This window comes from Kocuria sp. WRN011, from assembly GCF_002295155.1.
GTDB classification, from domain to species: domain Bacteria; phylum Actinomycetota; class Actinomycetes; order Actinomycetales; family Micrococcaceae; genus Kocuria; species Kocuria carniphila.
Genome location: NZ_NSGI01000008.1, coordinates 57,672 through 115,342, shown reverse-complemented (window position 1 = coordinate 115,342; position 57,671 = coordinate 57,672). Strand labels below are relative to the sequence as shown.

Genomic DNA, 57,671 nt, shown 5'->3' with positions numbered 1-57,671 from the left:
GTCCACGCGCTTGTAGGTGTGCGCGCCGAAGTAATCGCGCAGGCCCTGGGTGAGGGCGGCGTTGAGGCGCGGGCGGCGCAGCGCGTCGTAATAGGCCAGCGCCGAGGAGAAGACCGGGGCCGGGATGCCGCGCTCGACCGCGCGAGCGACCACGCGGCGCCATGCGGGCAGGCAGTCTTCCATGGCTGCGACGAACTCGGGAGCGAACAGCAGGTTCAGCGGATCCTTGTCCCCCGCGTAGGCCTCCATGATCACGTTGAGCAACTCGGCGCGAATGATGCAGCCTTCGCGCCACAGACTCGCGATGGTCGCGAGGTTCAGGTCCCAGCCGTACTCGCGGCCGGCCATGGTCAGCATGTCCAGGCCCTGGGCGTAGGAGACCAGCTTGGATGCGTAGAGCGCCTTGCGGACGTCTTCCACGAACTCGGGATCCTTGACCACGTCCTCGGTGGTGTCACCGATTCCGGCGGGCAGGGTTTCCTGAGCTTCGCGGCGCATCTCCGGCTCGGAGGATGAGAGCGCGCGGGCGAACACTGACTCGGCAATGGCCGTGACCGGGGAGCCCAACTCGAGAGCCTCTTGCACGGTCCAGCGACCGGTGCCTTTCTGGCCGGCGGCGTCCGCAATGATGTCGATGAACGGTTTGCCCGTCTTGGAATCCACCTGGCGCAGCACGTGAGCGGTGATCTCGATGAGGTAGGAGGAAAGCTCGGTCTTGTTCCATTCATCGAACACGACCGCCTGCTCAGCGGGTTCTAGGCCGGCCACCGAACGCAACAACTCGTGGGCCTCGCCGATGACCTGCATATCCGCGTACTCGATGCCGTTGTGGACCATCTTGACGAAGTGTCCGGCACCGTCCGTGTCGATCCACGCGCAGCACGGCTTGCCATCGTTGGCCTTGGCGGAAATGTCCTCGAGCATGGGGCCCAGGGTCTTGTAGGACTCCTCGGAACCACCGGGCATGATGGACGGGCCGTTCAGGGCACCCTCTTCACCGCCGGAGACGCCAATCCCCACGAAGTGCAGGCCGTTCTCCGCGCATTCACGCTCACGACGGCGCGTGTCCTGGAAGTAGGAGTTGCCGCCATCAATGATGATGTCGCCTTCGTCGAGCAGCGGGGTGAGCTGTTCGATCACGGAATCCACGGGCTCGCCGGCCTTGACCATCACCAGGATGCGACGGGGTCGCTCCAGGGAATCCACGAGTTCCTGCATGGTTTCCGTACGGATGAAATCGCCCTCGGAACCATGTTCCTTGATGAGAGCGTCCGTCTTACCCACGGAACGGTTGTGGAGGGCCACGGTGTAGCCGTGGCGAGCAAAATTGCGGGCAAGGTTCGCGCCCATCACCGCGAGGCCGGTGACACCAATCTGAGCTTTCTTATCTTCAGCCATGGCACAAGCCTACGCACCGTGCGGGGGTCTGAGCAGGGATTGCCCCTTGTTCCCACGCTCACAATTGGGCATGAGAAAACCCCGGAACGTTTGGGTCCGGGGTTTCAGTGGTGGAGACCGACGGAATCGAACCGCCGTATCTGTCACGCCCGAAGGCGATCTAGCGCACCAGCGTCCCCTGGTTCGAAAGCACCTCTCGGCGCGTTCGTGACTACAACGTTAACGCATGGTTGCCCTTTTGTGCCACTCCAAGGGGTGTTAACCGACTCACATAGTGCACGTGGATAAGCTGCCGCCCGTGAGAATTCCAGCGAAAGCCGAAGCTATTGCCCGCGCAACGTCACTCGAATGGGCGGACTGGGCCTCATTGTTGACCGGCGCCGGAGGGGCATCCCTATCTCACGCGCAACTGGCAGAGGTGTCACTCCAGAACATGCCCGAGGCTGTTACGAACCCCGGCTGGTGGGCGAGCCCCGAACGTCCGTGACGGAGAAGTGGTGGCGCTGGCGCAGGGATCTCTCCGACGGTTCCCGCGCGGCAGTGGAAATCACGCGCAAACCCGACGGTCGAACGCTGGTCACGCTGACTCATTCGAAGCTCTCGGGCACCGAGTCCATCGCTCACCGGAAACTCGTCTGGAAACCGTTGTCGCAGCAGATCAGCAGTGAGTAAATGCGTGATCAACGACACATAACCGAACGTTCGGTTGCAGTTGTCAGAAGTTACCTACGTGCAGGTAAGCTATACCCCAATCGGGTGCTGGCAGCTGTATCAGTTATGTCCACCCGATTATAAAAGGGCCTTTAGCTCAGCTGGTAGAGCGCTACGTTTACACCGTAGATGTCATCGGTTCGATCCCGGTAGGGCCCACCGAATGAATGCAGAAGAGACCACCGAGGGGTGGTCTCTTCTGCATTTCCGGGTCGTATGCCGTTATCTGACCTTAACTACGGGTAATCGGCATAGCTCCCTCAGTGCCGGCTCTTACTCATGGGCACCCCCTTGGTGCTTTGATCAGGACTGGGATGTCAGTCGGCCCAGGACACCCGTTTGGGCCAGCAGAGCGAATCGGTCCGGCACTCCCCAGTGCTCGATGATCTGTCCGTCCACCACCCGTGCAACGTCGATCACGGTGAAGTCCACTTCACAACCGGTGGGTGGTCCGAAAAATGGACCTGTATTAGTGCCGTGCCCGTGAGCACGGACCCAGACTGTGTCACCTTGTGGGCCAGGAGTCGTTGTTGAATCTTCAATGGTGAACTTGATGTCCGGGAAAGCTCCGTGCACATCCGCCATGGCAGCTTTCACATGCTCAATAGCTTCCGCGCCGGTGCCCGCCAAGCCGAATTGGTGATCGATCATGTCCGGGGAACATAACTCATCCGCCACTGCCCCGTCACCGGTGGCGAAACCTTCCTCGAACATTCGTTGCATGACCCGGACCGGATCGTTGGTGCCATTCTCATTCATGGCGTTCTCCGCTCAAGTGGGCTGTCCCACGCACGGCAAGGCAACCGACGGTTGATGCCTTTGACAGTAGACCTGTGGTGACGGCGCCACCAGAGTTTCCCTCGCCGGGTGAACTTGACCTCGGTTTCGCCTGGCACACAACACCGGTCAGAATGGTGGAATACGCGTTGGGCCGCGCAGTCTCGGTTCACGCTCCCACCATCGAAAGGTGATTTCACTCTTGCGGCTCATTCTCGTTCGACACGGTCAGACCAGCTCCAATGTCGGTCATTGCTTGGACACCGCGGAACCCGGTGCAGATCTGACGGAGCTCGGACGAGAACAGGCCGAAGCGCTCGTGGACACATTAGGGAGCGAACCAGTCCGAGCGATGTTCGTGTCCAACCTCGTGAGAACGCAGCAGACCGCCGCTCCCCTGGCACGACATTTCAGGCTCGAGCCGATCGTCCGTGAAGGTCTCCGAGAGATCTCGGCGGGTGACCTGGAAATGGCCAACGACGAGGAATCGATTCAGACGTACGTCCGCACCGCCGTGGGCTGGTCCGCGGGTAACTGGAACGCTCGCATCCCGGGCTCCGAAGAGGACGGCCACGACGTGATCCGGCGATTCGACGCCGTCGTGTCGGAAGCCATCGACAGCGCAGCAGACGGAGACGTCCCCATCCTCGTGTCCCACGGTGCCATCATCCGTGCCTGGACTGCGGCCCGGTGCGAGAACATCGGCGTGGATTTCGTGGCGCACAACGCACTGTCCAACACCGGTGCCGTGGTGATCGAGGGCTCCGAAGACCGCTGGCTGGTGACGCACTGGCTGGTGACGCACTGGCAGGAGCAGGCCCTGGGCGGGGCGCCGTTCGAGGACCCCGCGACCGACGGTGCGGCAGCGGATCCCGTCCGCTGACCGCTCAAACGGTTAGCAACACCTTGGTGGCTCGGCGTTCGTCCATGGCCGTGTAGCCCTCCGCGGCCAGTTCCAACGGCAGTGTCAGGTCGAAGACGTCACCCGGGGTGATCTGACCCTTCATGATCAGGTCGATCAGTTCTGGCAGGAACCGTCGCACCGGAGCGGGGCCTCCGTGCAGGTGCACCTCGGACATGAACAACTGTCCACCGTCGATGGACACACCGTGTGAGACGCCCACGAATCCCACGTGCCCACCCGGACGCGTGGACTTGATGGCCTGTTGCATGGCTTCTTGCGTTCCCACAGCCTCGATGACGCAGTGCGCGCCCAGTCCCCCGATCAGTTCTTTGATTTTCTCGACGCCGTCGTCGCCGCGTTCCTCGACGATGTCGGTGGCGCCAAACTTGGTGGCCAGGGCTTGGCGATTCTTGTGTCGGCTCATGGCAATGATGCGCTCGGCGCCCAGCTGCTTGGCGGCGAGAACCCCGGAAAGGCCCACGGCGCCGTCGCCGACCACCGCTACCGTCTTGCCCGGCCCAACCTCGGCGGCCACGGCGGCGAACCAGCCCGTGCCCAGGACGTCGGATGCAGCCAGCAAGTGCGGAATCTGCTCGTCGGTCGGCTGGGACGGGGTGGCGACCAAAGTGCCGTCGGCCAGGGGAATGCGTGCGTATTCGGACTGCGTGCCGATTCCGCCCATGCCCACGTTGTTGACGCAGCGGCTCTGGTAACCGTCCTGGCAGATTTCGCACGTGTTGTCCGAGGCGAAGAAAGAGCCGATCACGAAATCCCCGACCTTCAGGTTCTTGACGTCGGCACCGATGTGCTCGACCACGCCCACGTACTCATGCCCCATGGGTGCGGGTTCGGAGATATCGCCGTAGCCGCGGTAGGGCCACAGATCGGAACCACAAATGCAGGTGGCCGCCATTCGAATGATGGCATCCGTGGGTTCTTCGATGACCGGGTCCGGGCGATCTTCGACTCGGATATCACCGGGGGCGTGAATCATGACACCGCGCATAACGAGACTCTCCTTGAATTAGTGTGCGCCGTATTCTTACCGGTCAGGCTGCGAATTCCCCGAACGGCGCCTAGAGGTGTGTGTCGTCGATCCAGCGATTGAATTTCATGCGTAGCGCGCGGTCCAACCCGGCCAGGATGCCGCCGATCTGCAGGGCAGTGTTCAGCCAGCCCGGCAGGTCGAACGTGGGAACGGTGAAGTCGAGCAGCCGTCCCAGAAAATTCAGGAGTTCCGGAATCTGGGTCACCAGAGCCAGGACCAACACAATCCAGGAACAAGCGGAAATGATCCTGTCAGCCGTCGGGTGATTGGCCGAGAATTTCGCACGCCGGTCCTCGCCCGTCCCCGCGCTTGGCCGGAATGATTCGGCGCGACGGCCGTCCAGATAAACCAGCCGCACGTATTGCATCCCGTACAGGGACAAAGCCGCTTCCACGGTCGCGTAATCGTCCACGCGCAATCGGGCGGGCGAGCTGTCTACTGCCACAAACTTGCCGTCCCGGTACAACCGGATCTTCTCCGAGAAATCGAAGAAGTCCACGTCCGCAACCAGTAATGAGCCCCGGTACTCCAGCTCGAAGGTCGACCGCCAGAGCCAGTCCCACTTCTTGTATGGCGGAAGGTGTTCCGGATTCTTGGCCACGCACGTTCCCTTCGGCACCGGGGGTTCAACTGGGACTTCTGTTGCCCAGACTAGGCGAAGGTTGACGAGGCTAGAGCAAACGCGGCTGCGTTGCCGCCTCCTGTTGCTTCTTGGCGGCGCGCTTTCGACGCGGCTTGGGTTCGCTCTCCCCCGCCTCATTCGCCGTTGCCGGCGACGACGCCGCTGCGGTTCCTTGCGATGGCTTGCGCGCCGGGCGGCGTCGTGCGGCGGCCGGTGCGGTGGTCCGACGGGACGTGTCCGGCACCAGGGTCTGCTGGCCGGCCAGTTCCGCTTGCTGCTCGCGCAGCACGTCGATGGCGCGCTCGAAGTCCTCGAGACCCTCGAAGGCCTGGTACACCGAGGCGAACCGCAAGTAGGCCACCACGTCCAGGCGCCGCAGCGGGGTGAGGATCGCCAGGCCCACATCGTGGGCGTCGATCTCGGCTGAACCGGAGGCGCGCACCGATTCTTCGACCTCTTGAGCGAGCATCGCCAGGTCGTCCTCGCTCACCGGACGACCCTGGCACGCCTTGCGCACGCCGTTCACGATGTTCTGGCGGTCGAACGGCTCGGTGACGCCGGAGCGTTTGATCACCGAGATCGAGGTGGTTTCCAACGTGGAGAATCGTCGCCCGCACTCCGTGCACTGACGGCGCCGTCGAATGGCGGTGCCGTCATCGGTGGTGCGGGAATCGACCACCTTGGAGTCATTGTGTCGGCAGAACGGGCAGTGCACGGATCAGCCTTCCCGGCCGGATGCTTCGGAGCGGATGGTCACGGCCCGGCCGTGGGCGGGCAGATCTTCGCTCGTGGCCAGTGCCACGATGTCGTCCTCGAGCTCGGCCAAGGCGTCCCGGCTGTACTCGATGACCTGCACGGCCTTCATGAACGACGCCGCGTGCAGACCCGAATTGAACACCGCGGTACCGCCTGTGGGCAGCACGTGGTTGGAGCCGGCCGCGTAGTCGCCCAGCGGGACGGGGCTGTAGGAGCCGATGAAGATGGCCCCGGCGTTGCGCACTCGACCCGCTACCTCGCGAGCGTTCTCGGTGTGGATTTCGAGGTGCTCGGCGGCGTAGGCATCGGCCACTTCGATGGAGCGGTCCAGGTTGTCCGTGAGCACCACACCGGACTGGGGGCCGCGCAGGGCAATCCCGATGCGTTCGTGGTGCTTCGCCTCGGCGACTTGAGGGGCCAACTCGGCTTCGACGGCTTGGGCGAACTCGAAAGAATCGGTGATCAGTACCGAACCCGCATCCGGATCATGTTCGGCCTGGGAAATCAGGTCTGCCGCGACAAAACGAGCGTCGGCGCTGTCATCGGCAATGATCGCGATCTCGGTGGTGCCTGCCTCAGCGTCCACGCCCACGATGGAGCGCAGCTGACGCTTGGCCATCGCCACGAAGATATTGCCCGGACCGGTCACCGTGTTCACGGGTTCCAGCTCATCCTGGCCGTCAGTCAGGCCGTAGGCCATGGCGGCCAGCGACTGCGCACCACCGATGGCCCAGACCTCATCCACTCCGAGTAGACCAGCTGCGGCGAGAATGACGGGGTGCGGGAGGCCACCGAAGTCCTTTTGCGGCGGGGTGCACAGCACCACGGACTCCACGCCGGCCGCCTGCGCGGGCACGACGTTCATGATCACGGACGAGGGGTACACGGCCAGCCCGCCGGGAATGTAGAGGCCCGCACGCTTGACCGGGGTCCAACGGTGGTTCAGGACGGCACCGGGCGCGATCTCCACCTCGACGTCCGCCGGGCGTTGGGCCTTGGCGAAGCGACGTGTCCGGTCGATGGCGGTTTCCAGGCCCTTGCGCACGGCGGGATCCAGCTCGGCAACGGCCTTCTGGATCTCTGCCGGATCAACCTTGATCCGGCCCTGGTCCACGCCGTCGAACTTCTGGGCGTACTCGCGGATCGCGGCAGCGCCGTTGGTCTGAACGTTCTCAATGATCGATCGCACGCTGGCTTCGGCCTCCGCCACGGACGACGCCGTCTGCCGGGGTACCGCATGACGCAGCTCGTTCCAGCTCAGGTGCTGTCCGCGCAGGTCAATGACCCGCAGGAAGCCGGAGGGAGTGGTTGCGGTTGCAGAATCCAGGGTTTGTTCAGTCACCCTTCCATTCTACAAGCGCGCGGCCACAGCCCCGGGTATCCCCGGCCCTGGATACTCGAGGCACCAATCGCACGCGCCTGACCTCCAGATGCCCGGTTACGCCTCCAGGCAGGCCGGTCCCAACAGCACCTTGAGATCCCCGAACAACGCCGGAGTGGGATTCACCCGATAATCAGGGCCCAGCCGAAGCACTTGCAGTGACCGGTGGGTGTCCAGGTGAATGCGCACTTCAGACTCGCCGCGGTGATTGCGCAGCACCTCCCCGATCTGGCGGATGGTGGCTTCCGTGGCGCGGTGCTCCGGCAATGCCACGCACACCGGGCCGGCCGAGCCATCCATACTGAGTTCCGGAACCGTGAGTTCCTGCGCGGAGATCGAGGTGGACCCGTCGTCGCGGCGCTGCATACGGCCCTTGATCACACAGATCAGGTCCTCCGCGAGCACCCCGGCAATCGGAGCGTAGGCCTTGCCGAAGAACATGATCTCGATGGAACCCGAGCGGTCCTCGAGCTCGATCCGGGCGTACGCGTTACCCGAGGTCTTGGCAATGCGTCGCGAGAGAGAGGTGATCATGCCACCCACGGTGACAATGGCACCGTCGGGCCGGTTGTTGTCATCGGACAACAGCGGCTGGATGGCCGTGTCCGTGTACTGGCTCAGGGCGTCGTCGAGCCCGCGCAATGGGTGGTCCGAGACGTACAAGCCCAGCATCTCGCGCTCGAAGGCGAGCATGTCCTTGCGCTCCCACTCGGGGACGTCGGGAACCTCGACCGAGAACGTGTCGCTCTCGGGATCGTCGGAACCGCCCATCGCGAAGAGATCGAAGGTGAATTCGCCGTTGTCTTCCTTCTTCTTCTGGGCGACCACGTCTTCCACGGCCTGCTCGTGACACATGACCAGGCCGCGGCGGGTGTGTCCGAGTTGATCGAACGCGCCAGCCTTGATCATGGACTCGATGGTGCGCTTATTGCAGACCACCGCGGGCACCTTGGCCAGGAAGTCGTTGAAGGACGTGAAGCGTTCCTTCTCGTTGCGGGCGTTGACCATCGCCTGGACCACGTTGGCACCCACGTTGCGCACGGCTCCCATGCCGAACCGGATGTCCGTGCCCACAGGAGTGAAGTTCAGCTCGGACTCGTTGACGTCCGGCGGGAGCACCGTGATGCCCATGTGGCGGCACTCGGTGAGGTAGAGGGCCAGCTTGTCCTTGTCGTCGCCCACAGAGGTGAGCAGTGCCGCCATGTATTCGGCCGGGTAGTGCGCCTTGAGGTAGGCGGTCCAGTAGGACACCAGACCGTAAGCAGCGGAGTGCGCTTTGTTGAACGCGTAGTCGGAGAACGGGAGCAGGATGTCCCACAGCGACTTGATGGCCGCCTCGGAGTACCCGCGGTCGATCATGCCCTGGTGGAAGCCCTTGTACTGCTTGTCCAGCTCCGACTTCTTCTTCTTACCCATGGCGCGGCGCAGAATGTCCGCCTGGCCCAACGAGTAGCCGGCCACCTTCTGAGCGATCGCCATCACCTGCTCCTGATACACGATCAGGCCGTAGGTCGTATCAAGAATCTCCGCGAGCGGTTCTTCCAGCTCAGGGTGGATGGGCGTGATCTCCTGCGCACCGTTCTTACGAAGCGCGTAATTGGTGTGCGAGTTCGCGCCCATGGGACCCGGACGGTACAGGGCGATGGTCGCGGAAATGTCCTCGAAGTTGTCCGGGCGCATCAGCTTGAGCAACTGGCGCATGGGCCCGCCGTCCAGCTGGAACACGCCCAGCGTCTCACCGCGGGCCAGCAGGTCGTAGGACTCCTTGTCGTCCACGTCCAGCTGCTCCAGATCGAGCACGAAACCGTCCCTGTTAAGGGAGATGTTCTCGATGGCGTCCGAGATGATCGTGAGGTTTCGCAGCCCCAGAAAGTCCATCTTGATCAGGCCCAAGCCCTCACACGTGGGGTAATCGAACTGGGTGATCACCTGGCCGTCCTGCTCGCGGCGCATGAGCGGGATGATGTCGATGAGCCGGTCCGAGGACATGATCACACCCGCCGCGTGCACACCCCACTGACGCTTGAGCCCTTCCAGGCCCTGCGCGGTTTCGAAGACCTTCATGGACTCCGGATCATCGGCCAGGGTGTCCCGGAGCTCGCCGGCCTCGTCGTAGCGCTTGGCGTCCTGGTCGTAGACGTCCTTGAGCGAAATGCCCTTGCCCATGACGTCCGGCGGCATGGCCTTGGTGAGCTTCTCACCCATCGAGAACGGGTAACCGAGCACGCGGGATGAGTCCTTGAGCGCCTGCTTGGCCTTAATGGTGCCGTAGGTGACGATCATGGCCACGCGCTCGTCGCCGTACTTCTCGGTCACGTAGTGGATGACCTCGGAACGGCGCCGATCATCGAAGTCCACGTCGAAGTCAGGCATGGACACGCGGTCCGGGTTGAGGAAGCGCTCGAAGATCAGTCCGTGCTGGAGCGGGTTCAGTTCGGTGATGCGCATGGCGTACGCGACCATGGAACCGGCACCGGAACCACGGCCGGGCCCCACGCGGATACCGTTGTCCTTGGCCCAGTTGATGAAGTCGGCCACGACCAGGAAGTACCCCGGGAAGCCCATCTGGATGATGATGCCCTTTTCGTACTCTGCCTGCTCACGGACGTCATCAGGGATGCCGCTCGGGAACCGGTAGTGCAGCCCCTTTTCGACTTCTTTGACGAACCAGGACTCTTCGTTCTCGCCCTCGGGAACGGGGAATCGGGGCATGTAGTTGGCGGTGGTGTCGAACTCCACGTTGCAGCGCTCGGCGATTTCCAGCGTGTTGTCGCAGGCCTCAGGGAAATCGCGGAACAGCTCGCGCATCTGCTCCGGGGATTTGAGGTAGAACTCGTCCGCATCGAATTTGAAACGCTTGGGATCCTGCAGTGTGGAACCCGACTGCACGCACAGCAGCGCGGCGTGGGACTTGGCATCCTCCGCGTGGGTGTAGTGCAGATCGTTGGTGGCCACGAGCGGCAGGTTGAGTTCCTTGGCGAGCTTCAACAGGTCCTGTGTGACACGCTTCTCGATGCCCAGACCGTGGTCCATGAGCTCGCAGTAGAAGTTCTCGGCGCCGAAGATATCGCGGTACTCGGCGGCCGCCTGCACTGCCTGGTCGTACTGTCCCAGGCGCAGTCGGGTCTGAACCTCACCGGACGGGCAACCGGTGGTCGCAATCAGGCCCTTGCCGTATTGGTTCAACAGCTCCCGGTCCATACGCGGTTTGTAGAGCTGACCTTCCAGGGACGCCTTGGTCGAGGCGCGGAAGAGGTTCTGCATACCCTGGCTCGTTTCGGCCAGCAGCGTCATGTGGGTATACGCGCCACCGCCCGAGACGTCGTCACGGCCGCCATCCGCAAATTTCACGCGCGTTCGATCCTGACGGGCGGTGCCCGGGGTCAGGTACGCTTCCACGCCGATGATCGGTTTGATGCCGGCGTTGCGCGCGCGGTTCCAGAAATCGAACGCACCGAACACGAACCCGTGGTCCGTTGTCGCCAGCGAGTCCATGCCCTGCCGGTGGCATTCCTCGAACAAATCGTCCAGTCGCGCTGCACCGTCGAGCATCGAGTACTCGGTGTGTACGTGGAGGTGGGTAAAGCCTTTTTTGCCGGTCGCCGTGGTCACCGGACCAGTCTAGGGCGGGTCACCGACAACCTCACGTTCCGGCGGGAGCGATCTATGCCTCATCCCCGCGATCCCCGACGACGACGACGCTCACCCGCCCAGTTGCCCTCGGTCACGGATCGTTCCGACCACGGTCCCGGCGCGTTCAGAGTTGCGGTCCGCCGTCCCTGAGCGTTTCTACCGCAAACGCGAGGTCCTCGGGATACGCGCTCTCGTATTCCACGTACTCCCCCGTTTCCGGGTGGGCAAAACCGAGTTTCTTGGCGTGCAGCCACTGCCGAGTCAAGCCAAGCCCGGCTGAGAGCGCTGGATCAGCTCCGTACGTCAGGTCCCCCGCACACGCGTGCTTGAGGGCGGAGAAGTGAACGCGGATCTGGTGCGTGCGCCCGGTTTCCAGGTGCACCTCCACCAACGATGCGCGTCCGAAGGCCTCCAGCACCTCGTAGTGGGTGATGGAATCACGGCCGTCTTCGAGCACGGCGAAACGCCATTCGTGTCCGGGGTGACGACCAATGGGTGCATCGATGGTGCCCTTGAGCGGATCAGGAATTCCCTGCACCACCGTGTGGTACACCTTGGTCACCGTGCGTTCCTTGAAGGCCCTTTTGAGCACGGTGTACGCGTTCTCGTTGCGAGCCACGACCATCAGCCCGGAGGTTCCCACGTCCAGGCGGTGAACGATGCCCTGTCGCTCGGGGGCGCCCGATGTGGAGATCGAAACCCCCGCTCCGGCCAGCGCGCCGACCACGGTGGGTCCCTTCCATCCCGGTGACGGGTGGGCTGCCACACCCGCCGGCTTGTCGACCACCACGTAGCTCGGCGTCACATGAACCAACTGCAGGTCCGCCACGTGCTGTGGTGCGATGCGCGTGGGGTCCTCAGGTACCGGGACCTCCACCGCGTAGGTCTCCGAGGTCTCCACGCGGTGGGACTTGGCCACCGGCCGGCCCTTGAACAGCACCCGGTCGTCGGTGCACAACTGGGCCGCCGCGGACCGTGACAGGCCCGTCCAAGCCGCGACGGCGGCGTCGGCGCGGGCACCGTCGAGTGCGTCGGACACGGTGAAGCGCTCGGCGACGAACTCGGGTTCGGAACCTGTGGGACGGGTGCGGGAGTCAGCCATTCTTGGGGGTGGGTCCTTCGGTCTCTGGTTCTTGCGTGGCGGATTGGTCGGCCTTGACGCCGCGATGCCCGGCGGGCTGCGTCAGGTCCCGGTCGCCCAGGATCAGGACCATGATCACCGCAATACCCACGACCACGCCGCAATCGGCAAGGTTGAAGATCGCGAAGTTCGGCACGGCGATGAAATCGACCACGCGCCCCTGACCGAAACTCGGCTCGCGGAACAAGCGGTCGGTGAGATTACCCGCGGCGCCGCCGAGCACCAGACCCAGGCCCACGGCCCAGAACGAATGCCGAACCTTACGCAGGGTGAAGGCGATGAACACCACGACCACGGCCATCACAACCGTGAAGATCCATGTGAAATCCGACCCCAGTGAGAAGGCAGCGCCACTGTTGCGGATGTGCTGCCACCACAGCAATCCCGGAATCACCGGGAACTGCTGGCCCAGGGGCAGTTCGGCCACGACCCACAGCTTGGTGAGCTGGTCAGCGCCATAGATCAGCGCGGCAACGAGCAAGGACAGAATGAGGCAGCGGCGGCCCCGACCCGAAGGTGTGGGAGCCGCCGCTGTCTCGCGAGCTTGATGCGACACCGAGTGTTACTTGACCACGGTGCGGTTCGAAGCGTTACCGGACGGCGCGTTGCTGGGCGCCAATGAACCGGTGGAGTCGATGTCACGCAGCTGACCGTTAATGAAGTTCTTCAGATTGCTGCGGTAATCGCGTTCGAAAGTACGCAGTTCGCTGACGGAAGCTTCCAGACGGGACTTTTCCTTCTCCAGGGTGGAGAGAGTCTCTTCCTTCGTCCGCTTGCCATCGGAAACGAGCTTGTCGGCCTGGGTGCGGCCTTCGGAGATGAGACGTTCGCGCTCGGAACGACCCTGCGCCACGTACTCGTCGTGGAGCTTCTGGGCCATGGCGAGCACGCCCGCGGCGGACTCGGCAGATTCGGTGCCGGGCTGGCCTGCATCCGTGGTGGTACCCGCAGTTGCCGTCGCGGTGGGAGCCGCAGCGGAAGCAGGAGTAGTGGTCTCGCGAACCTCGCTGGTCTCGGAGACCTCGACGGCTTCCTTGGGTGCAACCGGTGCGGAAACAGCGGAGTCGCTGCGACCCTCAGTCGCCGCCTGGCCACCGGAGGTTTCGACCTGCTTGCGCAAATCTTCGTTCTCCTGGTTCAGACGACGCAGTTCGACCACGATCTCGTCCAGGAAGTCATCGACCTCGTCCTGGTCGTATCCCTCGCGGAACTTGGTGGGCTGGAACCGCTTATTAATGACGTCTTCTGGTGTCAAAGTCATGTGAGTGCTTCACTCCTACTTCTAATCAAGCCGCGAATGCCAGGCCTCGGTCAAGATATCTAACGCTAAGGATACAACTACGGCGTAACCAACGCGCGGTGATCGGGGTATCACCGCAACTTATCCCCGCAAGAGCATTCCCCAAAGGATCGATTGAATGATGCTCACGGCGAAGACCAAGATCAGGAAACCCAGGTCCAGGGCGACACCACCGAATCGCAACGGTGGCACCACCCGTCGCAACAAATTCATGGGCGGGTCCGTGATCGAGTAGATCAACGACGCCGCAATCAGCACGATGCCCTGAGGTCGCCAGTTCCGGGCGAACATCTGCACCCAGTCCAGCACGAGACGGCCCAGCAACGCCACATAGACGAGGTGGACCACCAGGTACAGAACGGAGATGAGAAGATCCACGATCAGCCCTCAGCCTGTCCGTAGGACTCCGTGTCCTCGTCAATGTCACTCGTGTGGCCCTGATCGCGCACCTCGACGTACGAGGGGGTGAGCAAGAACACCTTGGCAGTGACACGTTCGATGGAACCGTGCAGGGCGAACACCAAACCGGCGGCGAAGTCCACCAGGCGCTTGGCCTCGGCCTCGCCCATGTCCGACACATTCATGATCACGGGGGTGCCGTCACGGAACGCTTCACCGATCGACTTGGCGTCGTTGTAGGAGCGGGGGTGCACAGTGGTGATGGTGCGCAATTCGCTGTCGTCCTCTCGGGAACTGGGAGCCCTTCTAATGGGCGTCACGGGGGCTCGATACTCCGCGGAACGGCGCGCCACGGCACCGTTTCCGCTGTCACCGACCACTGCGGTGGAACCGCTTGCCGGTGCCTGCGTGACTTCCCGGGGACGGCTGGTCTCTTCGGAGGTGTAGTCGTCGTCGGTCTCGGCGAGGCCGAGATAAATCATGGTACGACGCAGCGCTCCGGCCATAGTCTCTCCTCAATCACTGGACGGGTGACAGAAATGTCACCCGCGAAATTATCTCTCATTACGCTACCGCACGGCGGGACGTGGCCCGAGGACATCCGAGCCGATGCGCACGTGAGTGGCTCCCGCTGCTACGGCGGCCTCCAGGTCACCGCTCATGCCCGCCGAGACAGCGGTGGCCCCGGGATGCTCTCTCTGCAATTGCTGGGAGATCTCCCACAGTCGTTCGAAAGCCTCACGGGGGTCACCCTCCTTGGGGGCCACAGCCATCACTCCCGCAAGTTCCAGCCCGTCGGTGTCGACGATCAGCCGTGCGAGCTCGGCCACCCGAGTCGGGTGAGCTCCCCCTCGCTGGGAATCTTCCTCCGCCTCCGGGTCCAGGTTCACCTGGATGCAACACTTCAGGTCGGCGGTCGCTGCGGGACCCGGGGCGACGTCGTTCTGGTCCACGGCGGCGCGATGGTTACCCACGGCCTTACCCAGGGCAACGACCAGTGACTCTCGATCCACAGAGTGCACCCAGCTTGCGTAGCGCACCACGCGCTTGGCCTTATTGGACTGGAGTTGTCCGATGAAATGCCACACGGGCTCGCTCGTGTCCGCTTCCCGCTCGGTCAAAGACTCGGACACCTCCTGCGACTTGGGCAGGGCTTCTTGGTCCTTGTTCTCGCCGACGGCGCGCACCCCCAGATCCCGCAGCCTCACGACATCTTGGGCGGGGAAGAATTTGGTCACCACGATCAGTGAGGGCAGTTCACCACCGTGGGCGCGGTCCTCCGTCCGTTGCTCTGCCGCCTCGAGAATGCGCTGTCTCACCGCGGACAGGCGCTGGGCCAGTTCGGCGGTGCGCGCACCGTCATCGGCGCTCTGCGTCTGGTCTTCGGAATGCGTCACGGTGTGTCCTTTCCCGCGGAGGTGGTTGCCGAAGGTACCCAAACAACACCCGCAAGGCGAGAGGTCGTCTTGTCGCGCCGGTACGAATAGAGCGCATCGTGTTCCAGGGTGCACCATTCGGAACGGTCGGCACTGCTATCGCTCACCCTGACATCTAGACCTTCGAGCAGCGTGCGGGCGGCTCCAGGCAGATCGAGCCCGGGGGTCTGCCACGAGGTTACGGTCTCGATCCCGGGCAGCAGGTGAGCCGATTCGGTACGCATGTCATCGGGGACTTCGTAGCACGAGCCGCAAATCGCGGGCCCCACCCACGCCGTGATGGATTCAGCACCGCGCTCGCGCAGTTCTCGAACAGTGTTCTGAAGTACACCGTCCAGCAGGCCCCGCCGGCCGGCGTGCGTCACTGCCGTGAGAGGGACGGTCGTCTCGGCCCGTTCGGCCACGAAAACGACCGGAAGACAGTCCGCGGTGAGTACGGCCAGGGGTGTGCCATCATCGCTGATCGCCGCGTCCGCTTCGGGAGCTTCAGGGGCGTTCAACATCTCGTGGCCATTCGAGTGGTCGGTGGTACCGGTCGAGAAGGACACCACGGTGGTCCCGTGAACCTGACGCATGAATCTCAAGGACCCCGCGGGCAGTCCTAGCGTCACTTCGAGCGCGGCCCGATGGGCCGCTACCTCCGTGGGGTCCTCCCCTGTGTGCGCCGCAACATTTCCCTCGTCCGCGTCCGTGAACGCAATGGCGGCACCCGCGTGCCGGTCGGTGAACCACACGACCCATCATCTCCTCACCACATGACAACGGGGTGGGTACCGCTTGGCGATACCCACCCCGTGATCCAATCCTTTGGGGGTCAACCCGGCGGGCAGAACCCGCTCAACTCACTTCAAGAAATCCGGGAAATCCAGGGAATCCTTGCGTGACGAGTTGGATGACGAGTTCGAGGACTCGCCCTCGGCGGGCAGATCGACGTCGAAGCCGGCGTCATCCGGGATGTCGTCTTCCTGCGACTGGCGGGAGCCGAAGGACTGCGAGTTGTTGTTGCCGTAGGAAGAGCCACCGCGCTGCGGGGAACGGCCCACGCCCGAAGGACGCGACGCGTCGCCGCCGAAGGCAGCACGGGTGTTGGCCGCCTGACGCTCCGCCGGGGAGGAGTTGTTGGCGTTGGTCTCCTGCGAGACGGAATCGAAACCGGCGGCGATCACGGTGACGCGGGCCTGATCACCCAGGGCGTCGTCAATCACGGCGCCGAAGATGATGTTGGCCTCGGGGTGAGCCACTTCCTGGACGAGGCGAGCGGCCTCGTTGATCTCGAACAAACCGAGGTCGGAGCCACCCTGGATGGACAGCAACACGCCGTGAGCTCCGTCAATGGATGCCTCGAGCAGCGGGGACGCAATGGCGAGTTCGGCGGCCTTGACGGCGCGATCTTCACCCTGCGCCGAGCCGATGCCCATGAGTGCCGAACCGGCCCCCTGCATGACGGATTTGACGTCCGCGAAGTCCAGGTTGATCAGGCCTGGGGTGGTGATCAAATCGGTGATGCCGGAGACACCGGACAGCAGAACCTGGTCCGCGGACTTGAAGGCATCCAGCATGGATACGTTGCGGTCCGAGATGGAGAGCAGACGATCGTTGGGGATCACGATGAGCGTGTCCACTTCGTCGCGCAGGGTCTCGATGCCGTTCTCAGCCTGGTTGGAACGGCGACGTCCCTCGAAGGTGAACGGGCGGGTGACCACACCGATGGTCAAGGCACCCAGCGAGCGAGCGATGCGAGCGACGACCGGCGCGCCACCGGTGCCGGTGCCGCCGCCTTCACCGGCGGTCACGAAGACCATGTCAGCTCCCTTGAGCACTTCCTGGATTTCTTCTTCGTGGTCCTCGGCAGCCTGGCGTCCGACATCCGGGTTGGCTCCGGCGCCGAGGCCCCGGGTCAGTTCACGACCGACGTCGAGCTTGACGTCTGCGTCCGACATCAGCAGTGCTTGTGCATCGGTGTTGATGGCGATGAACTCAACGCCGCGCAGACCTTCTTCGATCATGCGGTTGACAGCGTTGACACCGCCGCCGCCGATGCCGACCACCTTGATGACAGCCAAGTAGTTCTGGGGGGTTGAGGAGTCCATATGCACCTAACTCGCGTGGGGCTTACCGACAACCGTTCCGCTCATCCAATAAGTTCAAGAATTACTTGAGACTTGAGCGATTTATGCGCAAACGGTATGTCGCATTTCATGTCGACCTTAGAGTACCAATCACCTGCGCGTTCTCCATATCACGACCGTTTGTGTTTCCTGATAAGTCGCCACTCCCCCTAGTCACAGCGGAAGTGGGCAGATTCAAGGTGAGCTTGAAGCTGAGATATGCGGGTGAATGGGGATTATTCGATCGTGGGATGAAGCGGCGCGGAAACGTCGTACACGGTGCCGTCCGCCGTGCCCTGGTCGCTCACAAGAGCCGCGAGTACCTGGGCCTTCAACTCGCTGTCCGAGGAATCACCCCAGATCGCCTTCCGGCCGTCTGCGAAGGTCAGCTCGACCGACGATTCGGAGGGCGCGGAGGCGGTCTCGAGTTGGGTCAGTACGTTCGAGGGCAAGGACGCCAACACATTGGAGATCGCCGCAAACTTATTCGTGCTCAGCACGTCCCGACCGCCCTCGATCATGGGGACGTCGGGACGATCACCCTCGCCGTAGGTCGCCAACTGCTGCCCTTGAGAATCCACGAGGATGAGGTCCTGCCCGTCCTTCACCGCGGCCACTCCCACGCGCTCGTGCAACTGCACGGTGATGGTGTGCGGCGGTTCCAGTACCACGTCCACGGATTTCACCTGGGGCACGTCACCCACGGCGGACCGTACGTCTTCCTTCGAAATCCGGGTCAGCGGAACGCCTTCGAATCGCTGCAGTGCTTCCTCGACGTTCTGGGGATCCGTCAGGCGGGCTCCCTCGACATCGATGGAACGGGTCGCGAACAGCGGTGAGAAGAACACGATGCCCACGAATAAGGCCGCCACCAGCAATGCGGCGAGCAGTGCGAGCCAGCGCTTGCGGCGGCGTCGGCGATGGGAACTACGGGGAAACGCGACCACGGTGTCCGGATCAGTGGAATCCGCATCGGTGTCGTCGGCGGCCGCTTCCGCTTTGGCGGACTTGCGGCGCTGTCGCCAGGTCGAGAACCGACCACCCGGAAGCGGTGTCTCCTCCAACTGACCGGTGTCCACGCGCGAGACCTTGGACTCGTCGTTGACGCTGACCCGCACGGGCTCGTTCTCACCCGCGTCGTCGAACTCGTCGTGAGCGGCACCGTCGAACAGGCTGTCCTCGCTCTGTCCGGTCAGCTGAGTGTCCTCGGCGTCGCGGTCGCGGCCCAGGCGCGGTTGATGCGGTGGTGTGGGCCTGACCATCAGTTGAGCGCCAACCCGTCCACAATCTTGGGACCGAGTGCGGTGACGTCACCGGCACCAACGGTCAGGATCAGGTCGCCCTCGGCCGCGGATTGCAGGACTGCTCCGATCGCCTCCTCCGCCTCGGGTGTGGACACCACTCGACCGGACAGTGCCAGATCCGAAATGCTGCGACCCGTGATGCCCGGTAGCGGCTCTTCACGAGCGCCGTAGACGTCCAGGACGTACGCGTGATCCGCCAGCTCGAGCGCGGCGGCGAATTCGGCGGCGAACTCACGGGTCCGCGAGTACAAGTGGGGCTGGAAGATGGCGTGCACCTTGTGCTCGCCCGCGACCTCGCGAGCTGCCTTGAGCGCAGCCTGGACCTCGGTAGGGTGATGCGCGTAATCATCGAAGACCCGCACCCCACGGGCCGTGCCCTTCAGGTCGAAGCGTCGCGCCGAACCGTGGAACTGACCCAACCCATCGACCAGGGCTTCGGGCTCCGCACCGGCTGCGAGGCCAGCGGTGAACGCCGCGGCGGCGTCGGCGATGTTGTGCGCACCGGGCACCAACAGGTCCAACTCGAGTGACCGGGGCTCACCGCCTGCCAAGGAGAAGGTCAGGGTGCAGTGCGAACCCACGCCGCGCGCCTCGATGCCCGAGACGACCACGTCCGCCGCAGGGTCCACTCCGTAGGTGAGGACGGCTTCGCCGGCCCCTCGACGCCGCTCGGCCAAATCGCGCGAGCCTGCGTCGTCCAGGCACGCGACCAGCGTGCCGCCGGGGCGAATGGTCTCCACGAAACGATCGAAGGACGCGAAGAACTCGTCCGGGGATCCGTAGTGATCCAGGTGGTCGGGTTCGACGTTGGTGATCACGGCGATTTCGGGCAGGTAGGCCAGGAAGGAACCGTCGGACTCGTCCGCCTCGGCGACGAACCAGGCGCCGTCGGCGAAGCCCGCGTTGGCTCCCAGGTCCGCCACGAAGGCTCCGATGGCCCACGACGGATCCAGGTCCGCCGTTCGGAAGGCCACGGTGGTCATCGAGCTCGTGGTGGTCTTGCCGTGGGTTCCCGCAACAGCCACCACGCGGCGACCGTGCATGGCGGAGGCCAGAGCCTCTGAACGGTGTACAACGCGCAGGCCGCGCTCCCGTGCGGCGACAAGTTCGGGATTACTGGGCTTGATCGCCGTGGAGATCACCACTGTCCCGGCACCGTCAACGTTCTGGGCCCGCTGGCCCACGAAAACGGTGGCGCCCAGTTCCTCGAGCTCACGTAGGCCCTTGGAGTCCTTGGCGTCCGACCCGCTCACGTCCACACCGCGTGCCAACAGGAGGCGAGCCACGGCGGACATGCCCGCACCGCCCATGCCGATGAAGTGGACGCGCCCCAGCGCGTGGGGGTCGAGCTGGACCTGGGAGTTCACGGTGGTCTCCTCCGAACGGGAAGTGGGAAGTGATGAGTGGTCGGTGACTAACCTTAACGGCGTGCTGCGTGCTCCAGGACCAACCGCGCCATCGTCTGGGCCGCATTGCGGATGCCGTGGGCCGCTGAGGCCTGAGCCATGTTCGCCAGACGGGGCGCGTCGGTCACGAGCGCGGCGACCGTGTCCCGGTAGTACTGCGGGGTGAAATCGGAATCCTTGACGAGTTCCGCTCCCCCGGCCGCTACCAGCGACCGGGCGTTGAGAGCCTGTTCACCGTTACCGATCGGCAAGGGGACGAACACTGCCGGGAGCCCCACGGCGGCAACTTCACACACCGTGGCCGCTCCGGATCGGGCGACCAACAGGTCCGCCGCGGCGTACACCTTCTCCATGCCGTCCACGTATTCGGTCTGCACATAACCCGGTGCCCGCAGCAGTTCACTCTTGTCGGTGCGGACCTCCTTGGTGCGCCCGGTCACGTGCAAGAGTTGATAGCCCTGTTCGGCCACTTCATGCGCGATCTTGGCCACGGTACGGTTCATGGATTGCGCTCCGGAGGAACCTCCGGTCACCACCACGGTGGGCAGGTCCGGATCCAGTCCGAGGTCTTCACGCGCCCGGGCACGCAGGGCGCCCCGGTCGAGCTGGGCGATCTCCTGGCGCATGGGCATCCCCACGGCAACAGCCCCTTTGAGGGGGGTGTCGGCGAAGGCCGTGGCCACCACGGACGCGAAGCGGGCTCCCACTCGATTGGCGAGTCCGGGCCGCGCGTTGGCCTCGTGGATGATCACGGGAATTCGACGCCGCGCAGCGGCTAGGTACACGGGCGTGCACACGTAGCCGCCGACGCCCACCACCACGTCCGCTTGCTGGGAGTCGAGAATCCGACCGGCCTGCTGAACCGCCCGGTTAAGCCGTGCCGGTAGCCGCAGCAGATCTGCTGAGGGGCGGCGCGGCAGCGGTACCCGCTCAATGAGTTCAAGGGGCACGCCTGCGGCCGGAACCAGCCGGGTTTCCATACCCGACGCCGTTCCCACAGCGCACACGGAGGCCGTAGGGTCGGCGTCCCGAATGGCGTGCGCGATGGCGAGCAAAGGGCTCACGTGGCCCGCGGTGCCACCACCGGCGAGCATCACGTTCACCGTGGCCTCGGCGTTGTTCAGCGGTTCACTGGTCATCATGTGCCTTTCCACCCTGCGAAGTCATACGTCGCAACCATTGTGGCCCCCGACGCCGCGGGTCCCCGTCACCGGAGACCTCGTGGGCCTCCTGCCGATCCAGGATCGCGGACTTGTCTCCCACCTCGACCGACCGTGGCACGCGGGCGAAGGACATGACCACGCCCACCGCGGCCAAGCTGATCAGCAAGGCCGAACCACCGTAGCTGATGAAAGGCAACGGAATACCGATCACGGGGAGCAACCCGGTGACCATGCCGAGATTCACAAAGGCTTGACCGACGATCCAGGTGGCAACACACGCCGTGGTGATTCGGACGAAAATGCTGCGGGTGCGCAGGATGATGCGGGCCATGGCAACCACGATGATCGCGAAGAGCAACAGGATGATCGCGGTACCGAGCAGGCCGAGTTCTTCTCCGATGATCGAGAAGATGTAGTCGTTGTGAGCCTCGGGAACGTAGTTGTACTTGAGTCGCGACTGGCCCAGGCCCACGCCCCACCAGCCACCGGTGGCCAGCGCGTTCAGTCCCTGCTCGGCCTGCCAGCACGCATCGGTGGCACCGCATTCACCGAACAGCCAGCCCGTGATGCGGTCCACGCGGTGCGGGGCGGTGATGATGGCGCCCACGCCGAGCACAACGCCCACGGCGGCTGCCCCGGCAAAAATTTTGAGCGGCGCACCGGCAAAGAAGAGCCCCGCCGCATAGATCAGCACGAACACGATGGCGGTGCCCATGTCACCGCCGGCCGCAACCAGGCCGGTGGGTACCAGGAAGCCGATGGCCGAGGGCCACAGGGCCTTCCTCCAGTCCTTGACCTCGTCACCCTGTTTCGCGAACTGCGCGGCCAACCACACGCACAGGGCTAATTTCGCGGCTTCGGAAGGCTGCAGGGTCAGACCGCCCAGGCTCAGCCAGTTGCGGTTGCCGTTGACCTCCTCACCCAACGGAGTGAAAACCAGGAGCAGCAGCCCGACACCCAGCCCCCACAGCCCCCACGCGAACTTTCTGAAGAGCCACGCGGGAACGAACGACAAACCAATCATCACGATCAGTCCGACCACGCCGAACATGGCTTGGCGTTGGAAGAGGAAATAGGCGGAACTGTCCTCGGCAATGGCCTCGACCGCAGAGGCGGACAACACCATCATCATGCCGATCGCGGTCAGCATGATCACGGTGCCCGCGAGAGCCCAGTAGGAGTGGAACAAGGGCCCGTCCACCAGCTGGTGCCATAGGTGGCGCAGTTTGCTGGTCAGGGGACGCCCTCCCCCGCCGCTGGCCCGCACCACACCCAGATCCTCGTCACGTACGCCGGGGCCCGGGCGGGTCACCGTTGAGTAAGTTCCCTTCGGGTGATAGGCTACCGCGCCGTTGCGGGTCGTGTTGGAGCCTCGGCCAGGGGATGTCGCCATCAGAGTCCCAGTTCCTCGCGTACGCCGTTCACAAAGGCATCTCCGCGGTCCGCGTAGTCCTGAAATTGGTCCATCGACGCGGCCGCCGGTGCCATGAGCACGGTGTCTTTCGGATTCGCGAGCTTCCGCGCCTGTTGCACGGCGGCGTGCATGGCGGCGTGGCCGTCCGTGGGATCGGCGGCAGGATCGAGCGCGTCGGGGCCCGACGTCGCCACGACGGCCACCTCGGGCGCGTGGCGTTCCAGCGCGTCCAGCAGCGCCTGGTTGTCGGTGCCGATCAGGATCACCGTGTGCAGACGAGAGGCATTGCGTTCGATGAGCTGGTCGTAGCTCACGCCCTTGGACAGCCCACCGGCGATCCAGATGACCGAGTCGAAGGCGGACAGTGACGCCTGGGCGGCGTGCGGATTGGTGGCCTTGGAATCGTTGACCCAGCGAACGCCGTCGGACTCGGCCACCAACTGGATTCGGTGGTCACCGGGCTGGAAGGCGAGCAGCCCCTCTCGGACAGCCTCCGGAGCGACACCGGCCGCGCGTGCCAGGGCTGCGGCGGCCAGAGCGTTGGCGACCACGTGCCGGGTGGGCAGCGCTCCCGTGTCGGCAACGGTGCCCAGCTCGGCGGCGGTGTTCTTCCGATCCGCCACGAAGGCCCGGTCCACCAGCAGGTCGTCCACCACACCCACCATCGACAGATCCGGGGTGCCGGTCGTGAAGCCGATGGCGCGGCAACCTTCCTGCACATCCGCTTCCTCCACGAGCCCGACGGAGCCCTCTTGCTCCACGTTGAACACGCACGCGACCCGGGTGTTCTCGTAGACGCGGGACTTGTCCGCCACGTAGTTCTCGTATCCCTCGTGCCAGTCCACATGATCCTGGGCCAGGTTGAGCACCACGGACGCCAAAGGCGCCATCGAGTGGGTCCAGTGCAGCTGGAAACTCGAGAGCTCCACGGCCAGGACGTCGTATTCGACCGGATCGCGCAATGCATCCAGAATGGGCGTTCCCACGTTTCCTACCGCGATCGCCTTGAGGCCCGCGGCCTGGAGGATGGATGCGGTCATTCCCACCGTGGTGGTCTTGCCGTTGGTGCCGGTGATGCACACCCATTCGGCGGTCTTGCGGCCTTCGCGTTCCCGCACCCGCCAGGCCAGTTCCACGTCACCCCAGATTTGGATGCCCTCTTCACGAGCGGCGACGAGCAACGGATGGGTGGGCGGGAAACCCGGAGAGGTGACGATCACGTCGGGGCGGTCCCCCGCGACGTCGGGAACGAATGTCATGGCGTCCTGGCCGAGGTTGACGTCCAGGGCCCCCACGATGCGCAGTGTGTCGGCGCGCTGTCGGTTGCGTGCGGTGTCGTTGCCGTCCAGTACGACGACGCGCGCGCCGAGTTCGATGAGGGTGTCCGCGGCCGCGAATCCCGAGACGCCGATGCCGGCCACGACCACTCGAAGGCCGCGCCAGTCGGCGTCCCAGCTGGTCAGCCCGGCTAGCCGCGGGTTATCGAGCACTGGGTTGTCATTACTCGCGTGAATCATCGAAGTGCCTCAGCTCCGGGGAAAGCCCCTCCGTTGTGAATCAACCAGTCACCGTAGAACACACCCAGTGCCGCGGCCACGAACAATCCGGCAATGATCCAGAACCGAACCACGATGGTGACTTCCTGCCAGCCCTTGAGTTCGAAGTGGTGCTGCAGCGGGGCCATCTTGAAGATGCGCTTTCCGCCGGACAGTTTGAAGTAGCCCACCTGCATGATCACGGACAACGTGATGACCACGAACAGACCGGCGATCAGGATGAGCAACAGTTCGGTCCGGGACAGCACGGCGAACGCGGCCAACGCGCCACCGAGTCCCAGCGAACCGGTATCGCCCATGAAGATCTTGGCGGGTGAGGTGTTCCACCACAGGAAACCGATCAGCGCGCCCACCAGGGCCGCGGCAACGATGGCGAGGTCCATGGGGTCGCGCACCTCGTAGCAGGCCGCCTGGTTCACGTTCTCGCACAGGTGGCCGGACTGCCACAGGGCAATGAGCATGTAGCCGCTGAACACCAGGATGGAGGCGCCGGTCGCCAGTCCGTCCAGGCCGTCGGTGAGGTTCACCGCGTTGGTGGTACCGGTCGCGATGAGGTTCACCCAGATCACGAACAGGATGGCCCCGATGATCGGCCCGGCAAAGGCGAGATCGACATTGGTGTCGCGGGTCCACGAGATGGCGGTGGATGCGGGGGTGTTGCCCGCCTCGTCCGGGAAGAACAGCACGAGCACGGCAAAGGCCACGCCGATGGTTCCCTGCAGGATCATCTTCCCGGCGGCCGTGAGACCCAAGTTCTGCTTCTTGGCGATCTTCTTGTAATCGTCCAGGAACCCCACCAGACCCATGCCGAGCATGAGCCCGAGGGCAAGGACTCCGGACAGCGTGACGCCGCCGTTTTCTGGCCAGGCCAACATGCTGACCACATGGGTCACCAGATAAGCGGCCACCACGGACAGCAGAATGGCCACACCACCCATGGTGGGCGTGCCGCGTTTGGTCTGGTGGCTAGTGGGCCCGTCGTCGCGGATGTATTGACCGTACCCGCGGCGGGCCAACATCTTGATGAGCGCGGGGGTGCCGAAGATCGAAAAGACGAGGCCCAGCCCCGAAGCCATGAGCAACTGAATCATGCGGGCTCGTTCCCCTTGCCGTTGGTCGTTTCATGGGTGGAGGCCGTTTGGTCGGACCCCTCGGCTGCCACGCGATCCCCCAGATGGTTGAGTCCTGCGGCGTTGGAGGATTTGAAAAGCACGATGTCACCGGGTTGCAATGCGCCCTTCAGATGATCCTCCGCTTCCTCCGCGGTGGCCACCCACTGGGCTTCGTCCCCCCAGGAACCTTCAAGGGTAGCCGCGGTGAAAATGGGGCGTGCCAGGTCGCCCACGGCCACCACGTGTGAAATGTTCATGCGGACCAGCAGCTGGCCCAGTGCGTCGTGGGCCGCCACGGACTCGTCTCCGAGTTCGTACATCCCGCCCAGAACGGCCACGGTTCGACGCGGTGCGGTCTGTCCGTCGCCACGCCCCATTTGCGCGAGGGTCTGCAGTGCAGCGCGCATGGACTGCGGGTTGGCGTTGTAAGCGTCGTTGATCACGGTCACGCCGTCCGGGCGCTCGGTGCGTTCCATGCGCCAGCGCGACTGCGCACCCTGGCCGTTGAGACCGGCCACGATGGCCTGCGGCTCGATCCCTGCAGCGAAGGCGACGGACGCGGCCGCCAGAATGTTTGACACGTGATGCGCGCCGATGAGTTTGGACTCGATCTCATGCGCGGAACCATCGGGCAGATGCAGGGTGAAACGCGGGCACCCGTCCGCGCCCACCGTCACGTCCTCAGCCCAGACCCGGTCGTCGCCGTGCTCGGGCGCGTTCGGCTCAGACCCGAGGCCGAAGGACACGATGTTGGCCTGGGTGCGGGTGCGCATCTCCCGTACACGGGGATCGTCGTCGTTGAGCACAGCGGTGCCGTTCGGGGCGAGACCCTCGACCATTTCGCCCTTGGTGCGCGCAATGTTCTCGACGCCGCCGAACTCACCGGCGTGCGCGGTTCCCACGCACAGCACGGCGCCGACATCCGGGTGCACCATGTTGCACAGGTATTCAATATTGCCCAGGTGATTTGCGCCCATTTCAATCACGAAGTACCGGGTGTCCTCGTGCGCGGTGAACACGGTGAGCGGGACGCCCACCTCACCGTTGTAGGAATTGCGCGGCGCCACGGTCGGACCCTGGGATCCGAAGATTCCGGCCAGCAGGTCCTTGGTGGTGGTCTTCCCCACCGAGCCCGTCACTGCGACCACGGTCACCGGGTGCTTCTCTCGCAGCCGGTCGATCACGTTGCTCGCGAGAGCGCCCATGGCCTCGACGACGTCGGGCACGACCACACCGGGGTAAGGCTCCCCCGCGTCGTTGGTCACCTCGCGCTCGAGCAGGTTGAGCACGGCACCGGCCTGGGCCGCCTGGGGTACGAACTTGTGCCCGTCCGTGGCCTCACCGGGTTTAGCCACGAACAGCGTCCCGTGAGTGACCTCGCGGGAGTCCGTGGTGACGGACGAGATCACCACGGACTCAGCGTTCTGGACACCGACCAGGCGGCCTCCGGTGGCTTGCGCCACCTGAGTGGCGGACAGGGAAATCATTTCTGCTCCTTACGGCCCGAGTGCAGCGCATCCAGCGCCGCCCTGAGCTCCACGCGGTCATCCAGCGGATGTGCCACGCCGTTGAGATCTTGGAAAACTTCGTGGCCGCGCCCTGCCAGAATGATGGAATCCTCCGGTCGGGCCATGCGGACCGCCGTGTGAATGGCTACCTCGCGCGGGGCGATCACGTGCACCTCAGCGGCACGTGCTCCGCGCTCTTGGGCCTCGCGTGCGCCCTGGGCCACCTGTTCGCGAATGGGTGCGGGATCTTCGTCGTGGGGGTCGTCATCGGTCACGATCACGATGTCCGCACCCTCCGCGGCGATCCGCCCCATGATGGGTCGCTTGGTGGTGTCGCGGCGTCCGGTGGCACCGAACACGATGATCGTGCGGCCACCTTCTTCGGTGGGTTCCACGGACTGCAGAGCTCGGACCATGGCATCCGGGTTGTGGGCGAAATCCACGACCGATGTGGGCCGGGTGCCGATCAGCTGCATGCGCCCGGGCACATCGGTGGTCAACGGATCGTGCTCGTCCAGAGCCTTCTGCAGGGTGTCCAGGTCCACCCCGGAGTCCAACACCATGAGGACGGCCAGGGCCGCGTTGGCCACGTTGAAGTCGCCCGGCAGCGCCGTGGAGACCGACAGCTGGCGGCCGTCGCGGTGCTGCAGGGTGAATGCGTGACCGATTCCTCGGCGGGTCAGGGAGTTCAGGGTCCAGTCGGCACCGGAGCGTTCGGGGCCCGCGTGGGCGTCGTCCCCGATATTGCCGCGCAGCGCAACGGAGGTGACGTGGTCCGAGCCCAGGTTCTCGCGGGCTCGGCGGGCCATTGCTTCTCCCCATTGATCACCTTCGGTCAACAGAACGACGGCGCGCTCCGCCCGCTCGGCGGTGAACAACTGGGCCTTGACCTCGAAGTAGGCCTCCATGGAGCCGTGGAGATCCAAATGGTCCTGGGTGAGGTTGGTGAATCCGGCCACGTTGTAACGGACGCCGTCCACGCGGTGGAACTCCAGGGCGTGGGACGAAACCTCCATGGCGGTGGCACCGATGCCCCGCTCGCGCATGAGCGACAACAACGAGTGGACGTGCGGTGCCTCGGGCGTGGTGAGCTTGGAGGGGATGGGGGTGTCTCCGGCCAGGATCTCGATGGTCCCGATCAGCCCGGTCGTGTGCCCCAGGGCCCGCAGAATGGAGGTCAGAAAGTACGTGGTGGTGGTTTTACCGTTGGTTCCGGTGACCGCGAACAACTTCTGCGCGCTGCCGTCCTCCGGCTGGGAGTTGTAGATCTCGGCGGCGATCCGACCCGTCCACGCTCGCGGATCGTCACTCACCAGTACGGGGAGGTCCACGGCTGCCTGCGCGACAAGGTCCGCGCCCGCGGCGTCGGTGAGAATGGCCACAGCACCGGACGCGGCGGCGTCGGCGGCGAATTGTGCCCCGTGCATGCGCGCACCCGGAAGGGCCGAGTACAGGTCCCCCGGCTGGATCTCCCGAGAATTCAGGACCACGCCCGTGACGGGGACGTCCGAGGCACCCTGTGAAGTGACGATCTGCGCGCCCGTGAGATGAGCTAACTGCTCAACGGTGTGAGCCACGGGTCGGGACGGACGCACCGACTGCGCGTCGCGTCCCTGTTCGGCAGATGCAACCATGGAAGTCCTCTTCAAAAAGCTGTAGCGAGCGAACCCCGCTCACCGGGGCCGGTACGTACCGGTAAATAAGGTGGTGCTGCGAGTTTATCCCTGTGATTCTTCCCGAGCCGGTGAGGGCCACGTTTGGTCCAGCGCGTTCGTGGGAGTCACGGAGCGGTCGAGATTGTCCGGAACTTCCTTGGGGATCTCCACGGGATCCGTCGTAGAAGGAGGCACGTTGTAGTGGTGCAGGACCTGTTCCATGATCGTGGAGAAGGTTTCCGTGACGCCAATAGTGTGGACGTCCCCCTCGGGGCGCTGGAGTGTCACGGCCACCAGGTACTGCGGATCTTCCATCGGTGCCACGCCCACGAACGACGTGGTGTAGCCGTCGTAGCCACCCTGGTCGCTGGGCGCCTCCGCGGTACCGGTCTTGCCGCCCACGCGGTAACCGGGAACCGCTGCCTCCTTGGCGCCACCCTCGGTCACCACGGTCTCCATGACGTCCATGGTCTGCTGCGCTGCTTCGGGCGAGACCACTCGCTTGCCTTCCGGCTGTTCGGGAGTGGTGACCGAGCCGTCGGCTTCCTCCGTGGACTCCACGAGGCGAGGTTCGATCAGCACGCCGTCGTTGGCAACCGCCTGGAAGATCGATGCCGTGCGCAGCGGGCTCTGTGAAACGCCCTGGCCGAACAGCACGGTGAATTGCTGGCGGAAATCCCAATCGTCAGCGGGAGCCAGGATGCCGGAGGTCTCACCGGGGAGCTCGATGCCCGTGGACTGGCCAACCCCGAAATCCGCCATGTAATCGTGGCGGGTCTGCTTGTCCATCTTGGAGCCCATGATCACAGTTCCCGTGTTCATGGAATCCGCGATGATCCCGGCCACCGTGCGGTTCTGGGTACCGTGATCAAAGGCGTCCGTGATCTTTTCCGAGTCGATCTGCAGGTGCGGAGGCACCGTGATCTCGGTATCAGGATTGGCAATGCCCTGGTCCATGACGGCGGCGGTGGTCAGGATCTTCTGGGTCGAACCGGGCTCCACCGCGTGTGTCACGGAGCGGACGCCCAGGTCCTCCCCTTCGGCCTCGCCGGGCACGTTGGGGTCAACCGTGGACGAGTCCGCCATCGCCAGGACCTTGCCGGACTTGATGTCCATCACCACGGCGCTGCCCCATTCAGCATTGAGTTCCTCGGCGCGTTCGGACACTGCCTGTTGCGCGAAGTACTGGACGTCGCTGTCCATCGAGAGTTGAACATCAGCGCCGTCCTGCGGTGACTGCAACTCTTGCGGGGCAACGGGAATGCGCACCCCGTCACCGGAAATTTCGTAACGACGCTCGCCGTTCACGCCGCGCAGCTTGTCGTCCTGGGTCTGCTCAATACCGCCAAGGGCCTCGTTGTCGCCGCCCAGGAATCCCACGATGGACCCGCCCACCGCGCCATTGGGGTAGCTGCGTTGGAAGGTCGGTTGACCGAACACGTACGGGAGATTGAGGTCCTGAATCTTGCCGTACTGCTCCGGGGTCACACCACGGGCCACGTAATTGAAGGTCTTGTCGCCGTCCAGGGCGTTCTTGACCTCGGTGTCCGGGAGGCTGAGTGCATCGGCGATCTCGTACACCGCCTGGGTGGGAGTCACCTCTTCGGTGGATTGGTCTTCCTTCACGCGGGTATAGGCCGCCACTGCAGTCTGATCCACCGTGATGTCGTAACGCTGCAGGGTGCGGGCCAGGACTTCACCGTTCGTGTCCTTGATGTCACCGCGTACAGCCGGAATCACCTCTGTTTGGGTGCGGCTCTCCGCCGCGGCTTCCGCGCGACCGGTGGGATCCAGCCCCTGCACCCAGAAGAGCTTTCCCGCGACCACCAACAGCAACGCCAGCAAGAGGGCGATACCCACCTGCGCTCGCGTCCAGCGGGGTCGCCAGGACGCGTTTCCGGTTGCGGGTGATGACACGATGAATCCTCAATTCCTAGCAGTCAGCGTAGCGGGCTACCTCCGAAGGTGCGGCTGTGGTTCCGGCACCGTTGCCGGAAGTGCAAAGTTTACTGGCCGGGCTCGCGCTGTGCAGGCGCCGGGATGGAACCGCCGTTGAGGTTCTCCTTCTCCTGGGCCTTCTGCTGCGCCTTGCGGTCGGCTGCCTTCTTCTCGGCCTCTTCCTTGGCGCGCTTTTCCGCGCGTTCCTCGGCAGCCACGCGGGCGTTCTCCGCTGCTTCGGAGCCCTTCATCTTGGCCGGGGGCACCAGGATGTCCTGGGCGTTCCCCTTTTCTGCCACGCCCGACGCCGCCGCAACGGCACCGGTGCTCAATTCCACGGTTCCCACGTCCTTGGCCTGGACCATGCCCAGGTCGTTGGCGCGTGCGGCGAGGTTCTGGGGAGCGGCGTTGGCTTCGATGTCCTGCGTGAGCGCCTCGTTCTCCTGGGAGAGAGCTCGTTCCTGAATGGTGAGTTCGGTGAGCCGGTACTGACCCGAGGAGATCTGGATGTTGAGGAACAGGATGCCCATCAGCGCGGCCGCGAGGGCAATGGCGCACATCACTACGGTGGAGACTCGGCTGCGACGGACCTGACGCTGCGGGACGACCGACAGCGGCGTGCGCGATTGTTCGGAGCGGAGCTCTTCCTGACGGGTCGATGACGGCGCCGGATGTGACATAGCCGCGCTGCTCATCGTGTACTCCCTGACTTCATGGTGGTGCGAATCTTCTCTACAGCCCGCAACCGAGCCGAGGCCGCTCGGGGGTTGGTTGCGGTTTCCTCGTCGCTGGGCCTCTCAGCTCCGCGAGTTAGAACCTTGAGCGTGGGTTGATGTTCCGGCAATTCCACAGGGAATCCCTTGGGTGCCGTGGACCGCGCTCCACGCGCAAATTCCTGCTTCACAATTTTGTCCTCAAGCGAGTGGTAACTCATAGCGACGACACGCCCGCCGACCCTAATAGTTTTCAACGCGGCAGGAATTGCCCGGGTTAAAACATCAAGCTCTTCATTAACTTCAATGCGTAACGCTTGAAAAGTTTGCTTGGCAGGATGCCCCTTTTTATGTTGCGCACTCATGGGCACGGCGGACTTGACCACGTCCACGAGTTCACCCGTGGTCTTGAGGGGTTTCACGGCGCGCGCGGCGACTATGGCTCGCGCAATGCGCGGGGCAAAGCGTTCCTCTCCCCAATTGCGCAAAATGGTGCGCAATTCATCCTCGCTGTACTCGTTGACGACCGTTTCTGCGGTGAACTCCGCTTGGGAGTCCATGCGCATGTCGAGTGGTGCGTCGAACGAATACGCGAAACCACGCTCGCGTTCGTCCAACTGCAACGAGGAAACACCCAGATCGAAGAGGACACCGTCCACCGCGTCCACACCGGCCACCGCTGCGGCATCGGCGATGTTCTCGTATGTGGTGTGAATGCTCCGGAACCGATCGCCGAAGGGTGCCAATCGGCGCCCCGCGAGTTCAAGTGCCTGCGGATCCCGATCAATCCCCACGACCGTGAGATTCGGGAAGCGTTTGAGCATGGCCTCACTGTGCCCGCCCATTCCCAGGGTGGTATCCAGAACCACTGGTGAGTCAGTTTCGAAGCCGGGTGCAAGAAGGTCCAGACAGCGCTCGAGCAGCACCGGTACGTGGCGCTGCTCTGCTGGTGTGTCCTGCATTCGGGCTCCTGATCTGTTCCGGGTTCAGCCCTGGTTGCTGTCACCCGCGTGTTTGACGGTCCAAGGTCCTCCGCGGTCCGGCTACCAGATCCCCCTCCGCCACTCGCCTCTCGAATCCGGCCTGACTCGGGGGAAGTCGAGTCAGGACGGTGACGTGGGCGGCTGGAGATCTCGTATCCGGTGCGCGTGAGCTGCGGCGAAATCAGAACAGTCCGGGGATCACCTCTTCTTCGGTGTCCGAGAACGCTGCCTCCTTCTCCTCCAGGTACTGCTGCCATGCCTGCGCGTCCCAGATCTCCGCGCGACTTCCCGCACCGATCACGGCGAGCTCCTTACCGAGCCCGGCGTAACTGCGCAGTGACGCGGGGATGGTCACGCGACCTTGTTTGTCCGGAACCTCGTCCGAGGCACCGGACAGAAAAACGCGGATGTAATCCCGAGCCTGCTTGGACGACAGCGGCGCCGCTCGCATTTGTTCGTGCACACGTGCGAATTCCTCTTCACTGAACACATACAGGCAACGCTCTTGCCCACGAGTCAGTACGAGTCCTTCCGCCAGTTCAGCCCGAAACTTGGCCGGGAGGATCAGCCGGGCCTTTTCATCAAGGCGCGGTGAGTATGTTCCGAGAAACATCTCCACCACCTTGATTTGGGGGTCCTGCTGCACCCTCGTTCCTCTACCGCGCTCCACTTTACTCCACTTACCTCCACCGTCAACGCAGCTACTCCACTTCCCCGTGTTTCCAGGGAACCTGTCCCGCTCCTGACAGGTTTGAGGCAAAGAAAAACTCCCCGGTCAGCGACCGAGGAGCTAGAAATGAAGTTGTGGGGAGGAAAGTGGGGGAAAAGTGGAGGGACTAGTTTCCGCCACCCTGATTGCGCTGGTCCCACTTCTGTTCGAGGTTCTGCAAGAAGCCGGAGGAGGATTTGGGGCTGCCGCTCTTCTTGGGTCCGGCGGAGCTGGATCCTGCGCGCTCCCCCTTGGCCGGGATGATGGCGACGTACACGCCGACCCCCATGACGATGAAGCCCAGCACACCCAGGAGAATCAGATTGGTGGCGACACCGGCGAGGACAATACCCAGACCGACCACGGCAATCACCACGCCGAGCACCACGTTGCGCTTGGAACCACGCCCACGAGTGGGTTCAGGCTGCATGGTGGAAGCGAAGCGCGGATCTTCTTGGTGCAGTTGCTTTTCAAGCTGCGCCAGAAGTTGCTGTTCGTGCTCGGAAAGGGGCACGATTCCTCCTGCGTGTAGAGATGAAGATGACCGCGAAACCCAAATGATCATCACGTGTTATCAAGGATATCCCCTGCGGACCGGTTTGGCACGGTGGGATCAAGGAGCTTGGCGGGCCTGACCACTCCCGGACCGAAGCGACTGTGAACTCGGTCCATGGCCTGCTCAGCGGCCCCCCATTCTTCCTCGCGGCCGTCCAGACTGAGCTGCAAAGCGTAGTCCGCGGCCGCCAGTTTTTCAGCGCGAACTCCCAGCAACCTTACCGATTGTTTTCTGGGTCCGAGGTGGTCCAGGAGCGCTGCCGACTCCGTGTACAGGTCATGGGCGGACGTGATCGGGTGATTCAGAGTCCGCGAGCGCGAAATGGTCGAGAAGTCCGAGTACCGCAGCTTGAGACCCACCCGTTCAGCGCGCAATCCGTGTCGGCGCAATCGGGCGGCCGTGTCGTGGGACAGGCCCAGCAGAACCCGCTTGAGTTGGGCGGTGTCCGAGATGTCCTTGTCGAAGGTCCGCTCTGCGCCCAGGCTCTTTTCCTCGCGCACGGGGGTGACGGGACGTGGATCGTGGCCGTTGGCCAGCTGGTGCAAGTGGTGGCCGGCGGCGTCACCCACTAGCGATCGCAGCCTGGTGACGGGTGTCCGAGCGATGTCTCCCACCGTGCTCAGCCCGGCACCCTTAAGGATGGCCGCGGTGCGTTTACCCACTCCCCACAGCTTGGTGACGGGCAATTGGGCCAGAAAAGCCAGGGTGTGCTGCGGCTCCACGATGAGAAGCCCGTTGGGCTTGCAGTAGGCGGAGGCAATCTTGGCCACGGTCTTGGTTTCGGCCACCCCCACCGAAGCGGTCAGGCCGGTGCTGTTCTCGATCTCGGCACGGATGCGCCGAGCAATCACTGCGGGCGGCCCCAACCGGCGGATGGCGCTCGAGACATCCAAAAAGGCCTCGTCCACGCTGAGCTGCTCCACGCGGTCGGTGATGTCCCGGAACATGCCCATGACCAGACCCGAATAATAGGTGTAGTCCTCCCGGTGTGGTTCCAGCACCACGGCGTGCGGGCACGCCGCGCGCGCTTGTACGAGCGGCATGGCGGAGTTCACACCGAACTTCCGCGCTTCGTACGAGGCCGACAACACCACGGACCGCGGACCCAATCCGGCCACGATCACCGGTTTCCCTCGGTGCTGGGGTGTCCGCAGCAATTCGACACCCACGTAGAACATGTCCATGTCCACGTGCAGGATGGCGCAGCGGCGGTACTTCTCGAGTTGTTCAGGAGAGGGCCCGCGGGTGGGCCGGGTTACCGGACTGTCGTTCACCGAAAACCATCCCTCCCAGTGACTCGTGCTGGTCATTCAACGGCCACACAGTGGCCTCATTCCGTGAAAGCGCTCTGCGCGGCCAGCAATTCTTCTTCCGTTGCCCCCAGCCTAGGCACGGGCACCGACACGTTCAGAGCGGTTGTCATCCCGTTAGGCTGGAGCGGTGCTCCTGGCCACCGGTGGGAGCAGCATCAACCACATCACCAGGACAACGAGGTGCCCGCCGTATGACCGAGACGCCAGACCCCGCAGCCGCAGCAGGTGCCGAGGATGCACAGTTCTCGCGGGCGCTCAACGATCTATTGGCTGAATTCTTCTCGGTGGAACGCGAGCGCGTCTCACAGATTTCCCAGGACGCCCCTCGGTTGGTGGATTCCATCGAGCGGCTCACGTCCGGCGGCAAGCGGTTACGAGCCAGGTTGAGTTATTGGGGTTGGCGCGCCGCGGGTGGCGAAACACTCGCGCCCGCCATTGTGCGGGCGGCGGCGTCGCTCGAACTGTTCCAGTCCGCTGCCCTCATTCATGACGACATCTTGGACCGTTCGGACACCCGCCGTGGGCAACCCAGCGTGCATCGGGACTTCGAACGGGTACACACGCAAAAAGGCTGGCGCGACGACGCCGCCCACTTCGGGATCAGCGCGGCCGTCCTGACCGGTGACATGAGCCTGTCCTTTGCCGAGCAGCTGTTCGCCCAGGCCTCCACATTGCTCCCCCGGGACTACGAACGTGCCGGCCGCGCGATCTTCGACACGATGCGCACCGAGGTCATGGTGGGTCAGTACCTGGACGTGCACGCGGAGGTCGCCCCCACGCCCGAAGATCCCGAAGAACAACTGACTCGCGCCATGGCGGTGTTGCGTTACAAATCGGCCAAGTACTCGGTGGAACACCCCGTGCGGATAGGTGCCGCCCTGGCCGGTACGGATGAGGATTTCTTGGCTCATTGTTCGGCGTTCGCGTTGCCGGTGGGTGAGGCGTTCCAATTGCGGGATGACGTTCTGGGAGTGTTCGGCAACCCTGAAACGACCGGCAAACCCGCCGGCGACGACATCCGCGAAGGCAAGCGCACCGCACTCGTCGCATTGTGTGCCAAAGGCGGGTCAGCAGAAGACATCGAATGGTTGGACTCCACCCTGGGCCGCAGTGACCTCACGGAGGACGAGATCCAGCGCGCGCGCACGCTCATGGAGACCAGTGGGGCGCTGGGACACACCGAGGACCTGATCGGCGAACTCGTCACCACCGCGGACCACCAGCTCGCGACACTCCCGACGAACGAGGTCGCCCGCGCCGGGCTGCGCGCACTCGCGGATGCCGCGGTGCGGCGCAGCCGGTAGAGTTACCAGCCCAAGGCTTGGGCGCGGCGTCGTACTTCGGTCTTGCGACCTTCGCGCAGTGCGTCCACCGGTCGACCCGGCAGCGACTCGTCCGCGGTGAACAACCAGCGGATGGCCTCGGCATCCGTGTAGCGGGCGTCCCGCAGCACGGCAATGGTGCCCTTGAGAGCGTTGAGCGGCTGACCTTCGGCCATGAACCCCGCAGGGACCACGCGAATACCGTCGGAGGGGCGGCGGACTTCCAGGAACTCACCCTGATCCATCATGCGGTGCACCTTGGTGATCTGGATGTCCAAGGCTTCCGCGATGTCCGGCAGGTAGGTCCACTCCCCCACCAGGGAGTCGAGTTCGGCAAAGGTTTCGGCGCTGATATCGGATGAAGGATTCACGGACAATACTTTGCCACGGTTGGCCGTTGCGGTCAGTTCTTCAACTCGCTCAGTCGGGTCGGGTACTCTGGTCACGCTGTCACGGCTCGCGTGAGTCGGTGGCCTTCCCCTCACTCTCGTACTTAGGCAGGAAGCACGAACATGCCGGTTGAGCCGCCAGAAGATCGCCCGTCCGCTCGTTCCACGTGGGCCCGTCGAGCCACCAAAGGTTCGGCAGTCACCGCACTTGCCGCCCTGTCAGCACTCGGAACCCTGGGCACGGCACACGCGCAGTCGCCCGTGACACCCCAGAACACCGGCACCTCCCAGCACGCCCAGGCACCGGGTGAGATCACCGTGGCCGCCGGCGATTCGGTCTGGTCGCTGGCCACCAAGCACGGCGTCACGGTCACCGAGTTGATGAAGGCGAACAAGATTCCCGCCCACGCCATGGTGCGCCCGGGCGACCGCCTCGCGATTCCGGGTCAACAGGACAAGGCCTCGGAGACCAAGCCCGCCCAGACCGAGCCCGCCGAGAACCCGGAGCCCAAGGCACCGACCGCTCGCCACACCATCGCCTCCGGTGATACCATCTGGGACCTCGCGGCCAAGCACGGGGTCAGCGTGCTCGAACTCCAGCAGGCCAACGGCCTCACCGCGTCCTCGCTGCTCCGTCCGGGACAGGCCCTCAAGATTCCCGGCTCTCAGGCCGCACCCAAGGCCGACGACGCCGCTCACGCGCCCGCCGCGGCGTCGGCACCCGAACCCGCACCCAAGACCAAGGCGCCGGCGGCGCCGAAGGCGACCCCGATGCCCGCCGTGGGCGATACATTCGCCGGTCGGACCTACCCCCAGCACGTGGTGGATTCCGCGAACAAGCACCACGCCGAACTGCAGCGGCGCGACCTGCCGAGCCAGCAGGCAGTGCAGTCGATGATCCGCGAGACCGCGGAATCCATGGGTGTGGACCCCAAGCTCGCGCTGGCCCATGCGGCCCAGGAGTCGGGTTTCCAGCAGGGCGTGGTCTCCCCCGCCGATGCCGTGGGAACCATGCAGGTCATCCCGTCCGCCGGCGAGTGGGCTTCCAGTCTGGTCGGACGCGACCTGGACCTGCTGGACACGCAGGACAACATCACCGCTGGTGTGGCCATCATCAAGGAACTCCAGGACAAGGCGCCGTCCAAGCACATGGGCATCGGGGCTTACTATCAGGGTCTGCACGGCGTGAAGACCTATGGTTTGTTCTCGGACACCAAGGACTACGTACGAGCGATTACCGCTCAGGAAAAGCGATTTGCCTGATCATTCCCCCCACGATCACCTGACCGGCACGCTGCTGGACCACCGATACCGGATCCAGCGGCGATTGGCCACGGGCGGAACGGCCTCCGTGTACGTGGGGCTGGACGAGCGTCTCGACCGACCGGTGGCGCTCAAGATCATTCACCCGCACTTCGCCGACGATCCCAAGTTCGTGGAGCGCGCCCAGCGCGAGGCCAAGGCCGCCGCACGCTTGCATCACCCGAATGTCGTGGCGGTGCTCGACCAGGGCCAGACCGCTGACGGCGTGGTCTACCTGGTGCTCGAATACGTGGACGGCCCCACCCTGCGTCACGTGATCGCCCGCGAGTCCCCCATGACGGCCCGTCGCACTCTGGACCTGCTCGTCCCGGTACTGCGCGGCCTGGCGCAGGCTCACCGCTCGGGCATGGTCCACCGGGACATCAAACCCGAGAACGTCCTGCTGACCACCGGCGGTGACGTCAAGGTCGCAGACTTCGGCCTGATGCGCGCCGTGGACGAACACACCTCCACGAGCACCATCCTGGGCACGGTCGCGTACGCCGCCCCGGAGCTCGTGGGCCACGAACCCGTGGATCAACGCTGCGATGTCTACGCGCTGGGCATCATGGCTTACGAAATGCTCACCGGGTCACGCCCCTATACGGGCACTGCCCTTCAAGTCGCCAACGCTCACGTCAGCCGCGACGTCCCCGCGCCGAGTCGCATCTCCTCCGGCATCCCGGGCAGTTTGGACGAGTTCGTGCTGCGCTGCACCGCCCGCAATCCGGACGCCCGTCCCGCCGACGCCGCCGCCCTCCTGGATCTGGCCCTCGCCATTCATCGGTCGTTGCCGGCCGTGAATGATCCGGTGTCGCTGAATCAGGCAACCCATGTGATTCCTGCTTCCGATGAGACGCAATCATTGCCGCAGTCCGGTCAGGCGCATTTTTCGGGAGATGCAGAAACCACGGTGCTGTCGGCTCAGCCGCAGGATTCACGGTCGACCGAGCCGATCTCTAGTTCTGGGGTTCGGAATGCGGCCACGCGCGCGATTCCCGCTTCCGGAATTCTGCCGACCTACGATCTGGACGCCACCCAGACCGTGGCCATCACCGCCGCCGGATCCACCGCACACCGGACCCCGGAGCAGCCGCGCGTCACACTCAACCCGCAGCCCTCGCCGCTGCAGCTGGCGATCGGTTCCGTGGTATTCGTACTCCTGTTGGCTTTGGCCGGTTTCCTGGGGTGGTGGCTCGCCTCCGGCCCGGGAATGGCGGCCAGTACCGTGCCGGATGTATCCGGTGTCCCCGTGGCCAACGCCGAACGCACGCTCAGCGCGGCGGGGATCAGCAATGTGGGTGTGCACACGATGACCAATGCCCAGATTCCAGCGGGTTCGGTAATCGGCACGGACCCCGATGAGTCCGCACGTGTTCACGGTATCGAACAAGTGGTGTTGTTGGTCTCCGAGGGCCCCGCACAGCTGGACGTGCCGATGTTCGAGGGGATGACCCTGGACGAGGCCCGCAATGCGATCAGCCAGGCCGGCTTCACCGTGGGCGGTGTGCAGACCCAGTACTCGGATCAGCCGGACGGAACGGTGTTGCAGCAACAACCATCGCAGGGTTCCAAGGCCGAGGAAGGGACAGCGGTGGACCTTACCGTGGCCACGGACAGCCCGCCGGACCAGGTCCCGAACGTGGTGGGCCAGAACGTCGATTCAGCCAGGGAATCGCTCGAAGAACTCGGTTTCACGGTTGAGGTGAACCGTCCCGTGGGCTCGACACTGGACCGCGTGGTTCATCAGCGCGAGGACGGCGACACGGTGATCCTCACGGTGTTGTGAGTCTGTACCCATCACGTAGGACGGCGGCACCGCTGGATGACGTCCATGACAGGAATCATTCAGCGGTGCCGCATTCGTGGTTCTAAGGGATCAGTTCTGCTTGGAGAGGTACTCCGCTACGAGGAACGCGATCTCAAGGGACTGCATGTGGTTCAGGCGCGGATCACACAGGGTCTCGTAGCGCTCCGCGAAGGAGGACTCGTTGACCGGGTCCGAACCGCCCAGGCACTCCGCGACGTCGTCGCCGGTCATTTCCACGTGAATGCCGCCGGGGAAGGTACCCAGGGCCTGATGCACCTCGAAGAAGCCGCGGACCTCGTCCACCACGTCGTCGAAGTTGCGGGTCTTGTAGCCGGAGGGCAGGGAGACCGTGTTGCCGTGCATGGGGTCAGTGACCCACACGGGCTTGGCCCCGGAACCCTCGACCGCCTGGATGATGGCCGGGAGCTTCTCGCGGATGTTCTTGGCACCCATGCGAATGATGAACGTGAGACGGCCCGGTTCGCGATTCGGATCCAGGGCGTCGATCAAGCGCAGTGCGTCCTCGCCCGTGGTGGACGGGCCGAGCTTCACGCCGATCGGGTTGCGCAAGCGCGAGAGCAAGTCCACGTGAGCGCCGTCGAGCTCGCGGGTGCGCTCACCGATCCACAGGAAGTGGCCGGACGTGCCGTAGGGCAGGTGCGTGCGGGAATCGATGCGGGTCAGAGCGCGCTCGTAATCGAGCAGCAGCGCCTCGTGACCGGCGAAGAACTCGGTGGTCTTGAGCGCATCGAAGTCAGCGCCGCAGGCCGCCATGAACTTCACGGCGTGATCGATTTCTCGAGCCATGGACTCGTACCGGGCGTAGGCGGGGTTGGCCGCGAAGCCCATGTTCCATGCATGCACGCGGCGCAGGTCCGCGAAACCACCGGTGGTGAAGGCGCGGATCAGGTTCAGCGTGGACGCGGACGTGTGGTAGCCGCGCAGCATGCGGTTGGGATCGTGGACGCGGGAGGACTCGTTGAAGTCGAACCCGTTGACCATCTCACCGCGGAAGGTGGGCAGGGTCTGATCACCGCGGGTCTCGAGGTTGGACGAACGCGGTTTGGAGAACTGTCCCGCCATACGGCCCATCTTGACCACGGGCAACGAGGCGCCGTAGGTCAGGACGACGGCCATCTGCAGGAGGGTCTGGACACGACCGGAGATCTTGTCAGCGGTAGCGCCCGCGAACGTCTCGGCGCAGTCACCACCCTGTAGGAAGAAGGCCTCGCCCGCGGCCACGGAGGCCAGGCGCTCACGCAGCAGGTCCACCTCGCCCGCGAAGACCAGCGGCGGAACGGCGTTGAGCTCTTCGATGGTGGAGGCGAAGTCCGGGTGCTCCGCCCACTGCGGGTGCTGACCAATGGTCCGATTGCGCCATTCGTCCAGGCCGGGATAGTTGGCGGCACTGGGCGAAGGGGTGGTCATGGCGCGTGATTGTTCAGACTGAGTTACAGAGGTCATTACCCCAGTCTAGGCGTTTCGGTCCGAGGACTGGTCATCGTTTCCATCATGTGAACGCCCCGGGAATTTGGAACCGAGCTGCTCCGCCTGCTGCGTGACGGATGCGGACACGGATCGACCCTTTTCCCGTGCCGATTCGGCAGCGTCCTTGACCTGGGTCCGGAACTGTTCGCGCTTCTGCTCCGCCAGTTCCTTCTTGTAGTTGGCCGCGTACACATCCGCGGTTTCCTGACCGGAGAGTTCCTGGATCGCGGCCATGATCTTGTCGGTAACCTCACGCATTACTGCGTGATCACCGTGCTGACCCTTGAGGTGGGAGAAGTCCAGGGGCTTACCGAAGATGGTGGTGACCTTGGCTTTGCGAGGGTCAGGAAACTTGGAACCGAGGGGCTGGATCTTGTCCGTACCCACCATGGCGATCGGGACCACGGGAGCACCGGTTTCCAGGGCCAAGCGCGCCACACCGATCTTGCCGCGGTACAGACGACCGTCCGGCGAGCGCGTGCCCTCCGGGTAGATGCCCAGCAGTTTGCCGTCCTGCAGGGCCTGACCGCCGGCGCTCAGGGCCTTGGCACTGGCCTTACCGCCGTTACGGTCCATGGGGATCTGATTGATGGCACGGAAGAAGGCGCCCACGATCTTGCCCTTGACGCCCGGCCCCGTGAAGTACTCGGACTTGGCCAGGAAGTACACCTGGCGGGGCACGGCCACCGGCATGAACACGGAATCGGAGATCGACAGGTGGTTGCTCGCCAAGATCGCCGCGCCCTGCGACGGGACGTTCTCCAGACCGATGGCCTTGGGGCGGTACACCGTGTTCACTACGGGGCCCACCACGTAACGCTTGAGGAACATGTACACCATGACTCGGATCCTTCCGGAAAGCTTCTGTTGCCCTGTTGACCGCGGCTTCGAACGGGTTTGATATGCGCGGATCAGCAGTGCGCGTATCGGATTCCCCGCTGGATTCTCTCACGACAATTGCTCGGACTGGCACAATGGCGCCATGAGCTTCGATCCCGCCACACACGGCCATCAATTCTTCCCGGGTTCCGCGTCCGTGGGCGTGCTGGTACTGCATGGTTTCACCTCCACGACCGCCTCGGTCATCGAGTGGGCGCGCGCCATTCACCAAGCCGACGACGCCGCCGGCCGCCACCCGTCCGTGTCCGTTCCGTTGCTGCCCGGTCACGGCACCACGTGGGAAGACCTGGCCAAGGAGAGCTGGCACGCGTGGCGTGACGCCGTGGATGAGGAGTACTGGGCATTACGCTCCCGGCACGAGCACGTGGTGGTGTGCGGCCTGTCGATGGGCGGCGCGTTGGCGGTTCAGCTGGCCGCACGATATCCGGTGGCAGGTCTTCTGAAGGTGAACCCCGCACTGGCTCTGACGAATCGCGCGGCCGCGTACAGCCACGTTGTCAAGCACGTGGTGCCTTCGGTTCCGGGGATCGGTAGCGACATTAACCGGCCTTCCAAGGGTGAGACCACCTACGACCGCACACCCGTGGCCGCCGTAGCGCAACTCAATATCCTGATTCGCCAGGCGATCAAGACCCTGCCCGCCGTTACAGCGCCGGCCATCGTGTTCCGTTCGACGACAGACCGGATTGTGGCCGACGCCTCTGTTGACCTGATCCGCGAGCGCAGCGCGGGCCCGGTGGAGGTCATTGCGCTGCCCAACAGTTTTCACGTGGCCACCATGGACTACGACCAGGGCTTGGTGGAGACGGCCTCCCGCCATGCGGTGCAGAACCTCATGCGGGGCTTTGGTCTGACGGTCGAGACGGGCCGAGCGGCGGCGTCGGCGTGAGCAAACGAGACCCCGAGGATCCCCAGCCGGACGACGATTTCCGCCGCATCATCGAGGGCAACGACTGGGAGAACGTGCCCCGCGACGATGAGGACGCCGAGCCGTGGGCGGACGAGATTCCATGGGAACCGGCGGAGCAACCCGCGACCGAAGTGCCGCTCGAACTCTTCGAATCCGAGGAGGACGAGTCCTACAACCCCGATCCCGGTGACATCACCCGCGGCGTGAGCGCCAAGATGGTGCGGGCCGTTACGGTGATCCTGGCGGTCCTCGTGATCATGATCGGCTTGGCTGCGCTGCCGGGCCCGCTGCCCACGGTGGTGTGGGCTGCAGGTGTCGCCGGAGTGATCGGTGGCCTGTACCTCGTGTATCGCGCCCTGCCCGAAGATCCCCGCGATGACGACGGCGCGGTGGTCTGAATGAATGTGCCGCTTCAAAGGTGGACACGTCCATAAATGCCACATCATGACCTGGATCACACAGTAGGCTGGCTCCATATCTCCACGAAGAAGGTGCTAAATGAGACGCGTGAGCGTACCCCCCGTAGTTGACCCGCTTCCGCACAACAGCGTGGCCGAGATCCTGGCCCGCCAAGCGAGCGAGAACCCGGACATCGTCCTGTACACGATCCTCCATGAAGGCAAGGAACGCGATGTAACGGCGCGTCAGTTCCGCGAAGAAGTCATTGCCGTGGCACGAGGCCTGGCCGCCCGGGGTATTCAGCCCGGGGACCGCGTAGGCATCCTGAGCCGCACGCGCTACGAGTGGTCGCTCGTGGACTTCGCCCTGTGGTGGGTGGGCGCGGTTCCCGTGCCCGTGTACGACACGTCCTCCCCGGATCAGATCGCCTGGATCCTGTCGGACTCCGAGTCCAAGGCGATCTTCGTCGAAACCGATGAGCTCGCGGAGCGCGTCGAGGCGGCCGCCGCCATCACGCCGTTCGCAGCGTCCTCACGGATCTGTGTCTTCGACACTGCCGATCCCAAGTCGTCCTTGGAAACCTTCATTGCCGAAGGTGCCGACCGGACCGATTTGGAGGACCCGCACGACGGTGATTCTCTGGATCGGACCGCCACCATCATTTACACCTCGGGTACTACCGGGCCGCCCAAGGGTTGCGAGCTCACGCACCGAAACTTTATTGGGTGCTCGGCCAACACGATTCCCGTTGCGTCTGAGGTGATCTATCCCGGTGCCCGCACGCTGATGTTCCTTCCGCTGGCTCACGTGTTCGCACGTTTCGTGGAAGTCGTCGCGGTGGACGCCGGTGTCACCCTGGCGCACACCCCGGACGTCTCCGGACTGATGGAGGACCTGGGTCGCTTCAAACCCACGTTCATCCTTGCCGTACCGCGCGTGTTCGAGAAGATCTTCGTGGGCGCGCGCCTGAAGGCTGCCGCTGCGTCCCCGGTCAAGAAGTTGATCTTCGCCCGTGCCGTCGCAGTGGCGGTCGAGTGGTCCAAGGCTTCGCAGGCGGGCAAGGTTTCGCCGTTGCTCGAGGCTCAGCATCGTCTGTACGACAAGCTCGTCTACTCCACGCTGCGCAACGCCATGGGTGGCGACGTGCGCTATGCGGTATCCGGAGGTGCACTCCTGGGTGCGCGCCTGGGGCACTTCTTCAACGGCATCGGCGTGTACGTGGTGGAGGGTTACGGTCTGACCGAGACCACCGCACCCATCTCCGCGAACTTCCCGAGCATCAACCGCCTGGGTACCGTGGGCCACCCGATCCCGGGCCATGAGATCGCCATCGCTCACGACGGCGAGATCCTGGTGCGCGGCAACAACGTGTTCCACGCGTACCACGGCATGCCGGACAAGACCGCAGAAAGCTTCATCGACGGTTGGTTCGCCACCGGTGACCTGGGTGTCCTCGACGAAGAAGGCATCCTCACCGTGACCGGTCGCAAGAAGGAAATCATCGTGACGGCTGCGGGCAAGAACGTGGTCCCCAATACCCTGGAGGATCCCATCCGAGCTTCGGCCACCGTGGGTCAGATCATCGTGCTGGGCGACAACAGGTCATTCATTTCCGCGCTCATCACGTTGGACCCGGACACCCTGCCCAAGATCCTGCCGACCCTGGGCCTGGACTCCTCGCTCACACCCGCTCAGGCGGCCAAGGAGCCGGCAGTCATCGACCACGTACAGAAGATCGTGGACCACGCCAACGCCAAGGTGTCCCGCGCCGAGAGCATCCGTAAGTTCACCATCCTGGATCGTGACTTCACCATCGAGGACGGTTATCTGACGCCCTCCATGAAGCTCAAGCGCCCCAAGGTCATTGAGGACTTCTCGGACGAGATTGAGGCGATCTACGCCAAGTAAGTCTTGGCGCATAGCTCACCATGACAGAGCGGGGCCCTGCGGATCAGTGATCCACCGGGCCCCGCTCTGTCATGGCCCTGCCACGTGGCGACACCGAGTGGCTTGCTTACATCGCGACCTGTCCCAACCGCCGGCGAGAATCAACTATCGGTCGATGACGCTCAGCGTTGCTCCGGCACGTCCAGCCCTAGCAGCGCGTTCTCGACCACTTCGGCCAGTGCCGGGTGAATCCAGTACTGACCGCGAGCCATTTCGTGGGCCGTCTGACCGAAGGACATGGCCTGGATGAGCGGCTGAATCAAGTTGGACGAGTCCTTACCGATCAAGTGCGCGCCCAGCAGCAATCCGGTCTTCCTGTCCGCAATCAGTTTGCAGATTCCCACGGAGTCCTCCATGGCCCAGCCGTAGGCAACATCGCCGAAGTTCTGTTCCTTGACGGTGATGCCCGTGTCGTTCTGCTCGGCCCAGACGCGTGCCTGTTCCTCCGTCATACCCACAGTGGCGATCTGTGGCTCGGTGAACACCGCGGAGGGCACGAACCGGTGATCGGTTGCACGCAGGTCATCGGGGTGGACCACGTTGTGCGAAACCGTGCGCGCCTCCGCGTTGGCCACGTGCTTGAGCTGGTACGGAGAGCAGATATCGCCCAGAGCCCAGAGGCCTTCAACGGGTTGATCATCGCTGAGCACGCGCTGGTACTCGTCCACGGCCAACAGACCGGAATCGTAGACATCCAGGTTTGCCGCCTCCGGATTCAGTGTGTCCGAGTTGGGCACGCGGCCGGTGGCCACGAGCACCACGTCCGCCGTACCTTCCCAGGTCTCCAGGGATTCGTCCGACGCCGCCGCGGTCACCGTGAGCTTGCCGTCCGGGGTCTGCTCGATGCCGGTGATGGAACGGTTCAGTTGCAGGTCCCATTGCAGGGCGGCCTCGCGCTTGAAGCGCTCGGCAATCGTGTGGTCGTGTTGGCGCAAAAGTCGTTCGGACCGGTTGAGTTGGGTGACCTTGGATCCCAGCCCGTTGAACACGTGGCAGAACTCGGCGGCAATATAGCCACCGCCCACCACGATGATCGACTCGGGCAACTCGTCCAGGCGCATCACGGTGTCCGAGGTGTGCACGCCAGGAAGATCAATACCGGGAACGTCCGGGAGCTGAACCCTGGAGCCGTTCGCCAGGACAATCTGGGGCGCGGTGATCTGCTCCCCCGATTCCGTTTCCAACACCTTGGGCGCCACGAAGTGCACGTATTCCTGGATCACGGTCACGTTGTCCAGGGATTTTCGGTAGGTCAGACCCCCGTTGGCGATGGCGTCGATGCGGCTGAAAATCCGATCCCGCATGGCCTGCCAATCCACGGAGTCCCTGGATGCGTGCACCCCGAGACGGGAAGCATCCAGAGCCTCACGGGCCACCGTGGCCGGGTACACGTACATCTTGGTGGGGATGCACCCCACGTTGAGGCACGTGCCACCAAAAGTACCCGGTTCCACGATGGCCACGTCCAGATTGTGGTACTCCTCCGTGAGGATGGAATTACCGGAGCCAGAGCCAACAATGATGAGATCGAATTCGCGCATGGATCCCATCCTAAATAGCTTGGCAAATCAGCGATCAGGCGGGGTCGATCACCAGCACCAAGTCGCCGCCGCTCACCTGCGCCACGTCCCTCAAAGCCACGCGGGACACGGTTCCGCCGGTGGGCGTGGTGATGGAGGCTTCCATTTTCATGGCTTCGATGGTGGCCACCGCCTGACCCGGCTCCACGGTGTCGCCCTCGGCAACCGTGACCGTGACGGCCCCGGCAAACGGCGCAGCCACGTGACCCGGATTGGCGGAATCGGCCTTCTCGAGCTCCACGGAGTCCGTCTTGACGGAGTTGTCCCGGATTTCCAGCAGGCGCAGCTGGCCGTTCAGTGTGACCATCACGGTGCGCATGCCCTTGTCGTCCGGCTCCGAAATCGCCTGCAGGGTTACGAGCAGCCGCACTCCCTTGCCCAACGAGATCACGTGCTCGAAGTCCTGGCGCAGACCGTAGAGGAAGTCACGCGTGTGCAGCACGGACAGGTCTCCGTACTTGACCTGTGAGGCCTCGAACTCCTTGGTCGGCGCGGCGAACAGCAACCGGTTCAGCGTGGCCCGGCGGACCTCACCCGGCTGGTTCAATCCTTCCTGGTCCTCATCGCTCAGTTCCTTGTCGCCCAGGGTCACGTTGCGACCCTTGAGTGCCTTGGAACGGAACGGCTCGGGCCAGCCCGCGGGCGGGGTTCCGAGTTCACCGGCCAGGAAGTTGATCACGGAGTCCGGGATGTCGAACTTGTTGGGGTTGGACTCGAACTCGGCCGGGTCCACGTCCATACCCACGAGCTGCAGCGCCAGGTCACCCACGACCTTGGAGGACGGGGTCACCTTGACCAGGTGGCCCAGCATCTTGTCCGCGGCGTAGTACATGTCCTCGATGGCCTCGAACTTCTCCCCCAGGCCCAGTGCAATCGCCTGCTGACGCAGGTTGGAGAGCTGGCCACCCGGAATCTCGTGACGGTACACGCGACCCGTGGGGCTGTTGAGTCCCGACTCGAAAGGCTTGTAGATCCCACGCACGACTTCCCAGTACGGCTCCAAGTCGCTCACGGCGTCCAGGCCCAGGTTGGTGTCGCGCTCGGTGTTCTCGAGGGCGGCCACCAACGCGGAGGCCGAAACCTGCGACGTCGTACCCGCCATCGAAGCCGAGGCGACGTCCACGGCGTCGACACCCGCTTCCGAAGCGGCCATCAACGTGGCCAACTGGCCGCCCGCGGTGTCGTGGGTGTGCAGGTGCAGCGGGAGGTCGAAGCGTTCGCGCAGTGCGGTGACCAGCTTGCGGGCGGCCTCCGGACGCAGCAGTCCGGCCATGTCCTTGATCGCCAGGATGTGGGCGCCCGCATCCACGCACTTCTGCGCCAGATCCAGGTAGTAGTCGAGGGTGTAGACCTCTTCGTTGGGATCCAGGAGATTACCCGTGTAACACAGGGCGACTTCCGCCACAGCAGTTCCGGTCTCCCGGACGGCCTCGATCGCGGGGCGCATTTGCTCCACATCGTTGAGTGCGTCGAAGATCCGGAAAATGTCCACGCCAGTCTCGGCGGCCTCGGCGACGAACGCGTTGGTCACTTCGGCCGGATACGGCGTGTAGCCCACGGTATTGCGACCGCGCAGCAGCATTTGGATGGGGATGTTGGGCATGGCCTCGCGCAGGCGGCGCAGGCGATCCCAGGGGTCCTCACCCAAGAAGCGCAGAGCGACGTCGTAGGTGGCACCGCCCCAGGCCTCGACCGAGAAGAGGCCCGGCAGCGTGTGAGCGTAGGCGGGTGCGGCCGCGAGCAGGTCGCGGGTACGTACACGAGTTGCCAACAGTGACTGGTGAGCGTCACGGAAGGTGGTGGACGTGACGGCCAGCGGCTTGTACTCGCGCAGTTCCTGGGCGAAACCCTCCGGGCCCTTCTCCTGAAGCACCTGACGCCAACCGGCCGGGGGTTCGTGGCTCGACGCGCCGTCGAAGGGGCTGCGGTAGGGCTCGTCCGACTTGTCGCCGGGGTAGTGCGGGAGCTTGGTGCGCGGGTCGATCCCGTCCACGCGATCACCGTTGGGCTTGTTGACCGTGACTTCGGCCAGGTAGGTCAACGCACGCGTCGCACGGTCCGCGGAGGTCTTGCCCTTCAGCAGTTCGGGGTGATTCTCGATGAAGTCCGTGGCCACGTCCCCGGCGATGAAATCGGGGTCGTCCAGCACGGACTGCAAGAACTGAATATTGGTCGCGATACCGCGAATTCGGAACTCCGCCAGAGCACGGCGCGCGCGGTGAACGGCGGTCGTGTAATCAATGCCGCGACACGTGAGCTTCACGAGCATCGAATCGAAGTGCGGCGAGATCTCGGCGCCGGCGTAGAGCGTACCGCCGTCCAGTCGGACACCCGCGCCACCGGCGGAACGGTAGGCCGACACCTTGCCGACGTCCGGGCGGAATTCGTTGGCCGGATCCTCCGTGGTGATACGGCACTGCAGGGCCGCGCCGCGAACGCGCAGGTTGTCCTGGCTGATCCCCAGGTCCGCCAGCGTCTCGCCTGCGGCGATGCGCAACTGCGCCTGCACCAGGTCGATGTCCGTGACTTCCTCGGTCACGGTGTGCTCCACCTGGATGCGCGGGTTCATTTCGATGAACACGTGCTCACCGGCGCGCTCACCGGCGGTGTCCACGAGGAACTCCACGGTTCCGGCGTTGACGTATCCCAATTCCTTGGCGAACTTCACGGCGTCGCGGTGCAAGGCCTGGCGGATGTCCTCGTCCAGATTGGGCGCCGGGGCGATCTCGATAACCTTCTGGTGGCGACGCTGGAGTGAGCAGTCACGTTCGAACAGGTGCACCACATTGCCCTCGTTGTCCGCGAGGATCTGCACTTCGATGTGCCGGGGGCGCAGCACGGCCTGCTCAATGAAAACGGTGGGATCTCCGAACGCGGTATCCGCTTCGCGCATGGCCGAGTCAAGGGCACCTGGCAGGTCCTTGGACGTCTCCACACGGCGCATACCGCGACCGCCACCACCGGCGACGGCCTTGACGAACAGCGGGTAGCCGATCTTCTCGGCCTCTTCGATCAGGGCCTCCCTGTCCGCCGAAGGTTCCGTCGATTGCAACGTGGGGATACCCGCGCGCTTCGCTGCGCGCAGGGCCTCGACCTTGTTGCCCGCAAGTTCCAGGATGTCCGCCTTGGGCCCGACAAATTTAATGCCCGCGGCATCAGCGGCGCGGGCAAGATCGGGGTTCTCGGACAGGAAGCCGTAACCGGGGTAAATGGCATCAGCGCCGGATTCTTTGGCAACTCGAACGATCTCATCGACGTCCAAGTAGGCGCGCACAGGATGGCCCTCTTGGCCGATGGGGTACGCCTCGTCAGACTTCTGACGGTGGATGGAATTGCGGTCTTCATGCGGGAACACAGCCACGGTTTTCGCGCCGAGTTCATATGCGGCACGAAATGCACGGATAGCGATTTCGCCGCGATTAGCCACCAGGATTTTGGAGAACATGTACTGCCGTTCCGCACCCCCGGACCAGTGGGCCTCAAAGGGCGCTGCGTTAGAAAGCGAACTAGCTGTCTCAGCATACGTGAGACCTACATCATACCTATGGACTGACCACACCATGTAAGGGAACTGGTCAATCTGTGACGAAAAGACTATGGGTCCAGCCGTTAGCATGGACAGGGTTGTGTCCCGGTGACCGGGGCACCGTACGGGAGAGGTCGAAGTGCAGATCGTCAGCATCAGCAGCCTTAAAGGCGGCGTGGGTAAATCATCGGTAACTCTGGGCCTGGCTTCGGCGGCCTTGGAAGCGGGCATCCCCAGCCTGGTCATCGATCTGGACCCCCACGCGGATGCTTCGACGGCCCTGGGCGTGCACGCCCAACCCTCCCGAGACATCGGTTCGCTTCTCCGCAAGCCCAAAAAGGGCGCTGTGTCCAAGATCACAGTGCAGTCTTCGTGGACCGAGCACCCGATCACGCCCGAGTCCTACCCCCGGACCACCCTGGACGTAGCACCGGGCTCCGCCGCGTCCTCCCACCTGGACCGCTCCGGCTTCACGGTCAAGGATCTCAAGCGCCTCGAAACCGTGATCCAGGGCGTGGACAAGTACGAGTTGGTGCTCATCGACTGCCCGCCGAGCCTCACCGCGCTGACGCGCATGGCCTGGGCCGCTTCACACAAGGTGCTCTCCGTAGCCGAGCCGTCACTGTTCTCCGTGGCCGGTACCAAGCGTACGATGACCGCACTGGCCCAGTTCGAGGGTTCCAAGCTCTGGGCCGTACCCGCCGCAGGTGTGATCGTGAACCGGGCTCGCGACGATTTCTCCGAACACGCGCACCGCATCAGTGAACTCCACGAGTTGTTCGGTGAGCTCTTGGTACAACCGACCCTCCCGGATGCTCCCGTCATGCAGCAGGTTCAAGGTGCGGCATGGCCCGTGCACAGGTGGCCCGGCGAACAAGCAGCGGTCCTGGCCGAGCGATTCAGCACCATCCTGACCGGCCTACTCAAGTAGTCACCGGCTCGCCACAGACTCGGCGCCGGTCGGGAACATTTCCGAAAGGTGCCATCATGCACTTCACGTCTCAACACCGTCTCGACGGCGGAATCGTCGAACGAGAGTTCAACCATCACGGGATCCCTGGCATCTTGTGGATACCGGCTTCCTCCTCGGCGCCCGTTCCGCTGATCCTGCTCGGTCACCCCGGTGGCTTACCGGGAATGTACCCCCGGCTGCTCGGAAGGGCCCGGCGTAGCGCCGCAGATGGCTTTGCTTCGGCCACCATCGAGCTGCCTGGGGGCGGGGGTCGGCCACAAGAGCTTGCCATCGAGGCCGCCCGCAGCGATCTGGTGCACGCATTGAAAGCCGGGGAACCGGTGTCCGAGGACATTATTGACCGGCTCATCCTGCCACTTGTCGAGCAGGCCGTTCCGGAATGGCAATTGACGATGGATGCGCTGCTATCGCTGCCGGAGATCGACGGGCCCGTGGGCTACTCGGGTGGCGTGCTTGCCCTGGGTGTTCGGCTCGCCGTGGTCGAACCACGGATCACGGCCGCCGGCCTGTTCGCCGGCAGCTTCGTGCCGACCTCGACACTCGAGGAAGCCCGCCGGGTCACCGTTCCGGTTCATGTTCTGCTGCAGTGGGACGATGAAGGCAATGATCGGCAGCAAGCACTGGAGCTGTTCGACGCCCTGGGCTCCGCCCAGAAGACCCTTCAGGCCAATATGGGCGGCCACACTGGCGTGCCTTCTTTCGCCGCCGACGACGCCGCTCGATTCTTCGCCCGACACCTCACCTGAGGCTCCTACGCCCGCCACATGCCGCGCCGTCGAACCCGCCGCCAGCTGGCACCCTCACAACCGCCGCCCACGACGAACGCCGCCACGAACCCATGGGTTCATAGCGGCGTTCAAAATCTCGATCGTCGGCGTCAGCCGGCATTCTGCTTACGGCGGCGGGCCCGTCGGGCGGAGAGCTCGTCCTCCGGGAACTCTTCGGCGGCGTCGTCGGCGGTGACGCCGGTGTGCTCGGAAGGCATCGACGCCAAGGCGCCCTCGATCTCGCGCCAGACGCGGCCCACCGCAATACCGAAGACACCCTGACCGCCCTGAACCAGGTCAATGACCTCGTGGGGTGAGGTGCATTCGTACACGCTGGCGCCGTCGGACATCAAGGTCAATTGCGTGAGGTCTTCGATCCCGCGCAGGCGCAGAGCACCCACCGCGGAACGAATCTGCTGCAGGGAGACGCCGGTGTCCAGGAGTCGTTTGACGACCTTGAGAACCAAGATGTCGCGGAAGGAGTAGAGCCGCTGGGAACCGGAACCCTTGGCGCCGCGCACCGTGGGCTCGACCAGACCGGTGCGTGCCCAGTAGTCCAGCTGTCGGTAGGTGATGCCGGCGGCCTTGCAGGCCGTAGGCCCGCGGAATCCGACGGTCTCGTCAAAACTGACCAGATCTTCGTCGAAGAGCATCCCCTGTGTTCCGCCCGTGAGGGAGGTCTGGAGCGGATCTGCTGCGTCCAGCGGCAGGTTTCCGTGGCTCACATATCCTCCTCGGGATCGGCTGGGGTGGTTCATGGCGGAGCGACCAGATGGTGTTCTCGGTGCTGATTAGACGGTAGACCTCGGGGTGCGGCGGGTCAAAGACATCCGCGCGGGTCCTCAACGTGTCGCAGAGTCAGTCTGCTTGCTGACGCACTGGTCAGGTCTGGAAATCGTCCGGGTCCACGTGGTCCAGAAAGTCACGGAACTCACGCACCTGGGCGTCGGCTTCGGCCTGGTCCGGGGCGGTCTGTTCGCGCAGTTCTCCGTCCGCGCTGAGCACCAGTCCGGAATCGTCCAGGACGGACTGCGCACACACGATCTGGCACTTGGTCCGCACGGCCACCGCGAGCGCGTCCGAGGCTCGGGCATCCACCACGGTGCCCTGGTCGAATTCAATGGCGGCGTGGAACACGGTGTCCTCCACGGTGTGGATCACCACCCGGTTGATGTTTCGGCCGACCGCGTCCACCACGGAAATCAGTAGGTCATGGGTGAGCGGCCTGGGCGGCTTGATGCCCTGCATTGCGAAGACGATCGACGTCGCCTCGTTGGTACCCACCCAGATGGGCAGGTGTCGGGAACCATTGAGCTCGCGCAGGACTACCACCGGTTGTCCAGTGGGCACGTCCATGCGGACGCCAGCAACTTCCATGGGTACGTCCGGGGAGGCCACCTATCGCTCCTGTTCGAATGGACGGAGGGTGTCTTTGAGCTGGGAGTTCACGAGCGCCGTGGTCATGGTGAGGCACAGTGACGCGATCTCCCGTGCCCGTTGCGGGGCTTTCTCGCGGGACACCGGGTCACGACGGCTGATCAGCGGGGCGATGGTGCCCTCCACCAATCCGATCATGCGCTCCGAAGCACCTCGCAAGGCCCTCAGGTGCCGCGGTTCAATCCCATACGCGCTCAGTCGCTTGGCCGTAGCCGCCACTGTGAGCGAGTAGTCGTCGAAATATCCCGAGCGCTCCACGAGCCACCCGTTGTTCATCAGCTCGCGCAGCAGCGTGGTTTCGGCGCCTGTGCGCGCGGCCACTTCACGCAGGGTGTAGCGCCGCCCCGACATTCGGACCGCACTGGCCATTGCCTGCTGCGGATCTTGCGGTTCGTTGGCCGGAGCGGACGACGTCGCTCGCTCACTTTGGCGCGGCTCCTGCGGTTCCGCGTCCGCTCCCGGATCCTCCCCTCGATCCAACCGGTCACGAATGACCTTGAGCGGGAGGTACCGCTCCTGCTGCAGGCGCAGCACCGTAGCCAACCGTTCGATGTCTTCTTCCGAGTACTTGCGATACCCCGAGGGCGTGCGGTGCGGACGCACCAACCCTTGGTCCTCCAAAAAGCGGATCTTAGAGGCGGACAGGCCGGGGAACTCAGGCTGCAATTGCCGCAGAAGTACCCCGATACCCACCAGCGAGGTATGCGAGTGACCGGATTCAGGCATGAGGAGTGTCAGGAGTCCTTTTGTACGGAGTGGTAGAAGGTGAAGCGGAACTTGCCGATCTGGACTTCGTCCCCGTTCTCCAACTGCTTGGAGTCCACCCGGTCACCGTTGACGTACGTACCGTTGAGCGAAGACTGGTCAACCAGTTCGTACGAGTTGGAGCGCCGCAGGAAGCCGGCATGCCGGCGAGACACCGTGACGTCGTCCAGGAAAATGGAGCACGCCGGATGGCGTCCTGCAATTACTTCGTCCCGGTCCAACAGGAATCGCGAACCCGTGAGCCCGCCATTGGTTTCGAGCAGCAGCGCTGACCCCGGGGGCAACGCCGCGACAGCATTCTGCTCGCTCTCGGTCATCCTGTGCCGAGCGGCAGTGGAAAGTACATCCGCAACGATCTGAATGGATGTGGTTTCCGGACCCGAGTTAGGTACGGAGTTGTCCTGCTTTGACATAAGTATCTCTCCTGGGTGTGGAGTATGCGGGTCAGTCCAGCTGTTGCTGATACTGGTCAGCGTCCAAGAGGTCCTTGGTCGCCTCCGGAGAATCAGCACGGATCGTGAAGAGCCAGCCGTCCTCGTAGGGGGAAGCGTTCACAGCGCCGGGGTTGTCCTCGAGCTCGGGGTTGACCTCGGTGATCTCACCGGAAACCGGTGCGAACAGGTCACTCACGGACTTGGTGGATTCGATCTCGCCCACAACAGAGCCTGCGGATACTTCATCCCCAACCTGAGGCAAGTCAACAAAGACCACTTCACCCAGTTCGTCCTGGGCATGATCCGTGATGCCCACCCGGTAGGTGTTGTCGTCTTTGAGGTCTTTGACCCATTCGTGCTCCGAGGTGTACGCGAGTTCCGCGGGAATGTTACTCATGCCGCTCAGTTTAGGGCACGGAGGGTGTAACTTGTCTGCGTGCCTCGCACCTACTTGCGACAACGGCCGGAGATGACACCCTCCCGAACCGCTCGCTTCATTGTTTCGGCTTTCGCCATCGCCCTGGTGGTGGGAACCGGGTTGCTCATGATTCCGGTGGCGTCCACCGGCCCCGGCGGAACCGACCTGCTGACTGCTCTGTTCACCGCAACGTCCTCTTTATGCGTCACCGGTTTGATCACCGTGGACACGGCTACGTACTGGACCCCGTTCGGGCAGACCGTCATTCTGTGCCTCATTCAGGTGGGCGGCCTGGGCGTGATGACTCTGACCACCATGTTGGGTATCGTCCTGGCCCGAAAGTTCGGTCTCTCCATCAAGCTCCTGGCACGAGCGGAGACCAAGTCGTTCGGTTCCGGCCGCGTACGCCATGTGGTGTTGAGGATCGTTGCCACCACGGCCGTGATCGAGTTCGCCGCGGCCGTGTTGCTGTTTCTGAGATTCCTCCTACACTACCACTACTCCCCCGGTCAAGCCGTGGCCCACGCAGTGTTCCATTCCGTCTCCGCGTTCAACAACGCAGGGTTCGCGCTCTACACGCTCAACGTCATGGACTTCAACGAGGACCCGTTCATCTTGTTGCCCTTGGCCGGCTGCGTGATCCTGGGTGGGCTGGGGTTCCCCGTGCTCTATGAACTGCGCCATCATCTTCGGTTGCCGCGGATGTGGTCGATGAATACGCGTCTGGTCCTACTGGCCACGCCCGTTCTACTGGTTGGCGGCACCATATTCATCGCGGTCCTGGAGTGGTCCAATTCCGGCACTTTGGGTCCCCAGCCGGTGGGTTCCAAGATTCTCAATGCTTTCTTCCAATCCACCATTGCCCGCACCGCAGGGTTCAACAGCCTGGACATCGCCCAGATGCATCCGGTGTCCTGGCTCGGCATGGATGTGCTCATGTTCATCGGCGGTGGACCGGCAGGCACCGCGGGTGGCCTGAAGGTCACGACCTTCGGAGTGCTCTTCTTCATCGCATGGACCGAGATCCGCGGCGGTGCGGCCGTTCCCGTTCTGGGCAAGCAGCTCTCCCGATCCGTGCAGCGCGAGGCCATCACGCTGGTGGTGCTCGCCATGGGCGCCGTGATTGCCGGGACCATGTTGCTCATGCTCTCCGACATCGCGCTGGGACTGGACCGCGCACTGTTCGAGGTGGTCTCCGCGTTCGCCACGGTCGGCTTGTCGACTGGTATTACCGCTTCTTTGTCACCGTTCGCGCAGGTCGTCCTCATCTGTCTCATGTTCCTCGGTCGCTTGGGGCCGGTCACGGTAGCCACTGCCCTGGCCGTGGGGCGACAACCACGCGCCTACGAACTCCCCAAAGAGCGTCCGCTCATTGGCTAATGATGTCCCGATCAAAGGTTTGAGTCATGTTCGACAAATTTCGCTCGAGTACCTCTGCTAACCGCACCGACAACGCCGTAGTGGTGATTGGGCTCGGCCGCTTCGGAGGCTCGCTGGCCATGGAATTGATGTCCCGCGGCACCGATGTCATGGGGATCGACATCTCCGATTCCATCGTTCAGTCCTTCAACGGAAAACTCACCTCGGTCGTTCGCGCTGACGCGACCGATGAGGACGTGCTGCGGCAATTGGGCGTGGACGAATTCGAACGCTCAGTGGTGGGGATCGGATCGGACATTCAGGCGAGCATCCTGGTGACATCCCGGCTTTTGAAATTTCAATGCCCCGAGGTGTGGGCCAAGGCCATTACCGCCCCGCACGCGGAGATTCTCGAACAACTGGGCGTTCATCACGTGGTCAATCCCGAGCGGGACATGGGCGTGCGCACCGCACACCTTATTCAGGGCCACATTCTGGATTTCGTGCCCATCGACCAGGGGTTCGCAATGGTCCGCTGCACCGCCCCGGCATCCGTTCAGCAACGACCCATGGACCTCTTGGACGTCCGACGGCGCTACGGGGTCGCCATTGTCGCGGTCTGCCGACCGGGTGGCACGTGGGAGCCCACCGAGCCGGGCACCATGTTGTACGACGACGATCAGATCCTGGTCACCGGGCCGACCGATCAGGCCGAGCGGTTCTCCAGCATGGGGTGAGTCTTCGTTGCTTTAGGTGCGGAACCGCGTGAGGCGACGCAGCTGCGATGCGGTGGCGGGCGGCGTCGTCAGCGGGAGGCACACTGCGTTAAGTCTTGCCTGCAGATCTGCCCCGTCCAGCTCCAGGCCGATGGCCACGAGCGACGACGCGAGCGGTTCGTCCTTGCCGCGGCTCATCGAATCCACGGTGACGTATCCGGCGACCGAATGGACCACGAAACGGCGTGGGCCGGAACTCGTGACGATGTCGACGATCGCCTTGAT

At 64.0% G+C, this 57,671-nt stretch carries 52 protein-coding genes and 2 tRNA genes (2 of these 54 cut by a window edge); 13 read left to right on the top strand and 41 right to left on the bottom strand.

Annotated elements, in window-relative coordinates:
* Together gndA and CKW39_RS15475 are read right to left on the bottom strand one after the other, a co-directional pair.
* Positions 1-1,398, bottom strand: partial view of an NADP-dependent phosphogluconate dehydrogenase gene (gndA, locus tag CKW39_RS12325; protein ID WP_095798411.1) — the 5' portion only. The gene continues 60 nt to the left of window position 1, outside the view; only the first 1,398 of its 1,458 coding nucleotides appear in the window; it begins with the start codon at positions 1,396-1,398; its stop codon lies off the left edge, out of view.
* A 108-nt stretch (positions 1,399-1,506) separates the two neighbouring features.
* Positions 1,507-1,577, bottom strand: a tRNA-OTHER gene (locus CKW39_RS15475).
* 283 nt (positions 1,578-1,860) lie between these two features.
* Between CKW39_RS15475 and CKW39_RS12320 the strand changes: the two genes are divergently transcribed.
* Entirely contained in the window at positions 1,861-2,070 is a 210-nt protein-coding gene (locus CKW39_RS12320) for a hypothetical protein (protein ID WP_095798410.1), read from the top strand.
* Between the two features lie 125 nt (positions 2,071-2,195).
* A tRNA-Val gene (locus CKW39_RS12315) sits at positions 2,196-2,268 on the top strand.
* Positions 2,269-2,412: 144 nt separating this feature from the next.
* Here CKW39_RS12315 and CKW39_RS12310 read toward each other — a convergent pair.
* The gene (locus CKW39_RS12310) at positions 2,413-2,868 is read right to left on the bottom strand and encodes an ester cyclase (protein ID WP_095798409.1); all 456 of its coding nucleotides are present in this window, start codon (positions 2,866-2,868) and stop codon (positions 2,413-2,415) included.
* Positions 2,869-3,076: 208 nt separating this feature from the next.
* Between CKW39_RS12310 and CKW39_RS12305 the strand changes: the two genes are divergently transcribed.
* On the top strand, positions 3,077-3,769 hold the full coding sequence (locus CKW39_RS12305) for a histidine phosphatase family protein (RefSeq protein WP_238663176.1): 693 nt from the start codon (positions 3,077-3,079) through the stop codon (positions 3,767-3,769).
* A 4-nt stretch (positions 3,770-3,773) separates the two neighbouring features.
* On the opposite strand, the gene CKW39_RS12300 is transcribed toward CKW39_RS12305, so the two are convergent.
* The 27 genes from CKW39_RS12300 to dinB all read right to left on the bottom strand — a co-directional run bounded on the left by CKW39_RS12300 (position 3,774) and on the right by dinB (position 34,905).
* Positions 3,774-4,796 (bottom strand): zinc-dependent alcohol dehydrogenase family protein, encoded by a 1,023-nt coding sequence (locus tag CKW39_RS12300; protein ID WP_095798408.1) that lies wholly within the window; start codon positions 4,794-4,796, stop codon positions 3,774-3,776.
* Between the two features lie 70 nt (positions 4,797-4,866).
* Positions 4,867-5,439 carry a hypothetical protein gene (locus CKW39_RS12295; RefSeq protein ID WP_095798407.1) on the bottom strand — a complete coding sequence of 191 codons (573 nt, stop codon included), beginning with the start codon at positions 5,437-5,439 and terminating at the stop codon, positions 4,867-4,869.
* A 70-nt stretch (positions 5,440-5,509) separates the two neighbouring features.
* Positions 5,510-6,175 (bottom strand): transcriptional regulator NrdR, encoded by a 666-nt coding sequence (nrdR, locus tag CKW39_RS12290; protein ID WP_095798406.1) that lies wholly within the window; start codon positions 6,173-6,175, stop codon positions 5,510-5,512.
* 3 nt (positions 6,176-6,178) lie between these two features.
* Positions 6,179-7,558 carry a histidinol dehydrogenase gene (gene hisD / locus CKW39_RS12285; protein ID WP_095798405.1) on the bottom strand — a complete coding sequence of 460 codons (1,380 nt, stop codon included), beginning with the start codon at positions 7,556-7,558 and terminating at the stop codon, positions 6,179-6,181.
* Between the two features lie 96 nt (positions 7,559-7,654).
* A complete protein-coding gene (gene dnaE / locus CKW39_RS12280; RefSeq protein ID WP_254049408.1) occupies positions 7,655-11,149 on the bottom strand; it encodes a DNA polymerase III subunit alpha in 3,495 nt (1,164 codons plus the stop codon).
* A 205-nt stretch (positions 11,150-11,354) separates the two neighbouring features.
* A complete protein-coding gene (locus CKW39_RS12275) occupies positions 11,355-12,332 on the bottom strand; it encodes an RluA family pseudouridine synthase (RefSeq protein WP_095798403.1) in 978 nt (325 codons plus the stop codon).
* Positions 12,325-12,927 carry a signal peptidase II gene (gene lspA / locus CKW39_RS12270; protein ID WP_173674324.1) on the bottom strand — a complete coding sequence of 201 codons (603 nt, stop codon included), beginning with the start codon at positions 12,925-12,927 and terminating at the stop codon, positions 12,325-12,327. The genes CKW39_RS12275 and lspA overlap by 8 nt, the downstream gene beginning before the upstream one ends.
* 6 nt (positions 12,928-12,933) lie before the next feature.
* Complete coding sequence (locus tag CKW39_RS12265; RefSeq protein ID WP_095798402.1) at positions 12,934-13,632, bottom strand: DivIVA domain-containing protein; 699 nt, start codon at positions 13,630-13,632, stop codon at positions 12,934-12,936.
* Between the two features lie 120 nt (positions 13,633-13,752).
* Positions 13,753-14,049, bottom strand: a complete 297-nt coding sequence (locus CKW39_RS12260; protein ID WP_095798401.1) for a YggT family protein — start codon at positions 14,047-14,049, stop codon at positions 13,753-13,755.
* A 2-nt stretch (positions 14,050-14,051) separates the two neighbouring features.
* Complete coding sequence (locus tag CKW39_RS12255) at positions 14,052-14,576, bottom strand: cell division protein SepF (RefSeq protein ID WP_095798400.1); 525 nt, start codon at positions 14,574-14,576, stop codon at positions 14,052-14,054.
* A gap of 63 nt (positions 14,577-14,639) precedes the next feature.
* Positions 14,640-15,467, bottom strand: coding sequence for a YggS family pyridoxal phosphate-dependent enzyme (locus CKW39_RS12250; protein WP_173674320.1), 828 nt, complete (start codon positions 15,465-15,467; stop codon positions 14,640-14,642).
* Positions 15,464-16,240 carry a polyphenol oxidase family protein gene (locus CKW39_RS12245; RefSeq protein WP_095798398.1) on the bottom strand — a complete coding sequence of 259 codons (777 nt, stop codon included), beginning with the start codon at positions 16,238-16,240 and terminating at the stop codon, positions 15,464-15,466. The genes CKW39_RS12250 and CKW39_RS12245 overlap by 4 nt, the downstream gene beginning before the upstream one ends.
* Before the next feature lie 108 nt (positions 16,241-16,348).
* On the bottom strand, positions 16,349-17,596 hold the full coding sequence (gene ftsZ / locus CKW39_RS12240; protein ID WP_016995772.1) for a cell division protein FtsZ: 1,248 nt from the start codon (positions 17,594-17,596) through the stop codon (positions 16,349-16,351).
* A 254-nt stretch (positions 17,597-17,850) separates the two neighbouring features.
* Positions 17,851-18,876, bottom strand: coding sequence for a cell division protein FtsQ/DivIB (locus CKW39_RS12235; RefSeq protein ID WP_095798397.1), 1,026 nt, complete (start codon positions 18,874-18,876; stop codon positions 17,851-17,853).
* Positions 18,876-20,285, bottom strand: a complete 1,410-nt coding sequence (murC, locus tag CKW39_RS12230; RefSeq protein ID WP_095798396.1) for a UDP-N-acetylmuramate--L-alanine ligase — start codon at positions 20,283-20,285, stop codon at positions 18,876-18,878. The genes CKW39_RS12235 and murC overlap by 1 nt, the downstream gene beginning before the upstream one ends.
* A 53-nt stretch (positions 20,286-20,338) precedes the next feature.
* Entirely contained in the window at positions 20,339-21,463 is a 1,125-nt protein-coding gene (murG, locus tag CKW39_RS12225) for an undecaprenyldiphospho-muramoylpentapeptide beta-N-acetylglucosaminyltransferase (RefSeq protein ID WP_095798457.1), read from the bottom strand.
* Positions 21,453-22,880, bottom strand: a complete 1,428-nt coding sequence (gene ftsW, locus CKW39_RS12220) for a putative lipid II flippase FtsW (protein ID WP_095798395.1) — start codon at positions 22,878-22,880, stop codon at positions 21,453-21,455. Before ftsW ends, murG begins: the two co-directional genes overlap by 11 nt.
* Positions 22,880-24,418 carry a UDP-N-acetylmuramoyl-L-alanine--D-glutamate ligase gene (gene murD, locus CKW39_RS12215; protein WP_095798394.1) on the bottom strand — a complete coding sequence of 513 codons (1,539 nt, stop codon included), beginning with the start codon at positions 24,416-24,418 and terminating at the stop codon, positions 22,880-22,882. Before murD ends, ftsW begins: the two co-directional genes overlap by 1 nt.
* Positions 24,415-25,548, bottom strand: a complete 1,134-nt coding sequence (gene mraY / locus CKW39_RS12210) for a phospho-N-acetylmuramoyl-pentapeptide-transferase (protein WP_095798393.1) — start codon at positions 25,546-25,548, stop codon at positions 24,415-24,417. The genes murD and mraY overlap by 4 nt, the downstream gene beginning before the upstream one ends.
* A complete protein-coding gene (murF, locus tag CKW39_RS12205; protein ID WP_095798392.1) occupies positions 25,545-27,056 on the bottom strand; it encodes a UDP-N-acetylmuramoyl-tripeptide--D-alanyl-D-alanine ligase in 1,512 nt (503 codons plus the stop codon). Before murF ends, mraY begins: the two co-directional genes overlap by 4 nt.
* Positions 27,053-28,711: a UDP-N-acetylmuramoyl-L-alanyl-D-glutamate--2,6-diaminopimelate ligase gene (locus tag CKW39_RS12200; RefSeq protein ID WP_095798391.1), complete on the bottom strand. Its 1,659-nt coding sequence runs from the start codon at positions 28,709-28,711 to the stop codon at positions 27,053-27,055. Before CKW39_RS12200 ends, murF begins: the two co-directional genes overlap by 4 nt.
* An 84-nt stretch (positions 28,712-28,795) precedes the next feature.
* On the bottom strand, positions 28,796-30,649 hold the full coding sequence (locus CKW39_RS12195) for a penicillin-binding protein 2 (RefSeq protein WP_095798390.1): 1,854 nt from the start codon (positions 30,647-30,649) through the stop codon (positions 28,796-28,798).
* An 89-nt stretch (positions 30,650-30,738) separates the two neighbouring features.
* On the bottom strand, positions 30,739-31,365 hold the full coding sequence (locus CKW39_RS12190; protein WP_254049402.1) for a hypothetical protein: 627 nt from the start codon (positions 31,363-31,365) through the stop codon (positions 30,739-30,741).
* Complete coding sequence (rsmH, locus tag CKW39_RS12185) at positions 31,362-32,345, bottom strand: 16S rRNA (cytosine(1402)-N(4))-methyltransferase RsmH (RefSeq protein WP_095798388.1); 984 nt, start codon at positions 32,343-32,345, stop codon at positions 31,362-31,364. Before rsmH ends, CKW39_RS12190 begins: the two co-directional genes overlap by 4 nt.
* A gap of 202 nt (positions 32,346-32,547) precedes the next feature.
* A complete protein-coding gene (gene mraZ / locus CKW39_RS12180; protein WP_095798456.1) occupies positions 32,548-32,979 on the bottom strand; it encodes a division/cell wall cluster transcriptional repressor MraZ in 432 nt (143 codons plus the stop codon).
* A 223-nt stretch (positions 32,980-33,202) separates the two neighbouring features.
* A complete protein-coding gene (locus CKW39_RS12175; RefSeq protein ID WP_095798387.1) occupies positions 33,203-33,589 on the bottom strand; it encodes a DUF3040 domain-containing protein in 387 nt (128 codons plus the stop codon).
* 50 nt (positions 33,590-33,639) lie between these two features.
* Positions 33,640-34,905, bottom strand: coding sequence for a DNA polymerase IV (gene dinB, locus CKW39_RS12170; protein ID WP_254049401.1), 1,266 nt, complete (start codon positions 34,903-34,905; stop codon positions 33,640-33,642).
* A 230-nt stretch (positions 34,906-35,135) separates the two neighbouring features.
* Between dinB and CKW39_RS12165 the strand changes: the two genes are divergently transcribed.
* Entirely contained in the window at positions 35,136-36,248 is a 1,113-nt protein-coding gene (locus CKW39_RS12165) for a polyprenyl synthetase family protein (RefSeq protein ID WP_095798385.1), read from the top strand.
* 2 nt (positions 36,249-36,250) lie between these two features.
* Here CKW39_RS12165 and CKW39_RS12160 read toward each other — a convergent pair whose 3' ends face one another.
* Positions 36,251-36,643: an Rv2175c family DNA-binding protein gene (locus CKW39_RS12160; protein WP_095798384.1), complete on the bottom strand. Its 393-nt coding sequence runs from the start codon at positions 36,641-36,643 to the stop codon at positions 36,251-36,253.
* A 135-nt stretch (positions 36,644-36,778) separates the two neighbouring features.
* On the opposite strand from CKW39_RS12160, the gene CKW39_RS12155 reads away from it, so the two are divergent.
* Entirely contained in the window at positions 36,779-37,918 is a 1,140-nt protein-coding gene (locus CKW39_RS12155; protein WP_095798383.1) for a lytic transglycosylase domain-containing protein, read from the top strand.
* Entirely contained in the window at positions 37,911-39,746 is a 1,836-nt protein-coding gene (gene pknB / locus CKW39_RS12150) for a Stk1 family PASTA domain-containing Ser/Thr kinase (RefSeq protein ID WP_254049400.1), read from the top strand. Before CKW39_RS12155 ends, pknB begins: the two co-directional genes overlap by 8 nt.
* A 90-nt stretch (positions 39,747-39,836) precedes the next feature.
* Here pknB and CKW39_RS12145 read toward each other — a convergent pair whose 3' ends face one another.
* A complete protein-coding gene (locus tag CKW39_RS12145; protein ID WP_254049399.1) occupies positions 39,837-41,231 on the bottom strand; it encodes a class II 3-deoxy-7-phosphoheptulonate synthase in 1,395 nt (464 codons plus the stop codon).
* Between the two features lie 9 nt (positions 41,232-41,240).
* Positions 41,241-42,095: a 1-acyl-sn-glycerol-3-phosphate acyltransferase gene (locus tag CKW39_RS12140; protein ID WP_095798380.1), complete on the bottom strand. Its 855-nt coding sequence runs from the start codon at positions 42,093-42,095 to the stop codon at positions 41,241-41,243.
* 142 nt (positions 42,096-42,237) lie between these two features.
* Here CKW39_RS12140 and CKW39_RS12135 point away from each other — a divergent pair, with 142 nt between their 5' ends.
* The 3 genes from CKW39_RS12135 (at position 42,238) to CKW39_RS12125 (ending at position 45,372) form a co-directional block, all read left to right on the top strand.
* Positions 42,238-43,044 carry a carboxylesterase gene (locus CKW39_RS12135; RefSeq protein ID WP_095798379.1) on the top strand — a complete coding sequence of 269 codons (807 nt, stop codon included), beginning with the start codon at positions 42,238-42,240 and terminating at the stop codon, positions 43,042-43,044.
* The gene (locus tag CKW39_RS12130) at positions 43,041-43,463 is read left to right on the top strand and encodes a hypothetical protein (protein WP_095798378.1); all 423 of its coding nucleotides are present in this window, start codon (positions 43,041-43,043) and stop codon (positions 43,461-43,463) included. The genes CKW39_RS12135 and CKW39_RS12130 overlap by 4 nt, the downstream gene beginning before the upstream one ends.
* Positions 43,464-43,563: 100 nt before the next feature.
* The gene (locus CKW39_RS12125; protein ID WP_095798377.1) at positions 43,564-45,372 is read left to right on the top strand and encodes a long-chain fatty acid--CoA ligase; all 1,809 of its coding nucleotides are present in this window, start codon (positions 43,564-43,566) and stop codon (positions 45,370-45,372) included.
* Between the two features lie 161 nt (positions 45,373-45,533).
* On the opposite strand, the gene CKW39_RS12120 is transcribed toward CKW39_RS12125, so the two are convergent.
* Positions 45,534-46,952 (bottom strand): mycothione reductase, encoded by a 1,419-nt coding sequence (locus CKW39_RS12120; RefSeq protein ID WP_095798376.1) that lies wholly within the window; start codon positions 46,950-46,952, stop codon positions 45,534-45,536.
* A gap of 34 nt (positions 46,953-46,986) precedes the next feature.
* On the bottom strand, positions 46,987-50,436 hold the full coding sequence (locus CKW39_RS12115; protein ID WP_095798375.1) for a pyruvate carboxylase: 3,450 nt from the start codon (positions 50,434-50,436) through the stop codon (positions 46,987-46,989).
* 220 nt (positions 50,437-50,656) lie between these two features.
* On the opposite strand from CKW39_RS12115, the gene CKW39_RS12110 reads away from it, so the two are divergent.
* Together CKW39_RS12110 and CKW39_RS12105 are read left to right on the top strand one after the other, a co-directional pair.
* Positions 50,657-51,448 (top strand): ParA family protein, encoded by a 792-nt coding sequence (locus CKW39_RS12110; protein WP_095798374.1) that lies wholly within the window; start codon positions 50,657-50,659, stop codon positions 51,446-51,448.
* Positions 51,449-51,504: 56 nt separating this feature from the next.
* Positions 51,505-52,236: a dienelactone hydrolase family protein gene (locus CKW39_RS12105; RefSeq protein ID WP_095798373.1), complete on the top strand. Its 732-nt coding sequence runs from the start codon at positions 51,505-51,507 to the stop codon at positions 52,234-52,236.
* Between the two features lie 131 nt (positions 52,237-52,367).
* Here CKW39_RS12105 and CKW39_RS12100 read toward each other — a convergent pair whose 3' ends face one another.
* The 5 genes from CKW39_RS12100 to gcvH form a co-directional block, all read right to left on the bottom strand.
* The gene (locus CKW39_RS12100; protein WP_254049407.1) at positions 52,368-52,910 is read right to left on the bottom strand and encodes a MerR family transcriptional regulator; all 543 of its coding nucleotides are present in this window, start codon (positions 52,908-52,910) and stop codon (positions 52,368-52,370) included.
* Between the two features lie 229 nt (positions 52,911-53,139).
* The gene (locus tag CKW39_RS12095; RefSeq protein ID WP_371514755.1) at positions 53,140-53,655 is read right to left on the bottom strand and encodes a bifunctional nuclease family protein; all 516 of its coding nucleotides are present in this window, start codon (positions 53,653-53,655) and stop codon (positions 53,140-53,142) included.
* Positions 53,656-54,420: a MerR family transcriptional regulator gene (locus tag CKW39_RS12090; RefSeq protein ID WP_095798371.1), complete on the bottom strand. Its 765-nt coding sequence runs from the start codon at positions 54,418-54,420 to the stop codon at positions 53,656-53,658.
* Positions 54,421-54,428: 8 nt separating this feature from the next.
* On the bottom strand, positions 54,429-54,872 hold the full coding sequence (locus tag CKW39_RS12085) for an FHA domain-containing protein (protein ID WP_095798370.1): 444 nt from the start codon (positions 54,870-54,872) through the stop codon (positions 54,429-54,431).
* Positions 54,873-54,903: 31 nt separating this feature from the next.
* Entirely contained in the window at positions 54,904-55,290 is a 387-nt protein-coding gene (gene gcvH / locus CKW39_RS12080) for a glycine cleavage system protein GcvH (RefSeq protein WP_095798369.1), read from the bottom strand.
* Between the two features lie 39 nt (positions 55,291-55,329).
* On the opposite strand from gcvH, the gene CKW39_RS12075 reads away from it, so the two are divergent.
* Positions 55,330-56,691 carry a TrkH family potassium uptake protein gene (locus CKW39_RS12075; protein WP_371514754.1) on the top strand — a complete coding sequence of 454 codons (1,362 nt, stop codon included), beginning with the start codon at positions 55,330-55,332 and terminating at the stop codon, positions 56,689-56,691.
* A 26-nt stretch (positions 56,692-56,717) separates the two neighbouring features.
* A complete protein-coding gene (locus tag CKW39_RS12070) occupies positions 56,718-57,407 on the top strand; it encodes a TrkA family potassium uptake protein (RefSeq protein WP_095798367.1) in 690 nt (229 codons plus the stop codon).
* Between the two features lie 12 nt (positions 57,408-57,419).
* Here the strand turns inward: CKW39_RS12070 and CKW39_RS12065 are convergent, their stop codons facing one another.
* Positions 57,420-57,671, bottom strand: the 3' portion of a protein-coding gene (locus tag CKW39_RS12065; RefSeq protein ID WP_254049398.1) for a GTP-binding protein. The gene runs 792 nt beyond the window's last position; the window shows 252 of its 1,044 coding nt (coding positions 793-1,044); the start codon falls outside the window, past its right edge; its stop codon occupies positions 57,420-57,422.

Bases quoted from the DNA above. Each gene is read 5' to 3' on its own strand.
- CKW39_RS12310 (WP_095798409.1), bottom strand. From the start codon at position 2,868: ATGAATGAGAATGGCACCAACGATCCGGTCCGGGTCATGCAACGAATG.
- CKW39_RS12300 (WP_095798408.1), bottom strand. From the start codon at position 4,796: ATGCGCGGTGTCATGATTCACGCCCCCGGTGATATCCGAGTCGAAGAT.
- dnaE (WP_254049408.1), bottom strand. From the start codon at position 11,149: ATGCTCGACGGTGCAGCGCGACTGGACGATTTGTTCGAGGAATGCCAC.
- CKW39_RS12275 (WP_095798403.1), bottom strand. From the start codon at position 12,332: ATGGCTGACTCCCGCACCCGTCCCACAGGTTCCGAACCCGAGTTCGTC.
- CKW39_RS12265 (WP_095798402.1), bottom strand. From the start codon at position 13,632: ATGACTTTGACACCAGAAGACGTCATTAATAAGCGGTTCCAGCCCACC.
- CKW39_RS12255 (WP_095798400.1), bottom strand. From the start codon at position 14,576: ATGGCCGGAGCGCTGCGTCGTACCATGATTTATCTCGGCCTCGCCGAG.
- ftsZ (WP_016995772.1), bottom strand. From the start codon at position 17,596: ATGGACTCCTCAACCCCCCAGAACTACTTGGCTGTCATCAAGGTGGTC.
- CKW39_RS12235 (WP_095798397.1), bottom strand. From the start codon at position 18,876: ATGGTCAGGCCCACACCACCGCATCAACCGCGCCTGGGCCGCGACCGC.
- murG (WP_095798457.1), bottom strand. From the start codon at position 21,463: ATGACCAGTGAACCGCTGAACAACGCCGAGGCCACGGTGAACGTGATG.
- ftsW (WP_095798395.1), bottom strand. From the start codon at position 22,880: ATGGCGACATCCCCTGGCCGAGGCTCCAACACGACCCGCAACGGCGCG.
- murD (WP_095798394.1), bottom strand. From the start codon at position 24,418: ATGATTCACGCGAGTAATGACAACCCAGTGCTCGATAACCCGCGGCTA.
- mraY (WP_095798393.1), bottom strand. From the start codon at position 25,548: ATGATTCAGTTGCTCATGGCTTCGGGGCTGGGCCTCGTCTTTTCGATC.
- murF (WP_095798392.1), bottom strand. From the start codon at position 27,056: ATGATTTCCCTGTCCGCCACTCAGGTGGCGCAAGCCACCGGAGGCCGC.
- CKW39_RS12200 (WP_095798391.1), bottom strand. From the start codon at position 28,711: ATGGTTGCATCTGCCGAACAGGGACGCGACGCGCAGTCGGTGCGTCCG.
- CKW39_RS12190 (WP_254049402.1), bottom strand. From the start codon at position 31,365: ATGAGCAGCGCGGCTATGTCACATCCGGCGCCGTCATCGACCCGTCAG.
- rsmH (WP_095798388.1), bottom strand. From the start codon at position 32,345: ATGCAGGACACACCAGCAGAGCAGCGCCACGTACCGGTGCTGCTCGAG.
- mraZ (WP_095798456.1), bottom strand. From the start codon at position 32,979: ATGTTTCTCGGAACATACTCACCGCGCCTTGATGAAAAGGCCCGGCTG.
- CKW39_RS12165 (WP_095798385.1), top strand. From the start codon at position 35,136: ATGACCGAGACGCCAGACCCCGCAGCCGCAGCAGGTGCCGAGGATGCA.
- CKW39_RS12155 (WP_095798383.1), top strand. From the start codon at position 36,779: ATGCCGGTTGAGCCGCCAGAAGATCGCCCGTCCGCTCGTTCCACGTGG.
- CKW39_RS12145 (WP_254049399.1), bottom strand. From the start codon at position 41,231: ATGACCTCTGTAACTCAGTCTGAACAATCACGCGCCATGACCACCCCT.
- CKW39_RS12140 (WP_095798380.1), bottom strand. From the start codon at position 42,095: ATGGTGTACATGTTCCTCAAGCGTTACGTGGTGGGCCCCGTAGTGAAC.
- CKW39_RS12135 (WP_095798379.1), top strand. From the start codon at position 42,238: ATGAGCTTCGATCCCGCCACACACGGCCATCAATTCTTCCCGGGTTCC.
- CKW39_RS12125 (WP_095798377.1), top strand. From the start codon at position 43,564: ATGAGACGCGTGAGCGTACCCCCCGTAGTTGACCCGCTTCCGCACAAC.
- CKW39_RS12120 (WP_095798376.1), bottom strand. From the start codon at position 46,952: ATGCGCGAATTCGATCTCATCATTGTTGGCTCTGGCTCCGGTAATTCC.
- CKW39_RS12115 (WP_095798375.1), bottom strand. From the start codon at position 50,436: ATGTTCTCCAAAATCCTGGTGGCTAATCGCGGCGAAATCGCTATCCGT.
- CKW39_RS12105 (WP_095798373.1), top strand. From the start codon at position 51,505: ATGCACTTCACGTCTCAACACCGTCTCGACGGCGGAATCGTCGAACGA.
- CKW39_RS12100 (WP_254049407.1), bottom strand. From the start codon at position 52,910: ATGCTCTTCGACGAAGATCTGGTCAGTTTTGACGAGACCGTCGGATTC.
- CKW39_RS12090 (WP_095798371.1), bottom strand. From the start codon at position 54,420: ATGCCTGAATCCGGTCACTCGCATACCTCGCTGGTGGGTATCGGGGTA.
- CKW39_RS12085 (WP_095798370.1), bottom strand. From the start codon at position 54,872: ATGTCAAAGCAGGACAACTCCGTACCTAACTCGGGTCCGGAAACCACA.
- gcvH (WP_095798369.1), bottom strand. From the start codon at position 55,290: ATGAGTAACATTCCCGCGGAACTCGCGTACACCTCGGAGCACGAATGG.
- CKW39_RS12070 (WP_095798367.1), top strand. From the start codon at position 56,718: ATGTTCGACAAATTTCGCTCGAGTACCTCTGCTAACCGCACCGACAAC.